This window comes from Eubacterium sp. ER2 (assembly GCF_000765215.1).
GTDB lineage: Bacteria > Bacillota > Clostridia > Lachnospirales > Lachnospiraceae > Claveliimonas > Claveliimonas intestinigallinarum.
In genome coordinates, this window is record NZ_JPJE01000002.1 from 57,672 (window position 1) to 115,342 (window position 57,671).

Annotated in this window: 48 protein-coding genes, 1 tRNA gene and 1 riboswitch (2 of these 50 cut by a window edge); of the genes, 9 read left to right on the plus strand and 40 right to left on the minus strand. The window is 56.1% G+C overall.

The window, feature by feature from the left end:
* Positions 1-493 carry the 3' portion of a LysR family transcriptional regulator gene (locus tag NI21_RS0100595; protein ID WP_033124358.1) on the plus strand. The gene continues 392 nt to the left of window position 1, outside the view, so only the last 493 of its 885 coding nucleotides appear in the window; its start codon lies beyond the left edge, outside the window; the stop codon is at positions 491-493.
* Positions 494-694: 201 nt separating this feature from the next.
* Here the strand turns inward: NI21_RS0100595 and phnX are convergent, their stop codons facing one another.
* The 7 genes from phnX to NI21_RS0100630 form a co-directional block, all read right to left on the minus strand.
* Positions 695-1,462, minus strand: a complete 768-nt coding sequence (gene phnX / locus NI21_RS0100600; RefSeq protein ID WP_033124304.1) for a phosphonoacetaldehyde hydrolase — start codon at positions 1,460-1,462, stop codon at positions 695-697.
* Between the two features lie 34 nt (positions 1,463-1,496).
* Positions 1,497-2,606: a 2-aminoethylphosphonate--pyruvate transaminase gene (locus NI21_RS0100605; RefSeq protein ID WP_033124305.1), complete on the minus strand. Its 1,110-nt coding sequence runs from the start codon at positions 2,604-2,606 to the stop codon at positions 1,497-1,499.
* A gap of 83 nt (positions 2,607-2,689) precedes the next feature.
* Positions 2,690-5,365 carry an extracellular solute-binding protein gene (locus tag NI21_RS0100610; RefSeq protein ID WP_242842785.1) on the minus strand — a complete coding sequence of 892 codons (2,676 nt, stop codon included), beginning with the start codon at positions 5,363-5,365 and terminating at the stop codon, positions 2,690-2,692.
* A gap of 11 nt (positions 5,366-5,376) precedes the next feature.
* Positions 5,377-6,132 carry an ABC transporter ATP-binding protein gene (locus tag NI21_RS0100615; RefSeq protein WP_033124306.1) on the minus strand — a complete coding sequence of 252 codons (756 nt, stop codon included), beginning with the start codon at positions 6,130-6,132 and terminating at the stop codon, positions 5,377-5,379.
* 173 nt (positions 6,133-6,305) lie between these two features.
* On the minus strand, positions 6,306-7,184 hold the full coding sequence (locus tag NI21_RS0100620) for a MurR/RpiR family transcriptional regulator (protein WP_033124307.1): 879 nt from the start codon (positions 7,182-7,184) through the stop codon (positions 6,306-6,308).
* 129 nt (positions 7,185-7,313) lie between these two features.
* Positions 7,314-7,976, minus strand: a complete 663-nt coding sequence (locus NI21_RS0100625) for an HD domain-containing protein (protein ID WP_242842786.1) — start codon at positions 7,974-7,976, stop codon at positions 7,314-7,316.
* Between the two features lie 67 nt (positions 7,977-8,043).
* A complete protein-coding gene (locus NI21_RS0100630) occupies positions 8,044-9,417 on the minus strand; it encodes a PhoH family protein (RefSeq protein WP_033124308.1) in 1,374 nt (457 codons plus the stop codon).
* Positions 9,418-9,827: 410 nt separating this feature from the next.
* Here NI21_RS0100630 and NI21_RS0100635 point away from each other — a divergent pair, with 410 nt between their 5' ends.
* Positions 9,828-11,660: a GBS Bsp-like repeat-containing protein gene (locus NI21_RS0100635; RefSeq protein ID WP_052083736.1), complete on the plus strand. Its 1,833-nt coding sequence runs from the start codon at positions 9,828-9,830 to the stop codon at positions 11,658-11,660.
* Positions 11,661-11,702: 42 nt separating this feature from the next.
* Here the strand turns inward: NI21_RS0100635 and NI21_RS0100640 are convergent, their stop codons facing one another.
* The 31 genes from NI21_RS0100640 to NI21_RS0100790 form a co-directional block, all read right to left on the minus strand.
* Positions 11,703-12,743 carry a Zn-dependent alcohol dehydrogenase gene (locus tag NI21_RS0100640; protein ID WP_033124309.1) on the minus strand — a complete coding sequence of 347 codons (1,041 nt, stop codon included), beginning with the start codon at positions 12,741-12,743 and terminating at the stop codon, positions 11,703-11,705.
* A gap of 34 nt (positions 12,744-12,777) precedes the next feature.
* Positions 12,778-14,694, minus strand: coding sequence for a hypothetical protein (locus tag NI21_RS0100645; RefSeq protein ID WP_033124310.1), 1,917 nt, complete (start codon positions 14,692-14,694; stop codon positions 12,778-12,780).
* Positions 14,679-16,235: a serine/threonine-protein kinase gene (locus NI21_RS0100650; RefSeq protein WP_033124311.1), complete on the minus strand. Its 1,557-nt coding sequence runs from the start codon at positions 16,233-16,235 to the stop codon at positions 14,679-14,681. Before NI21_RS0100650 ends, NI21_RS0100645 begins: the two co-directional genes overlap by 16 nt.
* Positions 16,236-16,385: 150 nt before the next feature.
* Positions 16,386-17,771 (minus strand): MATE family efflux transporter, encoded by a 1,386-nt coding sequence (locus NI21_RS0100655; RefSeq protein WP_033124312.1) that lies wholly within the window; start codon positions 17,769-17,771, stop codon positions 16,386-16,388.
* 75 nt (positions 17,772-17,846) lie between these two features.
* Positions 17,847-18,515 (minus strand): ATP-binding cassette domain-containing protein, encoded by a 669-nt coding sequence (locus tag NI21_RS0100660; RefSeq protein WP_330635906.1) that lies wholly within the window; start codon positions 18,513-18,515, stop codon positions 17,847-17,849.
* On the minus strand, positions 18,487-19,248 hold the full coding sequence (locus tag NI21_RS0100665; RefSeq protein ID WP_033124363.1) for an ABC transporter permease subunit: 762 nt from the start codon (positions 19,246-19,248) through the stop codon (positions 18,487-18,489). Before NI21_RS0100665 ends, NI21_RS0100660 begins: the two co-directional genes overlap by 29 nt.
* Positions 19,223-20,275: an ABC transporter substrate-binding protein gene (locus NI21_RS0100670; protein ID WP_033124364.1), complete on the minus strand. Its 1,053-nt coding sequence runs from the start codon at positions 20,273-20,275 to the stop codon at positions 19,223-19,225. The genes NI21_RS0100665 and NI21_RS0100670 overlap by 26 nt, the downstream gene beginning before the upstream one ends.
* 233 nt (positions 20,276-20,508) lie before the next feature.
* Complete coding sequence (locus tag NI21_RS0100675; protein WP_033124313.1) at positions 20,509-21,747, minus strand: 6-phosphofructokinase; 1,239 nt, start codon at positions 21,745-21,747, stop codon at positions 20,509-20,511.
* A 155-nt stretch (positions 21,748-21,902) separates the two neighbouring features.
* A complete protein-coding gene (gene glpK / locus NI21_RS0100680) occupies positions 21,903-23,405 on the minus strand; it encodes a glycerol kinase GlpK (protein WP_033124314.1) in 1,503 nt (500 codons plus the stop codon).
* Positions 23,406-23,417: 12 nt separating this feature from the next.
* Positions 23,418-24,188, minus strand: a complete 771-nt coding sequence (locus NI21_RS0100685; RefSeq protein WP_242842787.1) for a 4Fe-4S double cluster binding domain-containing protein — start codon at positions 24,186-24,188, stop codon at positions 23,418-23,420.
* Between the two features lie 31 nt (positions 24,189-24,219).
* A complete protein-coding gene (locus NI21_RS0100690) occupies positions 24,220-24,495 on the minus strand; it encodes an acylphosphatase (protein ID WP_033124315.1) in 276 nt (91 codons plus the stop codon).
* A 109-nt stretch (positions 24,496-24,604) separates the two neighbouring features.
* Complete coding sequence (locus tag NI21_RS0100695; protein WP_033124316.1) at positions 24,605-25,210, minus strand: thiamine phosphate synthase; 606 nt, start codon at positions 25,208-25,210, stop codon at positions 24,605-24,607.
* Positions 25,203-26,339, minus strand: coding sequence for a 2-iminoacetate synthase ThiH (gene thiH / locus NI21_RS0100700; protein WP_347562486.1), 1,137 nt, complete (start codon positions 26,337-26,339; stop codon positions 25,203-25,205). The genes NI21_RS0100695 and thiH overlap by 8 nt, the downstream gene beginning before the upstream one ends.
* A 109-nt stretch (positions 26,340-26,448) precedes the next feature.
* The gene (locus tag NI21_RS0100705) at positions 26,449-27,219 is read right to left on the minus strand and encodes a thiazole synthase (protein ID WP_347562485.1); all 771 of its coding nucleotides are present in this window, start codon (positions 27,217-27,219) and stop codon (positions 26,449-26,451) included.
* Positions 27,220-27,335: 116 nt separating this feature from the next.
* The gene (gene thiF / locus NI21_RS0100710) at positions 27,336-27,974 is read right to left on the minus strand and encodes a sulfur carrier protein ThiS adenylyltransferase ThiF (RefSeq protein ID WP_033124319.1); all 639 of its coding nucleotides are present in this window, start codon (positions 27,972-27,974) and stop codon (positions 27,336-27,338) included.
* A gap of 5 nt (positions 27,975-27,979) precedes the next feature.
* A complete protein-coding gene (gene thiS / locus NI21_RS0100715) occupies positions 27,980-28,183 on the minus strand; it encodes a sulfur carrier protein ThiS (RefSeq protein WP_033124320.1) in 204 nt (67 codons plus the stop codon).
* A 331-nt stretch (positions 28,184-28,514) separates the two neighbouring features.
* A riboswitch (TPP riboswitch) is annotated at positions 28,515-28,621 on the minus strand.
* Positions 28,622-28,673: 52 nt separating this feature from the next.
* A complete protein-coding gene (locus NI21_RS0100720) occupies positions 28,674-29,678 on the minus strand; it encodes an ABC transporter substrate-binding protein (protein ID WP_033124321.1) in 1,005 nt (334 codons plus the stop codon).
* Positions 29,679-29,796: 118 nt separating this feature from the next.
* A complete protein-coding gene (locus NI21_RS0100725; RefSeq protein WP_052083737.1) occupies positions 29,797-30,720 on the minus strand; it encodes a sensor histidine kinase KdpD in 924 nt (307 codons plus the stop codon).
* Positions 30,721-30,770: 50 nt separating this feature from the next.
* The gene (locus NI21_RS0100730) at positions 30,771-31,640 is read right to left on the minus strand and encodes an ABC transporter permease (protein WP_033124322.1); all 870 of its coding nucleotides are present in this window, start codon (positions 31,638-31,640) and stop codon (positions 30,771-30,773) included.
* Positions 31,633-32,550 (minus strand): ABC transporter ATP-binding protein, encoded by a 918-nt coding sequence (locus NI21_RS0100735; RefSeq protein WP_052083738.1) that lies wholly within the window; start codon positions 32,548-32,550, stop codon positions 31,633-31,635. Before NI21_RS0100735 ends, NI21_RS0100730 begins: the two co-directional genes overlap by 8 nt.
* Before the next feature lie 89 nt (positions 32,551-32,639).
* Entirely contained in the window at positions 32,640-33,317 is a 678-nt protein-coding gene (locus NI21_RS0100740) for a response regulator transcription factor (protein WP_033124324.1), read from the minus strand.
* On the minus strand, positions 33,289-34,077 hold the full coding sequence (locus tag NI21_RS0100745; RefSeq protein WP_033124325.1) for a LytTR family DNA-binding domain-containing protein: 789 nt from the start codon (positions 34,075-34,077) through the stop codon (positions 33,289-33,291). Before NI21_RS0100745 ends, NI21_RS0100740 begins: the two co-directional genes overlap by 29 nt.
* Positions 34,077-35,345 carry a sensor histidine kinase gene (locus NI21_RS0100750; protein ID WP_033124326.1) on the minus strand — a complete coding sequence of 423 codons (1,269 nt, stop codon included), beginning with the start codon at positions 35,343-35,345 and terminating at the stop codon, positions 34,077-34,079. Before NI21_RS0100750 ends, NI21_RS0100745 begins: the two co-directional genes overlap by 1 nt.
* Before the next feature lie 62 nt (positions 35,346-35,407).
* The gene (locus NI21_RS0100755) at positions 35,408-35,746 is read right to left on the minus strand and encodes a co-chaperone YbbN (RefSeq protein ID WP_052083739.1); all 339 of its coding nucleotides are present in this window, start codon (positions 35,744-35,746) and stop codon (positions 35,408-35,410) included.
* Between the two features lie 4 nt (positions 35,747-35,750).
* Positions 35,751-36,668: a hypothetical protein gene (locus tag NI21_RS0100760; RefSeq protein ID WP_033124327.1), complete on the minus strand. Its 918-nt coding sequence runs from the start codon at positions 36,666-36,668 to the stop codon at positions 35,751-35,753.
* Between the two features lie 44 nt (positions 36,669-36,712).
* A complete protein-coding gene (locus NI21_RS0100765) occupies positions 36,713-38,428 on the minus strand; it encodes an ABC transporter ATP-binding protein (RefSeq protein WP_033124328.1) in 1,716 nt (571 codons plus the stop codon).
* Positions 38,422-40,179 (minus strand): ABC transporter ATP-binding protein, encoded by a 1,758-nt coding sequence (locus NI21_RS0100770; protein ID WP_033124329.1) that lies wholly within the window; start codon positions 40,177-40,179, stop codon positions 38,422-38,424. Before NI21_RS0100770 ends, NI21_RS0100765 begins: the two co-directional genes overlap by 7 nt.
* Before the next feature lie 81 nt (positions 40,180-40,260).
* Complete coding sequence (locus tag NI21_RS0100775) at positions 40,261-40,806, minus strand: hypothetical protein (RefSeq protein WP_033124330.1); 546 nt, start codon at positions 40,804-40,806, stop codon at positions 40,261-40,263.
* Entirely contained in the window at positions 40,803-43,733 is a 2,931-nt protein-coding gene (locus NI21_RS0100780) for a hypothetical protein (protein ID WP_033124331.1), read from the minus strand. Before NI21_RS0100780 ends, NI21_RS0100775 begins: the two co-directional genes overlap by 4 nt.
* A 142-nt stretch (positions 43,734-43,875) precedes the next feature.
* A complete protein-coding gene (locus NI21_RS0100785) occupies positions 43,876-46,794 on the minus strand; it encodes an insulinase family protein (protein ID WP_197052596.1) in 2,919 nt (972 codons plus the stop codon).
* 378 nt (positions 46,795-47,172) lie between these two features.
* Entirely contained in the window at positions 47,173-48,267 is a 1,095-nt protein-coding gene (locus NI21_RS0100790) for an aldo/keto reductase (protein ID WP_033124333.1), read from the minus strand.
* Positions 48,268-48,517: 250 nt separating this feature from the next.
* Between NI21_RS0100790 and NI21_RS0100795 the strand changes: the two genes are divergently transcribed.
* The 5 genes from NI21_RS0100795 to NI21_RS0100815 all read left to right on the plus strand — a co-directional run bounded on the left by NI21_RS0100795 (position 48,518) and on the right by NI21_RS0100815 (position 54,405).
* A complete protein-coding gene (locus NI21_RS0100795) occupies positions 48,518-49,462 on the plus strand; it encodes a ketopantoate reductase family protein (protein ID WP_033124334.1) in 945 nt (314 codons plus the stop codon).
* A gap of 31 nt (positions 49,463-49,493) precedes the next feature.
* Entirely contained in the window at positions 49,494-51,239 is a 1,746-nt protein-coding gene (locus NI21_RS0100800; RefSeq protein ID WP_033124335.1) for an ABC transporter ATP-binding protein, read from the plus strand.
* Positions 51,232-53,001 (plus strand): ABC transporter ATP-binding protein, encoded by a 1,770-nt coding sequence (locus NI21_RS0100805; protein WP_033124336.1) that lies wholly within the window; start codon positions 51,232-51,234, stop codon positions 52,999-53,001. Before NI21_RS0100800 ends, NI21_RS0100805 begins: the two co-directional genes overlap by 8 nt.
* A 107-nt stretch (positions 53,002-53,108) precedes the next feature.
* Positions 53,109-53,182, plus strand: a tRNA-Arg gene (locus NI21_RS0100810).
* A gap of 317 nt (positions 53,183-53,499) precedes the next feature.
* Positions 53,500-54,405, plus strand: a complete 906-nt coding sequence (locus NI21_RS0100815) for a pyridoxamine kinase (RefSeq protein ID WP_052083740.1) — start codon at positions 53,500-53,502, stop codon at positions 54,403-54,405.
* Here the strand turns inward: NI21_RS0100815 and NI21_RS0100820 are convergent.
* Together NI21_RS0100820 and NI21_RS0100825 are read right to left on the minus strand one after the other, a co-directional pair.
* A complete protein-coding gene (locus tag NI21_RS0100820; RefSeq protein ID WP_033124337.1) occupies positions 54,347-56,068 on the minus strand; it encodes an ABC-ATPase domain-containing protein in 1,722 nt (573 codons plus the stop codon). The two genes, NI21_RS0100815 and NI21_RS0100820, sit on opposite strands and share 59 nt — an antisense overlap.
* A gap of 29 nt (positions 56,069-56,097) precedes the next feature.
* Positions 56,098-56,682 (minus strand): xanthine phosphoribosyltransferase, encoded by a 585-nt coding sequence (locus NI21_RS0100825; RefSeq protein WP_033124338.1) that lies wholly within the window; start codon positions 56,680-56,682, stop codon positions 56,098-56,100.
* A 177-nt stretch (positions 56,683-56,859) separates the two neighbouring features.
* Between NI21_RS0100825 and NI21_RS0100830 the strand changes: the two genes are divergently transcribed.
* Both NI21_RS0100830 and NI21_RS0100835 read left to right on the plus strand, forming a co-directional pair.
* A complete protein-coding gene (locus NI21_RS0100830) occupies positions 56,860-57,573 on the plus strand; it encodes an HAD family hydrolase (protein ID WP_033124339.1) in 714 nt (237 codons plus the stop codon).
* Between the two features lie 14 nt (positions 57,574-57,587).
* On the plus strand, positions 57,588-57,671 hold the 5' end (the start) of the coding sequence (locus NI21_RS0100835) for a M18 family aminopeptidase (RefSeq protein WP_033124340.1). It continues 1,233 nt past the right edge of the window; 84 of the gene's 1,317 nt are visible here — the first part of the coding sequence; it begins with the start codon at positions 57,588-57,590; its stop codon lies beyond the right edge, outside the window.

Genomic DNA, 57,671 nt, shown 5'->3' on the forward strand with positions numbered 1-57,671 from the left:
GGTCAACATGCTGCGCCAGAACGATATTGACATTTTATTCTTCCTGGACAAAAAGCTCTTCTTCCCGGAGTGGGTCAAGGTGCTGGAGCGGCCGGAGAAAATCTATTTCGTGGCCTCCTCCAGCTCCCCTCTGGCGGGTATGAAGCAAATTCCGGTCAGCCGTCTGATCCAGGAGCCTCTGTATCTGACCGAGAGGGGGATCAGCTACCGGTATGCCATGGAGCAGGCACTGGCCGCCCAGGGCTATGAGCTCCATCCCCGGCTGGAGGTGGGAAACACAGATGTGATCACCCGCTTTCTCCTGCAAAATAAAGGCATTTCTTTCCTCCCGGAATACGTGGTAAAGGAAGACGTACAGGCCGGCCGCCTCGCAGTGCTGGACACGGAATGTCCGGAGATCGTCATGTGGAGTCAGCTCATCTGTCACCGGAACAAGTACGTGACTCCCCAGATGAGGCTGTTCCTGGAGCTGATGAAAAAGCAGGCAGAGTGAAACCTCTGCCTGCCTTTTTATTATAAATAGATACTATGATGCCTACGGATTGTTCCGTGCTGCGCACTCTCACAATCCTACCCGATATTCGCATATCGTGGGATATACATCCCACTTTTATGCTCATATCGGGGCGGGTCCCAAGGTCTTTCGCCCACTTATGAGCAAGCTCATGTGGGCTTAGACCTTTTGACCCTGGCATCATACATACTCCAGGATCCCCCGGATATCTCTCACCACAGCGTCCGCCCCTGCGGCCCTGTACTTTTCCTCTCCCTCTTTCAGGAGCTTTTCCTTCTCCTCCTCGGGGAGAGACTCATATTCCTCCCTGGACAGTCCCAGAAGGGAGCTCCCCTCCAGGATGCCGATGGTGAAGACACCGGCGTTCTTTCCCTCTTTGATGTCAGAGATGGTGTCTCCCGCCTTGATCACCCTGTCCACAGCGCTCACCTTCAGCTCCTCCATGTTCCTGAATATCATGTAGGGATAGGGACGGCCCATGCCGCCGGTGGAGTCGGGGCTGAACCAGCAGTCCGGCTCGTATCCCAGCTCCTTTGCCCTGGGAACCACAATGCCCATCATCACATCTGTGTAGCCTGTGGTGGACCCGATCCTGATCCCCTTGTCCCTCAAGGCCTGCACTGTCTCCAGCACATAGGGCTTGGGATCCGAGTACTGATCCAGTATCTTAAGAAGAGAGGGCTCGTAGCTCTCGTACATTTTGTCCGCATCCGCGTCCTGTGGCTCTCTTCCGTACAGCTCCTTCCAGGCCGCCTTGATCCTGGGCATCTCCAGCATAGTCCGGATGTGGGCCCACTTCAGCATGCCCATGGGCTCACGCACCTCCTCCATAGTGGGCTCCACGCCTGCATTTTTAAATACCTCTGTAAAGACCTTGACCGGGGCAAAGCACCCGTAATCCACAGTCGTGCCCGCCCAGTCAAAGATCACTGCCTCTATCTTGCTCATTTGCGTTCTCCTTCGCTTCCTCTGTTTTTTATTATTAGCTTGCTTTCTTTTTCTTCATCCGGGCAAAGAATTCCTCAAAGATGTCACACAGCTTCAGGATGTCCTCCTCGTAGATCTCCCCGATATTGCCGATACGGAAGGTGTCCGCGTCTGTCACCTTTCCGGGGTAGATAGCATAGCCTCGCTCCTTGATGAACTGGTACATCTCCTGGAAGGAAAAATTGTGGTGCTCCGGGTAGAAGAAGGTGGTGATGATGGGGCCCTGGTGCTCCTCCCCAATGTAGGCCTGTATGCCCATATCCTTCATCTTGCGGATCAGCAGGCGGTTATTGTCATAGTACCTCTTTGACCTGGCAGGGATGCCTCCCTCCTCCTTCAGCTCCTCGATCGCCTTCGCAAAGGCCAGCACGGTGTGCGTGGGGGAGGTAAATCTCCATTTTCCGTCCTTCTCCATTGTCTTCCACTGGTCATAGAGGTCAAGGGACAGGCTTCTGGCCTTTCCCGCGCTCTCCATCAGCTTCTGCCTGTTGCAGATGATAAAGGAAAATCCGGGCACTCCCTGAATACACTTGTTGGCACTGCTGATGATAAAGTCGATGCCCAGCTTTCCGACCTCAATGTCCACACCCCCGAAGCTGGACATGGCGTCCACAATCATGGTCTTTCCCGCTGCCTTCACCACCTCTGCCACAGAGGCAATGTCGTTGAGAATGCCGGAGGTTGTCTCTGAGTGCACCATAGCCACATGAGTAATAGAGGGATCATTCTTCAGCATCTCCTCCACTTTTCCGGCGGAGGGGATTTTGTCGTACTCCTCCTCGTAGAGGGCGTAGCTGATCCGGGCGTGCTTTGCGATATCCACCATTCTCTCCCCGTAGGCCCCGTTGGCCACGATCAGTAGCTTCTCATCGTCCCCCACCACGCTTGTGATAACGGACTCCACGCCAAAGCTGCCGCTGCCCTGCATCAGCACGACCGTATAGTCCTTCTCCGTCACATGAGCCAGTTCAAGGAGCTCCCTGCGGATTTTTTGTGTAATCTGCTTGTAGTCGTCATCCCATGTGCAGTGGTCTGCCAGCATCTCTCTTTTTACAGTGTCTGTTGTTGTAAGTGGGCCCGGTGTGAGCAGTTTGTAGTTTACCATTTTTTATTACCTCTCTTTATACATAGTTTTTTATTAATTCAATGCCATCGCACAGCCTGTCCGCGTTCTTTTGCGGGCGTGCCCTACGGCATGCATTTCTCCGAAAGCTCCTGATGCTTCTGAAGGAGCTGGGCTGTCAGCGGCTCCGGGAACTTCTTCGGATAGGCGGACTGGTTAGCCTCATCCGTCGTCTCCCCCTCATAGAGGGCGTTCGGATAGGTCTGCTGAAGCTCCTGCCGGCCGTTTTTGATGATGCACTCCGCCATCTCCATGGCAAGGGGATTTTCGTTCTCCCCCTTGTCCACAACGGCCACGGACTCGGTGAGGGAGAAATTCCCCTCCTTTGGATCCACATAGTCAACGGGCATACCCTCGTTCTTGTCCGCCACCGCCTGGTGTCTCAGGCCAAATCCAAGGGCCACCTCCCCGGAGCGCACCTTCTTGATGGGGCCGGAGCCGGAGTCCTCGATGTGAGGGCCTGCGTTCTCATAGATCCCGGACAGCACCTCCGCCGCTCCGTCCTCCCCGTACTCGCTGACAAGAGCCTGTATGAGGAGCCAGGCTGTGGAAGAGCTCTTGATGTCCGTGACGGAGATCTGGCCCTTATAGGCAGGCTCCGCCAGGTCGGCGATACTCTCCGGCACGGGAAGCCCCGCCTCTCTAAGTGCCTGCGTATTGTAGATAATTGCTCCCTCCTGGGAGGTAATAGGCCGGTAGAAGGAGGGCGTCTCCTCCAGCGTGGGGGCGTCAAATGTGATCTCCTGGAACATCTCGTTCTCCTCCTGGGCGCTGTCCAGGTAGAAGGAACTCATGGTCACAATGTCCGCCTCGATGTCTGTCCCCTCCGCCAGGAGCTTGCCTCCCAGCTCGGAGGTGCCAAAGGTCTGGAACATATATTTCCCCTGATAGCCGTTCTCATCCAGGGCATGTTTCATGGCTGCCACCGCCTCGTCGTCCGCGTTGGAGTAGATAACCACCTGGTCTGTGTGGTTGGAGCCATCCTTTCCGGATCCGGCCACCACATACCCGGTGCCCGCTACCAGTACAAGAGCCACACAGATGGCCGCCGCCCTGGCCAGCCTGCCGGCCGGCTTCCCCGGCCTGCTTGCCCTCTTTTTGGCACTCCTTGTGCAGGCCGCCACTGCCTGGAAGAGCAGCTTGGCCGCAATGTTCGTAAAGAGGATGCACAGGGACAGCACAAATATTTCATTGAATTTGGCAAAATGCTGCAGCTCCTTGATCTTTGTGGTGATGACCATGGTTCTGGCCCCGGCAATAAAGATGACCGCGCTGACTGTCACCATGGCGTTCACAAAGTAGTAGCTGAACACCTCCAGGATGGTGGGCAGGGCGTTGGGCGTCACGATGCGGAAGATGGTCTTCATCCAGTTGTCTCCCATGAGCAGGGCTGTCGTTTCCCAGGAGGCGTTCATCTTCTCCAGGGAATTCTTCATCATCAGATAGGGCGTGGAGAAATAGTGCACCACATTGCAGATGATGATGAGGGCAAATGTGTTCTGCAGGGATGTGCCCGAAAACATCAGAAGGAAGGCGATACCTATGACCATGCCGGGGATGGTGTTGGTCACAAGGGCGATGCTCTCAATCACTCCCTTGCATCCCGCCGAGATTTTGCTTCTGGCCGTCACAAGGGCAGCGCCGTAGGCCACAATGGAGCCGATCACCGCCGTCAGCGCCGCCACCAGCAGGGAGTTTCTGAACACGCTGGCCAGCACACTGTCACTGAACACATCCCGCACATGTGCCATGGTAAATGTCATCTGGTAGGGCCACTCGCTGACAAAGGGAACGATAAACACCACCGCAAAGATAATGACGATCATCAGCAGGACCACTCCGCAGCAGATACCGCAGGCAATATCTCTTCCTCTGTTCTTAAGGTTCTCCACAATAGAAATCTTGCTGTACCGCACATTGTACCGCTCCAGATAATGGAGGAGAAGGATGCTCACCACAGAGGGCACCAGCATGGCCATAGCCACCACAGCGCCGTTGTTAAAGTCAGGCAGGCTCCCCAGCATCTCATCGTACAGGACAGAGGCCACCACCTCGTACTGTCCTCCCACGGAGGCCGGGATACCAAAATCTGTAAATGACAGAAAGAAGCACTGTACAAAGGAGGCCGCCAGGGTGCCAAGAAGCGGACGGATGATGGTGATCCAGAAGGTCTTCATCCCTCCGTCTCCCATGATCCTGGACACCACCATAAATTTCTTGTCAATGTACCCCATAGTGTTATGGATCAGCAGGAAGGACACCGGCAGCGTGTAGATCACATAGCCAAGCAGCAGCCCTGTGAACCCGTAGATGTCAAAAAGCTGATGGCCCAGGAGCCGGGTGATGAGCCCCTGCTTCCCAAAGGAGTAGATGATGGCAAATCCGTAGGTGATGGTGGGCAGCAGCATGGGCAGCACCGCCCCGCCGTGGATCAGCTTTTTTAAGGGCTTCGGAAGGTTGGTGTAGTGCACCGTGTAGGCCAGCAAAAAGGCCAGAACCGTGGTGATGACGGCGCTCAGGCCGGCTGATTTAAAGCTGTTTCCCACAGATGTCCAGAAGCCGTTCTCCGTGAACACATCCACATAGTGAACCCAGAAGTCTCCCCCTGTACTCTGGAAGGATTTTAAGAGCAGCAGGATGATGGGCGCTGCCAGGAACCAGAGAAACAGGACTGCCACTGCGATGAAAATGATCTTGATCTCTATCTGAGATTTTATCAGTCTCTCAAGCTTTGTCTTCATCTGTCCGCCCTCTACGCTGTCGCTTCACACTGAAACAGGGTGAAGATATTGCTTCTCTTGATCTCAAGCTGGTTTAAGATAAATTCCCTGATAAACGGATTGCTGGGCCTGTTGATGATCTCCTCCGGCTTTCCGTACTGGGATATCTTTCCCTCATTTATAATAAGGACACGGTCAGACAGCGTCAGGGCCTCCTCCGGATCATGGGTCACGATGATGGTAGTCAGGTGATACTCCCTGGCGATGGTCTTGATCCTGTCCTTGATGGACTCCTTGATGACGCCGTCCAGGGCGCTTAAGGGCTCATCCAGAAGAAGGATCTTCGGCTTCATAACCATGGTCCGGGCCAGCGCCACTCTCTGCTTCTGTCCTCCGGAGAGCTGCTCGATCTTCTTGTCCAGATGCTCCTTCAGCCCCAGGAGCTCGATCAGGTCGTCCACTTCATCCTGGCTGGAGATGCCTGGCTTGTTTTTTAGTCCGTAGGTAATATTCTGATAGGCATTCAGATTGGGGAACAGGGCGTAGTCCTGGAACACGATGTTAAATCCTCTCTGCTCCATGGGAACGTTTGTCATATCCTCCCCATTGTAGATAATTTTGCCTCCGTCCACCTCCGTGATGCCCAGGATCAGGTTCAGCAGTGTAGTCTTCCCGCTTCCGGAGGGCCCTAATATGGAAATGATCTCTCCGTCCTGCACATCCAGGCTGATGTCGTTCAGTATTGTCTTTCCACCAAATGACTTCTTGATATTTTTCAGTTCCAGCATAATATTGAAACTCCTTTCTTCTCCCGCGGCACCCGTTCTTCCCGTGCCGGTGTCCTCTTGTTTCGTTCCTGTCACGCCCATATTATAGGAGCTTCATTTTTCTATCTTCAATCAAATCGGGGTGAACTCTTTGTAAAGGGAATGTAAAACAGAAAAAGAGGTTTGTAGATTTTCTACAAAACCTCTTCATCCTGGCTGTAGGCCCTCCGGGCCACGATCTCGTTTGTCTTTTTCAGCTTTTTTGAAAGGACCGGATAGTTCCGGTTCAGCACCCCCGCATAGAGCATGTCCACCAGCGCCAGCTGGGAAATGCGGGAAAAAATCGTATCTCCATAGAAGAACTGCCTGTGGCTGGCGCAAAGCAGGATGTCCGCGTACTTTGCAATGAGGGCGTTCTCAAAATTGGTCAGCACCAGCGTCCTGGCCCCCGCCCTCTTTGCCGTCTGCATCATCTCCACCGTGTTCCTGGAATACCCGGAGTAGGAGACTCCAATGGCCAGGTCCTTCTTCGTCAGATTGCCCGCGCTCACGTTCTGCAGGTAGGAGTCTGTGTAGGTCCTGCAGTTCAGTCCCAGGTAGGTGAGCTTGGTGAGCAGGTCGTTGACCGTGCAAAGGGAGTTCTCCACCCCGTAGATCACGATATTGTCCGCCCCCAGGATGGCGTCCACCGCCCTCTCAAATTCCTTTTTCCGTATGCTCTTTAAGGTCTCCTCCAGCATCTGGATGGAGGTAGTGATGATCTTCCCGGGTATCTCCTCCAGCCTGTCCTTGCCGGAAAGCCGGAATCCGTAGAGGCCGATCTCCTCCTCCTTCTCCTCTGCCCGCTCCCGCATCTCGTCCTGGAGCATGGCGTACTTGAAATCCTTAAAGCTCTTGTATCCTACAGCCTTCACAAAGCGCACCACTGTGGGCTGGCTTACCTCTGCCTCACGCGCCAGCTCCTCGATAAGGAGCTCTCCCGCCTTTCCCTGGTAGGAAAAAATGTAGTCGGCCACCTTGCGCTCTGACGGCCGCAGAGCCGCATAGATGTTCTGTATCTTCTGTTTTACCATATTTCCTGTTATCCTCTCTGTAGAAACTCTACGATTTTTGTTCATTTTGAACTTTTGCCGGATGCCGTCCCTCCGACCGCTTTTTGTTATCATTTTTTCACTTTGGGGATTGTACCGAAAAAAATACAATCAGCACAGCTTGCTCCCGTTTGCCACCAGCTTGAACTTGCATCCCAGCCGCTCCGCCGCCCGCCTGCACATGATCATCCGCTGCAGGAAGATCTCAAAGTAATCCATCACCGTGCACATAGTGTCGTCCAGCTCAATCTCCATGCGGATCACTCTCTTGTCTTTATCTATAGTGAGAGTGGACGACAATGCCGCATAGTTGACCCTGTCGTGAATGTCAAAATTCGCGGGAACCGGGTTCTGCACCCGGTTCCTCCGCACATCCGTCTTGTCCGCCAGGATCAGGGCCGCCGACACCTCGTCCACAGCCGCCCCTGTGTCCTCATCGTGATGGCCGATGGCCGTCATCACAGTCATAGCGTCCGACAGCTCTGCTCCCCTCTCCTTCAGGATCTGGTAGGCCAGCACTGCCCCACTGTGGGGATGGTCATGCCGGTTCACGCTGTTGCCGATATCGTGCATGTACCCCGCAATACGGCCCAGCTCGATCTTGTGCTTCCCGTAGCCCAGCTCCTTTAAGATTTTCCCCGCCGTGTCCGCCACCTTGGCGGCGTGCTTCCTGGAATGCTCCGTGTATCCCAGCTCATTGAGTATCTCGTTTCCCTGCTCGATCAGGAGACCTATCTCCTCATCACTCCTGATCTGTTTAAATGTGACTGACAAACTCTTCTCCTCCAATATCTCTATGTATCTTACAGCCATCTGTCTCAGACTATATAACTCATATGGGTTACAGCCTCCGGATGGCGTCCATGGCCAGCGCGGATCTCTCGCACTCCTCCGCTGTCATGGTCACCTGCCAGCATAGGGGGCTGCCCTTCATATGCTCTGAGGCGTAGCTGAGGCCGTTGGTCCTCTCGTCCAGAAAAGGCCGGTCTATCTGATCCGGGTCCCCCAGAAGGATAATCTTTGTGTCCTTTCCCGCCCTGGTGATGATGCCCTTGATCTGGTTGGGCGTCATGTTCTGGGCCTCATCTATAATAAGGTAGGTCTTGATGATGGACCGGCCCCGAATATAATTCATGGCCTCTGTCTGGATCAGTCCTCTGGCAAAGATTTCCTCAATCTTTCCCCTCAGCTCGTCCTCATCCGCGTACCGCTCCTCCTCGTTGGAGTCGATCAGCTGCTCCAGGTTGTCGATAATGGGCCTCATCAGCGGAGAAATCTTCTCCTGCTCGTCCCCCGGCAGAAAGCCGATGTCCGAGTCGAACTGGGCGTTAGGCCTGCACACCAGTATCCGCCTGTACTCGCCTGTGGGATTGTTCAGCACCTTCTCAAGCCCCACTGCCAGTGAGTAAAAGGTCTTGCTTGTGCCTGCCATGCCCTTGACAATGACAAGGGGCGCCGTCTTCGCCGGCTGCATGAGAGCCTCCTGGAGAAAATACTGCCCTGCGTTTCTCGGTCGGATACCGTAGGGCGCGCTCTTTTTGTACTCCAGCTTCCGGATGACTCCTTTTTCCACCCTTCCCAGGTGGGTCTTCTTCACGGACTGATCCGCCCGCAGTATGACAAACTGATTTTCTGTGAGCTCCGGAACAAACCGGTTGCCCTCACTGTCCGTCACGTACACGCACTGGGCCGGGATGCCTTTTTTCTTAAAATCCTTGAAAATCTCCTCAGGCACGTACACCTCGGTCCTGCCCTTGTACTGGTTTTCGTTGTCAAACACCTGCTCTGTCGTAAAGTCCTCGGCAGATATCCCCAGGATCTGCGCCTTGATGCGAAGTAGGATGTCCTTGGTCACGAGAGTCACCTGCTCCTCGTGGGTGTTCTTAAGGCCCAGGCACACCTTCAGGATCCGGTTGTCCATGACCTCCTCGGACAGCTCCGGCGGCAGCTTCACATCCACATAGTTTCTCTCCACCCGGCAGCTTCCTCCGCCGGGAAGCGGTACGCCGGTGAGCAGATCTCCCCTGTGGCGGAGCTGCTCCAGGAACCGGATAGCCCGCCTGGCGCTTGCGCCCCTCTCCCCTTCCGCTTTTTTCAGATGGTCAAGCTCCTCCAGCACAGCCATGGGAAGCACCACCTGGTTGTCCTCAAAGCACTCGGCCGCGTAGGGTGCCTGGATCAGGACATTCGTATCAAGCACATAGATCTTTACCATAGAGTATCCCCTTTCCGGATTATATTTTACCTACAGTATATCGTTCTTTCCTTTTCTCAAAATCAAGATCCTGTAAAATCTACGTAAAATTTCCTTCGTTCATAATTTGTTCATTTATCATTTAAAAAAGTTTCATTTCTTGAACACCATTTCTTCACAGCTCTGTCTTATACTAAAACTATCAAATAAATCAAGACGCTTCGTAGTAGAAATACTATTGGAATAAACTTTTTCATAATACATGCCGGGGACTGAGAAATCGGTCACCCGGCATCCTCCCGTTTTACGGGGTTTTTCAGGTATATCTGTATTTTCACACATTTTAGAGATTTTTTCTTGAAGGCCTTCCCCAAACCTTTTATAATAAGTAAGTTGACAAATGTAAAATTTAGGAGAAATGTGTGTAAAAAATGAGAAATTTGTCTGTTTTTGTAAAAGCCTTCTTCCGCATCCTGTTCACGATCCTGGCTGTGCTGCTGGCTGTCCTTGCCACTGTCATCACCTGCAGCCTGCGGTGGATGTTCGATACCTGGAGCAACCTGACCATGGACGAGCTCATCTACCATCTGACATCCCCACTGGATGGAACCAACGATGCCATGATCAGGGAGTACATTGATACATGTATTGTGCCGGCTGTCATCGTTCTTCTTTTCCTCCTCGTGCTTTTTGCCGCTTTCCGGAAAAAGAAGCGCTACTATATTGTCATGGCAGGGGCTATCGTCCTGTCCGTATCAGTGGGCGCTCTGTCGGTGAGAGGCGCCTGGCAGGATCTGGATGTGGGAAACTATGTGGCGGACAGGGGAACCTACTCCACCTTTATCGACGACAATTATGTGAGTCCGTCGGATGTGGAGCTGACCTTCCCTCAGGAGAAGAGAAACCTGATCTACATCTTCCTTGAGTCCATGGAGACCACCTACGCTGACACACAAAGCGGCGGCGCCTTTGATCGCAATGTGATCCCTGAGCTGACACAGATTGCCCAGGAAAATGAAGACTTTTCCGGAGAGACCGCTGACCTGAACGGCGGATACTCCATGCCCGGCACTACCTGGACCATCGGCGCCATGTTTGCCCAGACCTCCGGCCTGCCACTGAGCGTCTCCATCGACGGGAACAGCATGGATACCCAGACCAGCTTCTTTGCCGGGGCCGTGACTCTTGGCGACATCCTGGAAAGCCAGGGCTATTCCCAGACTCTCCTCATCGGCTCAGACGCAGCCTTCGGAGGGCGGGAGCTCTACTTCACCGAGCACGGGAATTACGAGATGATGGATTATAAATACGCGGTGCAAAACGGCCTCATCCCGGAGGACTACCATGTATGGTGGGGCTATGAAGATGAGAAGCTCTTTGAGTTCGCCAGGCAGAAGGTGACCGAGCTGGCCGCCCAGCCGGAGCCCTTTAACCTCACCATGCTGACAGTGGACACACACTTTGAGGACGGGTATGTGTGCGAGCGCTGCCCGCAGCTCTACGGTGATGACCAGTATTCCAATGTCATGCGCTGCTCCAGCCGGCAGGTCTCCGCCTTCGTACAGTGGCTCCAGCAGCAGGATTTTTACGAGAACACCACCATCATCCTCTGCGGAGACCATCCTACCATGGACAGCGACTACTGCGAGGATATTGACAGCGGCTACACCCGGAAGACCTACACCGCCTACATCAATGCCGCGGCCCAGAAGGAGACGGAGACAAGGCGGGATTTCACCACCTTTGATCAGTTTCCCACCACTCTGGCCGCCCTGGGCGTGCAGATTGAGGGCAACCGCCTGGGGCTGGGTACCAACCTTTTCTCCTCCGAGCCCACGCTGACTGAGAGATTTGGGCGGGAAACAGAGGAGAGGGAGCTGAAGAAAAATTCTCAGCTCATCGAGAAGCTGGCAGATATCGACTATGACTCCGAGTCTCTGAAAGTGCGAGAGGGGCGTGTTCCCACAGGCACTGTCTACGCGGATCCCTATCTGCGGGACATCGGAGGAATTCCTGTCACGGTGACAGACCTGGCCAATCTGCCGGACGAGGTGCAGAGCGTGCAGATCGCGGTCTGGACCAATGAGGACCAGAGCGACCTGCAGTGGATACAGCTGGGGGCCCGGGAAGACGGAAGCTTTGGCGCTAACATCAATGTGGCCAACTACGGCTTCAAGCTGGGTGTCTACTATATAGACGCCTACATTGTGGACAGCACCGGCACTCCCTATATGATCGGCCAGGCCACAGGCTATGTAGATTAAAACCATACAGATGAAAGCAGCAATTTATAACGGCGCTGCCCTTTACGGGGTCAGCGCCACTTTTATCACCCCGTCCTCTTTTCTTTCAAACAGCCGGTACATTTCCATGGCGTCCGCCAGGGGTGCTCTGTGGGTGATCAGACACTCTCCCTTCAGCCTTCCCTGCGCTGTCAGCTCCAGTATTTCCCTGCAGCTGCAGGCATCCACACCCCCTGTCTTGAAGATCAGATTTTTCCCGTACATTTCCGGGAGAGGCAGAATCTGGTTCTCCTCGTACATGGCTGCAACAACCACCACCGCGTTAGGCCTCGCCGCCTGCCAGGCAAGCTGAAAGCTGTCCTTTCCTCCAGCCGCCTCGATGACCACATCGGCCCCCCTGCCCTGTGTCCGCTCTCTCAGCGCATCCGGCACAGAGACATTGGCAGGGTTCAGAAAATCGTCCGCCAGTCCGTGTCTCCTCGCAAAAGCCAGCCTGCTCTCATCTATATCCGCCGCCACGATCCTGGCAGGACTGTAGAGGGCCGCACACATCATGGCACACATGCCTGCCGGCCCTGCCCCCAGCACAAGGACTGTGTCTCTCTTTTTGATCTCCCCGATCTTTGCCGCCCAGTACCCGGTGGACAGAAGGTCCCCTGTAAAGAGCGCCTGCTCGTCTGTCACCTGGTCCGGTATAGGCGTCAGGGCCTGGTCCGCAAAGGGAATGCGCACGTACTCAGCCTGGCCCCCGTCTATGCGGCAGCCCAGCGCCCATCCGCCGTTCTTGTCCTCACAGTTGTTGACAAATCCTCTTTTGCAGAAAAAGCATTCCCCGCAGAAGGTCTCCACATTCACCGCCACCCGCTGTCCGGGGCGCACATTTTTCACCCTCCTCCCTGTCTCCTCCACAACGCCCACAAACTCATGCCCCAGGATAATCCCCGGCACGGCCCTGGGAACTGCTCCGTTTCTTATATGAAGATCGCTGGTGCAGATGGTAGTCAGCGTCACCCGAAGGATGGCGTCCGTGTCCTCCTCTATGTGCGGCATGGGCCGCTCTTCCATGCCTATCTCACCTTTTCCTCTATATACAACTGCCTGCATGCTTCTCCCTCCCTGTCTGTTTTAGTCCATTCTATCACACTCCCTTCCTTTTTGCGATACGCCTGTACAGGGCAAAGCCCGGCAGGAGAAGGACAAGAAAGATAAGCAGGAGGACAGCCACCGTCACGGCAGGCATCGCACCGCTCTCTTCTTCCCTTCCTTCCACAGCAGCCCCTGTCCCGTCCTCATGCTGCTTAAAGCCATCCTTCTCCAGTCCCAGGGATTGCCTGACAGGGGACAGCAGCCGGCCCGCCAGCGACTGCCTTGGCACCACCTGGAACACCACAGAATCCTTTTTCTCATTTCCAGCCTTATCCACAGCGGTCACGCGGATACTGTGAACCTGATACTCCTCAAATGTGCAGGTGTATTCATCTGTGCCCGGCGCCAGGCTCTGCCTTTCACCATTGACCCGGATCTCCTTTATCCAGTCCGCGCTGTTTCCCAGGCGGACCGTGCAGGTCCTGCGCTCCTCGTAGGCCACGCCGTTTTCCACCCCTTCAAATACGATCTTTGGGGGCGTGTGGTCGATGACAAACTCCGCCGCTGCCCGGGAGCGGTTGCCCGCCGCGTCCACTGCCTCGGCCTCCAGAATACGCCTGCCTTCCTTTTTCACCGTCTGTCCCGGAAGATAGGGAACGCCGTCCAGTGTCAGCCTGTAGGTGTAGCTGGTAAAATCCGTGAATATCTCGGATACAGGCCTGTCCCAGCAAAATTCCTTCACCCAGGTTCCATCTATCTCATCCACATAGGCGATCACCGGGTTCTGCTTGTCCACAATGACCTGGGTCTCTGTCTCCGATTGGAACCCGGCCCTGTCCACAGCCCTGATCCGCATCCGGTAAATGCCGTCCTGGCTGAAAATCTGGCTCAGCTTGCTGCTGCCATTTTCATCCCTCCATTCCCCCTCCTCAAGCACAGTACTGGCCCCCTCCGGGGAAATCCAGATAGTGTGCACGCTGCAGGAGGCCAGCCCGTTGTCATCGGATGCCTCGAAAAGAGCCTGGACGTCCCTGCTGGTGATCATATAGTCCTGCACTCCTCTGATCTCCACAGCAGGAGGGGCATCATCCACATACACCTGGCTCTCCCGATAGGTCCGGTTGCCGGCCTGGTCAACAGCAGCAACCGCCACAGGGATTCCCTGTCCTCCTCTGGATGCCTGGCGGACAGAGAAGGCTCCCTCACTCTTTTCTGTTCTTTCCTGTTGCTGTCCATTTATATAGCATACAATGTATTTTATTCCGCTTCCATCACTGCTTTCTCTTGTTTTGTATCTTACATTAGCCTGATACTGATGCCAGTCCTCTCCTCCTTCCACCCACATATCCAGGGCAGGCGGACAGGTATCTATTTTAAATAAGAACTCCTTCTCATAGAGAATCCGGAGTTCTTCCCCCGGCGGCGTGTACTCGATCCAGACCCGAAGATGGTTCTCCCCCTCCCCGAAGGCCTCCGGCTCCACAACCGCCTGCCCGTCCGGCTGGCTGATGCGGCCCCCGGCCGAGACTCCCGAGGCGTTTTCCAGGCTGTAGACAGTCTCCCCTGTCTCTCCCTGGTGCAGGATCGTCACCTGCGGCTTTACTGTATAGTACTGATCCTCCCCGTCCGGCTCCCCATATGTAATCTCATACGGAACAGGCGGATCCTCCTTCTGGCCATCACCGTCCTCCCCCTTCTGGGGCTGGTCTGTCTGCTCCTCTCCCGGGTTTTCGCCTCCCTCTCCTGATTGCTCTGTATCCCCCTTCGGCTGCTCATGCTGTTCCTCACCTTCATCTCCGCTGTCTGTCTCCTCCCTCTCCTCGTATGTTTGCTTCCCGTCCTCGTATGTTTCCTGACTTTCCTCATACGTTTCCTGTCTGTCCTCCTGGGCAAATGTCTCCTGCTGCCCGTACAGAGCAGCCAGAAGAAGAACCAGCAGAAGGAACTGAGCTGCTATTTTCCTACCCATACTTCCTCACCCTCCACTTTGATCTCATACTCTTCCTGCAGCTTCTTAAACTCCGGCTCATCCGCTATCTTTGGAACCTCACGGAGAAATTTCTGTATCGTCTGGGCGCAGACCTGCCTGTCTGTCTCCGGCGAGGCGCACTGCATACGGATATACTGAACGCGAAGGAGCACAGAGTCTGTCAGCTCCTCCAGCCCTCTCTGGCAGTATTCCCAAGCAGCCTCCATGTCCCCGCTTTCCCCGCAGAGAGAGATCAGACTGCTGTATATCTGCTCCCGTATCCCTTCCTCCTCTTCCAGCTCCAGTATGTACCCGTACTGCTCTGCCGACTTTTCCGGCTTCCCCGCCGCCTCAAAGGCCCCGGCCAGCATCCACCTGGCCTCCTTTTCCTTCTCGTGGTCTCTGTCCGCCTCCGTCCAGTCCCGGAGGGCAAAAAGCTGCTCCCCCAGCCGAATGATCTCCTCCTTGGCCTCGTCCTTTTCCAGGAGCCCGTATCCCCGCAGGATGGACAGATAGTATCTGTAGTCCGCCCTGTCCGGCATATTTTCCTGCAGCTCCTTCAGAAGCGTTTCCAACTCCTCCGCATCCATGTAATCCGCATCCAGCATGCAGGCGGAGAGCTCGGCGTAACCGGCTGCCAGAAAATTGTCCTGGCCCGCCTCCCGGAACAGCTGCCGGCTCTCCCGGTAGTCCTCAAGCTCCAGAAAATAGAGCATGGCCATATCAAATTTCAGCTGATCCGCTGTCTGAGCGGCCTCCTCCGTCTCTCCTTCTGTCTTTGCTTTTGTGCTATTCCTGGGGCTCTCACCTGCACCGCCCTCTGAACTCTCCTGCGGGCTCTTGGAATTTTCCTGCACACTTTTATCTGCGGGATCCTTTGCTGTGATGACCATGACTGCTGTAAAGGAAACTGCCGCGGCGGCAATGACCATAGCTTTTCTTGTCTTTTTTGTCTCCTGTCTGTCTTTTGGAAATTGTTCTGATATTTCTCGAACCGAATGATATTGTTTTCTGGATCTGCCTCTCTTCTCCTGACCAGGAGTCTGACTGAGGCATCTGAAAATGATTTTTTGCAGCTTTCGCTTTGTCCCCCCCTGAATGGGCGGGTCTGTCTCTACCGCTGCCAGCATATACTGGAAGGTCCGGCCGATCCCGTATATGTCGTCCGCCAGGCTTTCCCGCTGGCAGTACTGGTTGTCCGGCATCAGGAAGCTCTCCCTTACGCTCCTTCTCGTCAGCTTCTTTCTGAGCTCCTGCTGCCCTGCGGCGGACAGGTCGAGAAGATGGATCCTCCCATCCTCCCCCGCGATCATGCTGTAGGGATTTACGTACTGATAACAGGGGTTTCCCCTGCACCGGTGAAATTTCTCCAGCTCCTCAAGGATCTGCCGCATCCATGCAAGAAGCTGCTCTCTGGGCAGGCTGGGCCGGTATTTCAGACAGGATGCCAGCAGTACGCCCGGCATGCAGTCTGAACTGACATAGCACCGCCCCTGGTTTTCCACAAGTTTCAGGATGTCATATTCTGTCTGCTGCTCCATATGCACACCTCCAGTCTGTACTGTACTCTGCATTGAAAAGGAATAGACTCGGCGAAGTGCCGAAGAATGAAAAAAGCGACCGCTTTTTGAAGCTTATACAGATAGTAGCACAGACCAGAGGAAAATGCAAGATAAAATTATGTGAATTTTTTATTGTTGCTCCTCCTGGAGCCGGCGCATATGCCCCATCTCTCTCCCCACGAGGATAACTGCTGTCACAAAGGCAATGGAGTCTGCCGCAGGCCCCGCAAACATGATGCCGTCCAGGCCGAGGAAGACCGGGAGGATCAAAAGCAGCGGTATCAGGAAGAAGACCTGTCTTGTCATGGACAGGAGCAGTCCCTTCACCGGCTTGCCGATAGCGGCAAAGAAATTGGATGAGATAAGCTGCACGCCGTTTGCGATGACCATAAAGAGGAAAATTCTCATGAAACGTACCGCAAAGGTAAAATACAGCTCATCCCCTGTCCCGAACAGAGAGATAATCTGCCTGGGGAAAAACTGGAACAGAATAAATCCCACCGCAGAGATTGCCAGGTTGACACAGATCGCCAGCTTGTAGGTGCTGCGCACCCGGTCATATTTTCTCGCCCCGTAGTTGAAGCCGATGATGGGCTGGCTTCCCTGGGAAATCCCTATGATGAACGCCAGCAGAATGGCGTTTGTCTTCATGACGATCCCGCAGGCGGCCAGGGGGATGTCCGTCCCGTAGGGAGAGGAGGCCCCGTAATAGGTCAGAGAATTGTTCAGGACAATCTGCACAAACGTGATGGCCACCTGGTTCAGGCTGTTGCTCATGCCCAGGGAGGCGGTACTCAGACATTCCCGGGGGACGAGGCGGATGTCCTCCCTCTTCAGTTCAATGTTTTTAAATTTCCAGATATAACGCACAGCGGCCACAAAGGAGCAGACCTGTCCGATGACCGTAGCCCAGGCAGCGCCCGCCACGCCCCAGTGAAAGATGAAGATGAACACCGGGTCCAGGATGGTGTTGACCACAGCGCCTATGAGCATGCTTGTCATAGAGTATTTGGGGCTGCCATCCGCCCTGGCCAGGTTGCTCATGCCGTTGGTCACGATGAGGAAGGGCATGCCCACCGCCGTGATCCTTGTGTAGTCGATAGCATAGGGAAGTACATCCGCTGTAGCCCCGAAGGCCATCAGAAGAGGATGAAGAAATACTTCGATCAGCACCGCATAAATGACTCCAAAGGCCACCATCATGCTGATGCCGTTTCCCACCACCAGCCGCGCCTTGTCCTTCTCCCCCGCTCCCAGATGGAGGGAAAAGCGCGAGGCACTGCCGATGCCGATGAGAAGGGCGATGGCAAGACAGATGGTGGTGAGTGGATAGGCCACGTTGGTGGCCGCGTTTCCCAGGTAGCCCACTCCCTGTCCGATAAAAATCTGGTCCACGATATTGTAGAGGGAGCTCACCACCATGGCGATGATACTGGGGATGGCAAAGCCGCGCAAAAGCTCCGGTATGCTCTTGTATCCCAGCGGATTTTCCTGTGTTTGTACAGCTGTGTTCATTTCCATATTTTCTCCTGCTTGTTCTTTCTTATTTTCTCCATATGATCTTTCTATTTTCCTGGCAGCATTTCGCCGTCAACAGAGGGCCTCCATGGAAATGACCGCCGCAGCTTTCATAAGCCCGGCTTCTCTCTCATCGTGGGTCACAAAGAGAACCGTCCTCCCCTGACATTTCCTGGCTGTGTAGGCGATGACCTTCTGCCGGGTCTCCTCGTCCAGCCCTTTGAAGGGCTCGTCCAGGAACAGGATGTCACCGGGGGCCAGCAGCGCCCGCAGCAGGGCGACTCTGCGCTTCATGCCGCCGGACAGCTCGTGGACAGGCTGTCCCGCGCAGCCCTCCAGATCCACCTCCCTCATCTCTTCTTGTATCTGCGCTTTCGTTCTGTCCGGGCATGTGAGGCGGATGTTGGCCATGACGCTTAAGTTCTCGCACAGCCTGTCCTCCTGGAAGACAGCGCTCTTTTTCATGGCAGCCATCTCCCTGGATCCGCCGAAATCTTCGTCCGCCTGTTCAAGTCCCATGAGGATCCGGAGGAGAGTCGTCTTGCCACAGCCAGACCTGCCCATGATGCAGGTGGTTCTCCCCTCCTCTATGTGAAGAGAGAAATGCTCCAGCACCCTGTGTTCCCCGTATGTTTTATTTATATCTGTGATGTCAGGCATGATTTTTCCTCTCTTTCTCTTTACCGCCTTGGCCGCCAGCCGTCCGCATACCTTATCCCATCCGCTCCATACAACGGACAAGATATTCCACACCCCTTAAAAATCCCTTCTCAAAGAGGACACTGATACAAATGATGACCAGCGTCCAGGCAAAGAGCTTCGGCGTATCCAGATAAATCTTCGCATTGTAGAGATTTTCTCCTATGGAATTCTGAGGGATGCCGATGACCTCCGCCGCCACGCCGGCCTTCCAGCACAATCCCAGAGCCAGGGAGCAGCCGGTCCGGAAATAGGGGAGGACCTGGGAGACGTAAATGCTCCGCAGCCTTCTGCCAAAGGGGATGTCAAAGACCTGCGCCATCTCCAGGAGCTTCCCGTCCATCTGGCTGATGCCGTCCAGCACGTTCGTGTAGATCACCGGAAATACCATGAGAAATGAGATCAGCACAGACAGGTTCCGGGACGACACCCAGATGAGGACGAGGATGACAAAGGACGCCACCGGGATGGATTTGATGGTCACCACAAAGGGAAGGAGGAATTCCTTAAGCCGCGCCGAAGCGGCCGAGAGACCCGCAAGCGCCACTCCCAGGATCACAGCCAGCAGAAATCCTCCCACGATCCGGAGCATGGATGAGGCAATAGAGAGCCAGAACTGTGCCGTGGCAGCCAGCTGAAAGAGGGTAAAGACAACAGTGACAGGAGATACGAGAAGTATCTCCTGTCCGATCCACATACTCACTGCCTGCCATATGAGCAGCCATACAAGTACCGCCCACAGCTTTATCTTATTCCTGGGTGTAGTAGAAATCATCATCTGGCAGCTGTCCTCCTATAGCCTCCGGGTTCTGCTCGTTTAATACGGCAAGATATCCGGACAGCTTCTCCTGCATCTCATCCCCTGTGATGCAGACGATGTTGCACGCGGGGATCGCCTTCTTTGCCACCTCCGCAGGAACGATATCATAGTTTCCGACAAGCTGGGCCGCCTCGTCCACATTTTCATTGACAAATTCAACGGATGACTTATATCTCTCCATAAAATCGGACACAGCCTCCGGATGCTCCTTGGCAAACTCTGTCCTCACGATCACCACGCCAGTGAGGAGGGCGCTTGGATTTTCCGCATTCTCCTGGATCTTATCCCACTCTTCTGTCAGATCCAGGGCTACCCGCAGGTCCGGGTTCTGGGCCTGGGCTGTAGTCACAAAGGGCTGGGGCAGCATGGCAATGCCGGACGGATCCTGGGCCAGAGCCGCCACGCACTCAGAGTGCTCGCTCTTCCACTCGATGGTCACATCCGACGCCGGGTCAATGCCGTTCTCCTGCAGGATATAGTTGAGGGCATACTCCGGTGTGGCTCCCTTGCCGCTTGCGTAGATCGTCTTTCCCCTCAGGTCAGCCACGGACTGAACCGTATCCCCGTTTTCCACAATGTAGAGGACACCCAGCGTGTTGATGGCAAGGACCTGTACGCCGCCCTCCAGTTTATTGTAGAGGACAGAGGACACATTAGCGGGCACTGCCGCGATGTCTGTCTCTCCCTGGGAGATGGACGGCGTCACCTCGTCGATGGAAGCCGCGATGGTAAACTGATAATTTTCGCTGTCAATCTTTCCGTTGTCAGCATCGTCCATCATCTGGACCATCCCCATAGCTGTAGGGCCCTTGAGGGCTGTCACGTTCACATCCACAGGCTCGCTCTCCGTCTCCTGAGCCCCGCTCTGTGACTCACTCTGGGTCTGCTCCTCACTGCTGCTGTCAGCCGCGCTGCTGCCGCAGCCGGCCAGCATGGAAGCGGTCATGGCAAAGGCCAGCAGGATGGCGCTGATCTTCTTCATTCTCTTTTTCATAATTTATATTCCTCCTTTTGTCGTTCAATGATGTCCAGGGAATATTATAACGCGGCAAAACCAAGGTGTAAAGGCAGGCCGGACTGTTTTTCTATGTCTTCAGTTCCGGTGAACCTTCCCCTTTTCCGTACAAAAATCCCGCAGATACATTCATCAGCATCTGCGGGATCTCCATAACAGATATTCACATGGTATAAAAGAAATTTTTTCGTTTACAGAGTTTACAAATTATAAGGCCGGAACAGATGTCTCGGAATTCCGTCTACCATAACAGGAGACACATCTCCCTGGATGAGGGGCCGCACATAGGCCACAAACTCATCTGTCACACCTGTGCCCTCCTCATTGACCCACTCTCTTGGCACCAGCTTCTCGTCGTTGGCGATCTTGTGCACGTCCTTCACCTCTGTGCCGCACTGGTACGGATCATCGGACAGTCTCTGGAGAACCACCATCTTTCCGGAATCTCCCTCATCCGCCGCCTTCACGGCCGCACCGCCCACCTGGTAGGCTTCCAGGATATCCACTCTGGATGCCGCATGGGATGCGGATCTCTGGAGGCTGCTCAGCTCGATAGCCCTGGTCTTACATCCGATCTCCCCGGCAATAAAGCTGGCAAGATAGGACGCTGTCCCGGACAGCTGCTTATGTCCAAAGGCATCCACAAAGTCAATGCTGCTTCCCAGCTCGCACACATAGGTGCCATCGGCCGTCCGAATTCCCTCTGACACTGCCACTACGACAGAGGGCTTCTTGGACAGGAGCTCCTTTACCTTGTCGCTGAAGGCGTGCAGGTCAAAGGGAAGCTCCGGCAGGTAGATCAGATCCGGGCCCTCGCAGTCCTCGCCCTTTGCCAATGCAGCCGCTCCGGTCAGCCATCCCGCATTCCTTCCCATGATCTCCACAATGCTCACAAGTCCCTTGCTGTACTCCAGGCAGAAGCTGTCGCGGATGATTTCTTTTACAGAGGTTCCGATATATTTCGCGGCGCTCCCATAGCCGGGGGTGTGGTCCGTCAGAGCCAGATCATTGTCAATGGTCTTTGGGCAGCCGATAAAGCGGGTCGGATGTCCGGTCACAATGGCATAATCGGAAAGCTTTTTGATGGTGTCCATGGAGTCGTTTCCGCCGATGTAGATAAAGGCCTCTATGTCCAGCTTGTCAAGGATGCCGAATATTTTTTCATATACCCCCCTGTCCTCGTGGATCTCCGGCAGCTTAAAGCGGCAGGATCCAAGAAACGCAGCGGGAGTCCTCTTCAGAAGCTCCGCGTCCAGCTCTGTGGTGATATACTCAGACAGATCGAGATACCTTTCCTGCAAAAGCCCCTGTATGCCGTGAAGCATGCCGTACACTTTATTCGCCCCGCGGTCCTTTGCTGTGCGGTACACACCGGCAAGGCTGGAATTGATGGCGGCTGTGGGACCGCCAGACTGACCTACGATTACATTTCGTTTCATGTTATGCTACCTCCGTCCTTTTTGCCTGCCCACGGCGCATCCTTTCCGCCACGAAAACCCGGACATAATATGTGGCCGCTGTCAGGCTCTTAATATATCTATTTTAGTATATTTATCCATATATGTCCATAAAAATAAGGTTTTTTTGTTTATTTTTACAATTCTTCATCCTTCGCCCAGTGGTAGGAGTAGCGGACCGCCTTGTTCCAGCCCCTTATTTTCTTCACTCTCTCCTCCTCCGGGATTTGGGGTGTAAAAATCTGATCACTGGCCCAATTCCGCAGCACTTCCTCCTTATTTTTCCAGTATCCGACAGCAAGACCGGCCAGGTAGGCAGCTCCCATGGCTGTGGTCTCCACGCATTTCGGCCGGTTCACAGGCGCGTTGCTGATGTCCGCCTGGGACTGCATCAGAAAATCGTTGGCGCTGGCTCCTCCGTCCACCTTCAGGGAGCTCAGGGTCAGCCCTGCGTCCGCCTCCATGGCTCTGAGCACGTCATTGACCTGGTAGGCCAGTGACTCCAAGGTAGCCCGGATGATGTGGTATTTGTTCACTCCGCGGGTGATGCCCACGATGGTTCCTCTCGCATAGGGATCCCAGTGGGGCGCGCCCAGGCCGGTGAAGGCAGGCACCACGTAGCAGCCGTTTGTGTCCGGCACTTTGTTTGCCATGTACTCGGAATCCTCGGAGGAGTCAATCAGGCGCATTTCATCCCGGAGCCATTGAATGGCGGCTCCCGCCACGAAAATGGATCCCTCCAGGGCATAGCTTACCTTTCCGTCCAGACCCCAGGCAATGGTGGTGAGAAGGCCGTTGTCGGAGAAAACCGGCTTCTCACCCGTATTCATGAGAAGAAAACAGCCTGTGCCGTAGGTATTCTTTGCCTCCCCGGGCTGAAAGCAGGTCTGCCCGAAGAGAGCTGACTGCTGATCTCCCGCCGCCCCGCTGATGGGGATGCTGCCGCCGAAGTAGGAGGGATCGCTCTCCCCGTAAATGCAGCTGGAGGGCTTCACCTCCGGCAGCATGGAGGCCGGAATGTCCAGAAGCTTCAGTATATCCTCGTCCCACTGAAGGGTGTTGATGTTAAAAAGCATAGTCCGGGAAGCGTTGGAGTAGTCCGTCACATGGACCTTTCCCTTTGTCAGCTTCCAGATCAGCCACGTCTCCACCGTCCCGAAGAGCAGCTCACCCTTCTTCGCCCTCTCTCTGGCCCCCTCCACATGGTCCAGGATCCACTTGATCTTGGTTGCTGAAAAGTAGGCGTCTATCTTGAGTCCTGTCTTCTGCCTTATCATATCCTCCAGCCCGTCCGCCATCAGCTTATCGCAGAAGCCCGCTGTCCTTCGGCACTGCCAAACGATGGCGTGACAGATGGGCTCCCCTGTCTTCTTATCCCATACGATGACTGTCTCCCGCTGGTTGGTGATCCCGATCGTCGCAATATCCGCCGCCTCGGCCCCGATCTTGGTCATGGCCTCCACCGCCACTCCAAGCTGGGTGGACCAGATTTCATCCGCGTCATGCTCCACCCAGCCCGGCTTCGGAAAATACTGAGTGAACTCCTTTTGCGCCACACTGCGTATATTTCCCCGGCGGTCAAATAAAATGCAACGGTTGCTGGTGGTACCGGCGTCCAGCGCCATCACAAACTGTTTCATAATTGTCCTCCTTTATTCTATGGAATTATCTGCCTGCTTTCTGGCCAGATATCGGCGGGTATAGGGGCACACGGCAAAGCATTTGCCGCACAGATCTGCCTCTATTCCGGTCCGCCGGCGCATGATCTCCACCTGCTTGCGGTAACAGGCCTCTCTGTCAAACAGCTCTTTTCTCTCCATACCGGCTCGCCACAGCGTCCCCTTCAGAGCCTGAGCCGGACAGCTGTCCACGCAGACCCGGCAGTCCCCGCACCGGGAGACAGTGACCGGCCTGGCACAGGGAAGAGGCGCGTCTGTGAGAAGGGAGGACAGGCGGATGGCGGAGCCGTACTGCTCTGTCACCAGAATACAGCTCTTTCCAATCCATCCAAGCCCGGCCCTTGTGGCCACTGTCTTGTGGGGAAGGGGCGTTCTCCACTCCTCGTCCTGGCTGACCCTGTCCGTAGTCTGGGCCCAGGCCTGGAACCCCTTTCCCCTCAGGAAAGCCTCCCCGGCGAGCACGATCTCATTGAGCTTCCGGTTCATGGCATGGTAAGTCTCATAATATTCCTTCGTGGGGCCCTCCAGAAGCTGCCGGATGATTGGATCCGGGACCGGCAGGGCCACGGCAACGCCCACTGAATACGCCTGTCCTCTCAGATCGCCGCAGCCTGCCAGAGCCGCCCCTGCGCTCTCCAGCAGGCCCTTAAGCTCCTCCCATAGCAGTCTCCCGTAACCGGCACCTGCTTTCTCCGGCGTAAGCTCCTCTCTCCTGTCTCTGTCCCCGCACATCTTCTCGCTCATCCTTTTTATCCCTCTCTTTGCATCTGTTTTCTCACATCAGGACCTTAAAGCTTTTTTCTTCCTCTTCTACAGGGATATCCTTCCCGTCGACCCAGTCAATCTCAATAAAGCTGTCGTGGTTCAGTCCCTGCAGAAGCTTGTCCACGAGCTGGGGGCGCCCCTGGATCTCCAGCGTCACTGTGCCGTCCATCTCGTTTCTCACCCATCCTGTCAGCCCCATGGATTTTGCCAGGTATTTTGCCTTGTAGCGGAAGCCTACGCCCTGCACCCTCCCGCGAAAATTCAATCTCCTTCTGACTTCAGCCATGTCTTCCTCCTGTCACTTGTTTTTGTATATTGTTATTATTGTAAATCCTTTTCCCTGGACTGACAAGTGGTTTGGCAGCGCAAGGCAGAGCAAAACAGCTTGCAGCTCCTTATATCCGCATCATTTCCGACATGACACAGGCCCCGGCCGCCCCGCAGGAGAGCACCTCCTCCACCTGGCCCTGGCCTGTATGGATACCGCCGATGGCCCAGACAGGCGCCGGCGACAGTCTGCAGATTTCTTTTAGATAGGAAAGCCCCCGGGGCGGCAGCCCCTTCTTGCAGTCTGTGCTGTAAATATGTCCGGCCGTCAGACAGGTAGCTCCCAGACGCAGAGCCTCCCCCGCCTCAGCCGCGGAGTGAACGGAAGTGCCCACATGCACAAAGGACTCCAGAAGTCCCTGCTCTCTGTAGGCGCGCAGCAAAGGCAGAGGCAGATGGATGGCCTTCACCCCTGCTCTCAGCGCGGCTTCCGGGTAGGTGTGGTAAACGCAGGGCACCTGATAGGCTCTGCACACTTCCAGCACCTGTCCAGCCAGGAGGGTGTAGTCCCTCTCCGCCAGATCCTTCTCCCGCAGGATCACAGCCGCCGGGTGCAGCCTGCACACCCGCTCGATCTGCTCAAGGAAGGGCCTGGCGGCCAGGTGGCGGTTTGTCACAGCCGCCACCCGGGACATAATATTTTCTCCGCCCTCTTCCCTGTGTGTCCTACACATAGATGTACTCCGCCATCACAGGCTGCAGATGATTGGCCTCCAGTGCGTGGTAAACCTCGTCCACAGAGCGGCCGTCTGAAATCTCGAACTGCTCGTCTCCCTTGTCCGCCACTTCCTCGCCGTGCTCCCCTATGCCGGTGCTGACTCCCGCGGAGATCTTGGTGGCAGCGATCTGCACCAGGTTGTCCCGCACTCTGGCGCACTCCCGGCTGGAGATGGTGATGCTGGCAAAGGGCATGAAGAGCCGGTAGGCGCACACCACCTGGAGGAGCTGGGCTTCGTGGACGTCCATGGGATTGATCCTGTCATTGTTGATGATAGGCCGAAGCCTGGGGCAGGAAAAGGCAATCTCCCCGTGGGGATATTTCTTCTGCAGCAGCCAGGCGTGCATGCCTGTGGCGAACGCGTCCTTTCGGAAATCATCCAGTCCTAAGAGCGCCGCAAATCCCACGCCCCTCATGCCGCCCATGAGAGCTCTCTGCTGCGCATTGAACCGGTAGGGGAAAATCCTCTTGTGCCCGGCCAGATGGAGAGTCTCGTACTTATCTGAATTGTAGGTCTCCTGGAAGACCGTCACATAGTCCGCCCCGCATTTTTGCAGATAGGCGTACTCGTCTGAGTTCATGGGGTAGACCTCCAGGCCGATGACCCGGAAATATTTCCTGGCAATCTGACAGGCCCTTCCGATGTACTCCACCGTGGACTTCTTTCTGCTCTCCCCTGTCAGGATCAGGATCTCCTGAAGTCCGGTCTTTGCGATGGCCGCAAACTCCCGCTCGATCTCCGCCTCGTCAAGCTGCGCCCTCTTGATACGGTTGTGGCAGTTAAAGCCGCAGTAAATACAGTAATTTTCACAGTAGTTTGCAATGTAGGCCGGGGTGAACATGGCGACGGAATTGCCGAAATGCTTCCTCGTCTCCGCCTGGGCTGCCTGGGCTATCTCCTCAAGGAGCGGCATGGCCGCCGGGGAGAGGAGGGCCTTGAAATCCTCCAGGGACCGGTTGTCCCTTGCCAGTGCCCTTCGCACGTCAGCCTCCGTGTAGCTGTCATAGTCGTATCCTTTCACCTCGGAGATGACCTTGTCCATCACCTCCGAGCCAATGTCCTCCATGTCCGGCAGGTAGGTCATATGGTCGATCCGGTTCTTCCTCTGGTGCTCCCGGATCTCATCGCTTAAAATGCTTTCATTTACATGGTTTTCTGCGCTCATTTTCGCAAGCCTCCTTCTGCGTCCAATGTTAATCTCTCAGATACCCGGTAAGGGGTGACGAAGCGCTTCCTCCTTTTGCACGGACGCTTCCCATCCCCGCGAGGTAAGCGGCGCGGCCCGCCTCCACGGCCAGCTTCATGGCTCCGGCCATGGCCGCAATGTCTCCCGATGTGGCGATGGCAGTGTTGGCCATAACGGCGGCAGCCCCCATCTCCATGGCCTCGCATGCCTGGGAGGGCTTCCCGATCCCGGCGTCCACAATGATGGGAAGATCGATCTCATCGATAAGGATCTGGATAAATTCCTTGGTGCACAGTCCCTTGTTGGACCCGATGGGCGCCCCCAGAGGCATGATGCAGGCAGCACCCGCGTCCGCCATGTCCCTTGCCATATTCAGATCCGGATACATGTAGGGCATCACGGTAAACCCTTCCTTTGCCAGGATTTCCGTGGCTTTGACCGTCTCGTAGTTGTCCGGGAGGAGGTATTTGCTGTCCCGCATGATCTCGATCTTGATAAGATCGCTTCCGCAGACCTCCCTGGCCAGCCGTGCGATGCGCACCGCCTCCTGGGCATTTCTGGCTCCCGACGTGTTGGGCAGGATAGAGACGCCCTCCGGTATGTAATCCAGGATGTTGGCAAGTCCTCCCTCGTTTGCCCGCCGCAGGGCCATCGTGACGATCTGAGCCCCCGCGTGCTCCACTGCCGCCTGGATCAACTCCAGGGAATACTTGCCTGACCCCAGGATGAACCTGGAGGTAAATGTATGGTCTCCCAGCTTCCACGTATCCTTTTTGATTTCTGTATTTGTCTCCATTTTTTCTCCTTTCTGCCGCCGGAACAGGCGGCGCCTTTCTCTTCAGTTCTGTCTTCTTTTCTTCTGTTTCTCCTACTATAGTCTGCCAGGGGCGTGATCTACCTCTCTCCCAGTATAAGCCGCAGCACCATATTGGCCTGGTGCGCCGCGCAGAGAGCCACCCTGGGAGCCATAAGGCCCCGCCCTGCCTCCGCCTCGGTCTTTTCATCCCCGCACAGATAAAAATGGGAGGTGACCCGTCTTGTGCGAATCTCATTGCTGTCCCCATATCCGGCCATACCGCTGGCGGCCACCAGATATTTCTCCGGGAAATGCTCCAGCACCTCCCCCGCAAGCATGGCCTTATTCTCCGCAATATCAAAGGCCTCGCAGATATAGGCGTCATCCCGCAGCAGCTCTGCCGCGTTTTCCTCTGTCACACGCAGGCAGTCGGTCCGCAGCTCAAGCCACGGATTGATACGCAGCAGATTTTCCCGGAGGGCCTCGGTCTTGTACATGCCCACCTGGTCTGCAAAATACTGCTGCCTGTTCAGGTTGGTCACATCCACCCGGTCAAAATCAATGAGATGGAGATGCCCCACTCCGATTCTGGCCAGGCTGACCGCTATGTTGGATCCCAGACCCCCAAGTCCAGCCACGGCCACCCGGGCCGCGCGGATCCGGGCCTGAACCTCCTCCGTGTGACGGTCAATGAGCGCCTGAGAGATCTCCTCCTCTGTGATCCTGATGTCCCTCATCTTCTCTAGCCTCCTCCCACAAAGCTCACGACCTCCAGTGTATCTCCGTCATCGATAAGACAGCTCTCATGCTCTCTTTTTGGTACGATGGCTCCGTTTTTTTCCACGGCCACCCGGTCCGACCGGTAGCCCTTCTCTTCCAGAAATGCGCTGACAGAAAGAGAAGACGAAAATATCTCTTCCTGCCCGTTTATGCGCGCTGTGATCATAAAGCTCTCCTCCTTTCTCCCTAAGCAGGCCGCTGCGCCGGAACCGAAGCGGGATATTGCTCCGAGATTCCCCGGGCTATTCCCGGCTATTTCCAGGATATTCCCCGAGATTTCCCAAGAAAAAAGGTTCACGAAAGAATACACCCGCGGTGGTGCACCCCTTCGTGAACCGTCTTAATCCATTTCCTGTTCACTCACATAGTCCTGCTGTATTTTGTTGTCTGTAAATCTCCTGACCTTTCTGCCAGACAAAGCGGGGCAGGTCCGCCCCTTTTTGCCGAAAGGATTTCTCTATAGAATAAGAAAAGGGAAATGGCATCATGCCATTTCCCGCAGTCTCTCATCTTTCTCCCTACGTTGGCATTATCCAAATCAGGTTCCCGGGTCGAAGTTCACAACTTCCTCTCAGCCTGTCTACAAGCTCCCCATATGCAATTTACATGTTCCAATATACTCATTTTCCCGTGAAAAGTCAATAGCCTTTCTTCCTCTACTCGGCTTCTATGGCCTCGTAGCCCTCAGGGATAGTAATGCCCAGCTCCTCGCAGATCGTGGGATTGTACTTTTTCGTCACCTGGGCTGCTGTCTCTACGTCCATGGTGGAGATGTCAGCGCCCTCCTCCAGGATCTTGTAGGCCATCTCGCCCGTCTGGTATCCCAGGTCGTAGTAGCTGATGGAAAGAGTAGCCACGCCGCAGCCGCTGCAGATGCCCTCCTCCCCCGCGATCACCGGAACCTTGGCAGGAAGACAGATGTTATTGATGATCTGGGTATTGGACGCCATAGTGTTGTCCGTGGGGATGTAGATGGCATCACAGTCCTCCACCGCATTTTGAGTCACAGACTGAATCTCGTTGGAGTCTGCCGCTGTGTACTCCTTGTAGGAAATGCCGTCCGCCTCCAGCTCTGCCTCAAAAAGCTCTGCCTGGTATTTGGAGTTGGATTCGGAGGAGCAGTACAGAATTCCCACTGTCTGGGCGTCCGGCACAAGCTCCAGGAGCATGTCCTCCTGCTCCTCGATAGGCGCCAGGTCGCTGGTTCCTGAAATATTCACTCCCGTGGCTCCTGTCCAGTCATCGATGCCCAGCGCACTGCCGTAATCAGTAACGGAAGTTCCCAGGATCGGGATGTCTGACGTCGCCTGGGCTGCTGTCTGGAGAGGCAGGGTAGCGTTGGCAAGAATTAAATCTACATCAGAAGAAACAAAATTATTAACGATGGTGGAGCACATAGTCTGCTCTCCCTGTGCGTTCTGCACGTCAAACTCTACATTGTCCTCGCCAAACAGCTCCCGGCAGGCATCCTGAAACCCTTCCGTGGCCGCATCCAGAGCCGCATGCTCCATCTGCTGGCAGATTCCTATAGTATATGTACCGCTTCCGCCTGCGTCATCTCCGCTGCTTCCAGAGCTGTCTCCTGAGCTGCTTCCGCAGGCTGCAAGTGCGGCTGTCATGACTGCTGTCAGTAAGATTGCTGTTACCTTTTTTAACTTCATGTCCTTTTCCTCCTGTCGCTTTATCGCTTAAAACTTCTACACTTTATAGTGCTAAAGTATTTATGAAATAAATTATACAGAGATACGCAGAAAAGTCAAGCCCTTTTTTATTTTCTTTTCACACGTCCTCTGTATACCCCTTTGCTCCACATGGCAGCGCCGCAAGCTGCACCTCAGCCACAAACCAGTCTTCCTCCATACGGGCGGCGATATCTCCCTCCATCCTGCGGGCCAGCTCTCTGGCAATGGAGAGGCCCAGCCCCGTGGAGGTCCGGCTCCTTGCCTCATCTGCCTTGTAGAACCTGTCAAACACATGCTCTGTATCAATCTTGTCCGGACAGGACACCTGGTTGGCAAAGGTCATGACAGCCCTGTCCCCCTGCCTCTTGAGCGCAATGCGGATCTTCTTCTCGCCGTGGTCCATCCCGTTCTTAATGAGATTCTGGATGACCCGCCTGAGGGCACGGGGGTCTGCCTCCACACAGATTTCCTCCTCAGGAATGGAAAACTCCGGTCTGATCCCAAGCGCCAGCCATTCCTCGTAGTAGGAAAACAGCGTCTCCTTCAGGATCCGGTTCAGCCGGCAGGCTGTCCTCTCTATTTCATAGCGCCCGCCCTGGAGTTTCGTGTAAGTGAACAGCTCCTCCAGCATCTCCTTCAGACTGCCGATCCTCTCCTGGATGATGCGGATATACCGTTCCTGCTCCTCCGGGTCTCTGGTCTCCCGGAGGAGCTGAAAATACCCGTCCAGGGAGGTGAGAGGCGTGCGGATATCGTGGGACAGGTCCGTGTAGATGCGGGCAATCTCTCCCTCCTTTTCCATGTACTCTCTATGTTCACTTTTCATCTCCAGCAATAGTTCATTGAGCTCTTCTGCCAGCTCGCCCACCCCGCCGGCCCGGATCTGGGTCGTGATGAGCATATTGCTGTCGTGCTCCCGCAGGAACGCAATCTGGCGGCAGATGTCTTTCATCTGCCGCTGGTATTTCCACAGCACTGCCGCCAGGATCACGATACCTGTTATAAGGATAATAGTCAGCATCCTGTCTCTCTCCTTCTGTAAATGCTCCTCCTGTTGACTTCTCCTGTCCCCTACACATCCCTCTTCTGGAACACAAGAGCCCCCAGGCCTGCCGACAGGACAAGGAACAGGGCCGCTGTCAGCAGCGCTCCTGTCACGTCTGACGCGGAGGGCGCCAGGGGGAGCATGGCAATCTTTCCCGTGATGGTGTGGGAGATAATGTCAACATCTCCAGCCCCCATCCTGCGCAGCAGTGTCTCCGCCCCGCCGTACAGGATGATAGCCAGGTTCTGGCAGAGCAGCACCCCCAGCACCATGCTCAGCACGCTGCTCCGTATGATCACTGTAAGGGCACACAGGACCACCATAAAGGTACAGTGCAGCGCTGTCTGCGCTCCCAGATAAGGGAGGAACTCGCCCGGGTCACCCCAGGCCAAAGCTCCAAAAAGCAAGGCATCAGAAATCGCCTCAATGGCCACGAAAAAGAGGATGGTAAACACTGTGTACACCATCACAGCCACCGCCTTGGCCGCCACAAGGGCCGCCCGGCTCCTCACCTGTCCCGCTGTGTTCTTCACATAGCCGCTGCTCATGTCCGCCCCGGAAAACAAAATCGTGAATATAGCAATAAAAAGAGCTATAAATCGCCCCTGTATATTTGCCGCAAACAGGTCAAACACAGTCACCTGCTCTCCAGGTGTGGTGGGGAGAGTGACAGTCATACCCAGATTGGGCGTCTCCTCCCCGCTCTCATCCGGCGAGGAGGGACTCACCTGCACCATATCCACCGATGCCTCGGCCGCCTTCCTTGTGTCTGCCCGATACTCATCCCGGCTCATGATATTAGTAAAAAGCACGCACCCCGTCAGCACGATGAGGATCACATAGGCGCTCCTTGTGTGGAGCATCCGGTATGTTTCCATTTTTATCATATTAAGCATTTGCCCCGCCTCCTGTCAGTTTTAAGAAATAGGTCTCCAGCTCCTCGTTTGTGACAGAGATGCCCCGCACAGGGATTCCTGCCTTTGCGAAGGCCATGTTGAGCGCCGCGCTCTCCTCCAGCCTCTCAAAAATATAGATGTGCTCCCTGTCTGCCACCTGGTATCGTTTTATTCCCAGGCGGTCCATCACCGGAACAGCCCGCTCCGGGTCATCCAGTGTGACCTCCAGCCTCTCGCTGCATTTTTCCATCAGCTCTTCGTTCGTCAACTCCTGGAGAAGAGTCCCGTTGTGGATGATCCCGTAGTCTGTGGCTATCTTGGAGAGCTCCTCCAGGATATGGCTGGAAATGAGGATCGTCATATTCCTTTCCCTGTTCAGCTTCAGCACCGTATCCCGCACCTCCGCGATCCCCTGTGGGTCCAGGCCGTTGATGGGCTCGTCGAGGACCAGCAGGTCCGGCTCTCCCACCAGGGCCAGGGCGATGCCCAGCCTCTGCTTCATGCCCAGGGAGTACCTCTTCACCGGCTTCTTGCCCACGCCCCCAAGGCCCACGATATCCAGAAGCTCCTCCTCGTATCCCCTCTTGTACACGCCAAGGAGCATGCTCTTCATTTTCAGGTTGTCTCTGGCAGACATGCTTCCATAGAGGCCCGGCCCCTCGATAAGGCAGCCCACCCTGGAGCGTATCCGGCTCAGCTCGCGGCCCCTGCACCCGAACAGCTCGATCTCTCCCGCCGTGGGGGAGGCCAGACCGCTGATCATCCGCAGGGTAGTGGTCTTGCCCGCTCCGTTCCTGCCGATAAAACCGTATATCGCCCCCTTCTTTATATGCATGCTCACCTGGTCTACTGCCCTGTGCCTGCCGTACTGTTTTGTCAATGCCATTGTCTGCAGCAGCAGCTCACTCATATGTCTCACTCCTTTTCTCTCGATCTGTCTTACATTCTAAGGACCTTTCCTTAATCCTTCGCAAATAAAATCTAAAGAAAAGGTAAAGCTTACCGGGGCATACGGTAGCCGATACCCCATATAGTCTCAATGTACTCCTCCTGCGTCTCCTTCTTTATCTTCCTGCGGATATTGCTGATGTGCACATCCAGCGTCTTGGTCTCCCCCATGTAGGGCTCCTCCCAGGCGTACTCAAAGATCTCCTCCTTGCTGTAGACCCGCCCCGGGTGGGACAGGAGGAGTTCCAGGATGCCAAACTCCTGGCGTGTAAACCGGGGCAGCTCTCTTCCCCTCACAAAGACCTTAAAGGTCTCCTTGTCCAGGGTCATCTTCCTGTGGCTCAGAGTGTCCCCGGCAGCCTCGGCTGTCCCCCGCCTGCGCAGCTGCACCTCGATCCTTGCCAGCACCTCCCGTATCTCAAAGGGCTTTGTCACATAGTCGTCCGCCCCGCTCTTTAAGAGGTCCACCTTGTCGTCCAGCCGGTCCTTCGCAGTCAGCACAATGACCGGGATATCCCTCTTTCTGCGTATCTCCTCCAGCACCCTCTCCCCGGACATGCCCGGCAGCATCAGGTCCAGGAGGACCAGGTCAAAGGGCTCCATGTCCAGGCGCAAAAGCGCCTCAGTGCCGGAGTAGGCCTGGCTGCAGGTGTAACTGCCCTTCTCCAGGGCCTCCCTTAAAAGATTGTTGATATTTGTGTCATCGTCTATGATCAGTATGTGGTCCACCTTGCCCTGTCTCTCCTTTTCTTCCTGTTCCTCTTAGGAAGGAGATACCCAGTTTTTCCATCTCCTCCCTAAGCTTTCCGTACCGGCTTCTGCTGACCGGGACGGATGTCCCTCCCTCTAACTTCGCCTCGTAAGTCTGACCGAAACGGCTGGCGCCTACTGCCCGTATATTGGCAAGGGGCACCAGGAAGGACTGATGGCAGCGAAAGAAATGGTAGTCTAGGAAGATCCGCTCCAGCTCCTCCAGCGTGTGGGAGGTCTGCCAGGTCCCTCCGTCCTTCCTGTGGATCTGCACCTTCCGTTTCTCTTTGCATATGTAGAGGATCTGATCTGGCTCCAGGAACAGATAGTCTGCCCCGCTCCTGACAGCAATCTTCTCTTTTCTCGGCACACCTGCCTTTTTCCGCACCTTCTCAAAGGTCCGCTCCATCCGCCGGATATCCACTGGCTTAGTGAGGAAATCCACCGGCTCATACTCGTAGCTCTCCAAGGCAAAATCCGCGTGCCCGGTGAGGAATACATAGGGCAGACCCGGATGCCTATCTTCAATGTAAGCCGCCAGGGAAAAGCCGTCCCCGCCAGGCATTTCTATATCCAGAAAGGCCAGCCGGACCGGCTCCGTATCCAGAATCTGCCTGGCCGCCTTGGCGTCCTCGGCAAAGAGGATCTGGGACGGCTTTGCAAAATGCTCTAAGGCGGCGATGGAGTCCTGCGCCGCCACAGGCTGGTCGTCCACCAGAAGTATCTTTCCCTCAAACATCACGATGCCTCCTTCACAAGTCTAAGCGGGATCTTTGCCACGAAATGGATGACCTGGCCCTCCATGCGGGAGTACACCACGCCCCCGTACCTGGCCGCCAGGGCCTGGATGGAGGCGATGCCGATGCCCTCGTGCCCGCTCTTGGAGGAGGCGCCTGCCTGGTAGGATGCCATGGGGTCCCCCTGCCGCGTCTTGTTGGCCACATTGATGATGCAGAACTCGCCCCTTTTTAGGATCGTCAGATGGATGCCAAAGGATTGGTCCGGCAGCCGCTCCGTCTCGTCCAGGGCATTCTGCAGAAGGTTGCCGATGATCTTGTTTGTCTCATAGACATTGGTGGCGATCTGGGACAGGTCGTTCTCCACCGTGATCTCCAGGCGGATGCCCTCCTGCTGGGCCCGGCTCTGGAAGGAGAGGATGAGGGCGCTGACCGCGGCGTCTTTTAGGGGCAGCAACCGGTTCATGGCCACCGAATCCTGCAAAAGCTCCTCCAGATACTTCTCGCAGGCCTCGTAGTCCTTCCTGAGGAGCAGGCCGTGGAGAGTCTGCACATGGAAATTGTAGTCGTGCCTCTGGGAGCGGACCACGCTCATGTAGGTCTGCATGTCATCCCGGTACTGTTTCTCCGTGCGCAGGGACTCCCTCTCCCTGCTGGCTGCCACCACCAGGCAGAAAAGCCGCAGGCCTCCGAAGAAGGCGAAAAGGGCGAGGGCTGCCGTGGGCAGAGAGCATTTTCCCAGGACGGGGAGCGACAGGCACAGGCCAAAGGCTGCAAAGAGCAGCGCACGCCTCCCCGGCCTGTCCCCATCCTGCGTCCCCTCCTTACAGAAGTACTGCTGCCATCCCTCCTCCGGGAACTCCCGGGACAAATAAGCCAGGCCTGCGCAGACACCCAGGACGGACATCAGCGCCAGCATCGTCCGGAAGAAAGGGGAGAGGTAAGAAATCCCAAGGAGCGCTCCCGACACCACCCGCAGCATGCCAAAGCAGCCGCAGGCGAGAGACACGGCTGCCAGGATATCGACCAGGGATTTCTCCTGCTCCGCCCCATGGCGCAGCAGCACCGCCATGTAGGAGACCAGAAAGAGAAGGCAGGCCCCGCTGCCCAGACGGATCCCTGCGTCCAGGCACCAGGCCAGCCCGCAGACAGCTCCGCCTATAAAAGAAAGTACCAGGCTGCGCCGTACTCTCTCCCTCTCCCAGCGCAGAGCCGCAAAGCATGACACGGCTCCGCCCAGTCCAAGAAGTGCGTAATCGGCAAACAGCATGGTACCTCCTCCTTCTTCTGTGATCGTTTCCTCAAATATGTTTTAGTATAGCATCCCCTCTGCTACTTTTCAATCTTTTCATCGTGGTAGAGGAGCTCTGCCAACTCCCTGTGGATCCGCTCTGTGTCCATGCCCCCCACGGACTGGTGGACCACCTGCCCGTTGTGGAAATAGCGGAAGGCCGGGATGCCCATGATCTTGTATCTCCTGGCCAGTTTCCGGTACACAGACGTGTTCACCTGGATGAAGCGGATGAACGCCATATCGTCCGCCACCTCCCGGTAGTAGGGAGCCGTGCCGACGCAGGCCCCGCAGTTGTCCCCGTAGAAATCCACCATCACGTACTCTGCGCCTTGTACCAGCTGGTCAAAATTTTCCTCTGTCGCTTCTATCACTGCCATCTTCTTACACCTCCAGATATGTATTGGCCTCTCTCATCAGCATATGGAATGTGTGCTCCTGGAGCTTCACACTCTTAAATATCTCAAAATCCGCCTGTTTCTTAAGCTCCTCCACATCTTCCTTTCTCTCTGCCGCCATCTGCCGGACCATCTCTTCCATGTCCTCCTCTGTGACAGAAAAGCCATCCTTCTCACAGAAATAGCAGTAGATGACATTGGGAAGGTAGTATTTCTCCTGCTCCTGTTCCATGACCTTCATAGTCTCCTCCTCTGTGAGGGATATGCCGTCCGGCTGTTTCTTCGGGTCCACACCTGCCGCCTCCAGGGCGTCGTAGCGGGTCTTGGCCTGGTGATGGCACCAGGCCGCCTTCTCTGCCTCGTCCACATCGAAGGTGCTCTCCCTTAGGATCGCCTCCAGCCAGAACTGGCAGATGCGGATGCTGGCCTTGTCCCGGTACGCCTGGTCGTGCTTTTCGTGGTACCAGCGCCGGTAGTCCTCCACGGTCTCCACGCCTGGCAGTCCCAAAAGGCCCACCAGCGTATCGCCCACTGTGAGGGTGCGCTTCTCCACTACCTTTTCCACCTTGAGCACAAGGGTCCTTGCTTTCAGCTGGCAGGAGAAGGTCTCCCCTTGTCTTTTGCCCAGCACAGCCTGCTCTGCCTCCTGGGCCCCCGGCAGGCTGCGGCCTGGATAGAGGAGCACCGTGCGCCCCTCCCAGTTTCCTTTTTCATCCTTCAGACAGGTGCACTGCACGCTGTGCCCGTCCTTCACAGGCCCCTCCATCTGCTGTTCGCTGGAGTGGTCCCTGGCCAGGGCCTCAAGCTCTTCGTCGATCTGGCTCTCCGGGAAACGCCATTTCTTTAACTCCTCCGGCACCGCAAGCTGCCGGTAGTCATAACACTGTGTCAACTTTGATCTCATCTTGTATCCTTTCCTTTCTGCTGTTCGCCTTCCGTCTGTCTATATTATTTCCCCGCCTCTGCCGCCTGGTGGGCAAAGGTCCGGTAGTAGTCGTTTGTCCGCAGCAGCTCCTCTGGCGTGCCGCAGGCCTCAATCTGGCCGTCGCACAGGACGATCACCTGGTCCGCGAACACAGTGGCGGAATAGTTGTGGGCGATGAGGATGGTGGTGCGGCCCTTCATCAGGTTGCTTAGGGCTTCTGTCACCGTCTTTTCGCTCTTCACATCCAGGTTGCTGGTAGCCTCGTCAAGGAGCAGGTAATCCGGGTTGCGCATCATGGCCCTGGCGATGGCAATGCACTGCTGCTGGCCGCCGGAGAAGTTGGAGCCTCCCGGCCCCACCTGGGCGTCAAACTGTCCCGGCGTGTCCATGACAAAGTCATAGACATTGGCCATCTTCGCCACGTGGATGAGTTCTTCTTCCGTCACCTTCCGCTCCACGCCGTAGAGGATATTGTCCCGCACAGTGCCAGATAGGAGAGGCTTATCCTGAGACACGATGGCAAAGCTCTTGCGCCAGGCGGACAGCTTAAAGTCCCTGACATCCCGGTCCCCAAAGAGGATAGTCCCCTCTGTGGGATCGTACATCCGCTCCAGCAGCTTAAAGAGGGTCGTCTTGCCGGCGCCGTTGGTCCCTACGATGGCCGTGACCTTCCCCTTTGGTATAGAGCAGCTTAGATCCCGCAGCACTTTGGCGCTCTGGTAGGAGAAGTCCACGTGGTCCAGGACAATGTCCTCGTCCGCCACGTCCATCTCGCAGCCCTCCTCCTTCTCGTCAGGCACATCTAAGACCTGCCCGATCTTCTTCATGATACCCGCGTTCTGGGAGAAAGTCCCCACGCTGGTGCACAAGGTAGCAAGCCGGGTCACCGCCAGGCCGCACAGGGTGTAGAAACCGATCAGCTTGCCCACGGTCAGGTCGCCGGAGGCGATCATGCGGCTTCCAAGCACAAAGGAGATGACGATGTTGAGGCATCCCATGACCTCCATGCCGGCAAGCTGGATCATGGATGTGTAGCTTAGGAGGATGTCCGCCTTGCACTGTCTTCCAAAAAGTCCCCTTGCCTTTTTCTGCTCCTCTCCCTCCGTGCAGAAGGATTTCATAAGGCGGATGCTGCGCACGTGCTCTGCCAGGTACCCCATGACAGAGGCCAGCCTTGTCCTGGCGGCAGCTCCCGCCGTGTAGGTCAGCCTTCCGTAGAGCCAGGTGATAAACACCATGACCGGGATCACCAGCAGACTGGCAAGGGCCATCTGGAACTGGAAACTGAACAGCTTCTGGTAGGCCACAATGCCTGCGTACACAGCAGTGAAAATGTCGATCAGCAGCTGGAAATAGTTTCCCGCACTCTCCGCGTCCGTAGTCACACGGGTCACCAGCTCGTTCACATTGTCTGAGTCATAATAGCTGGTGGGCAGGCGCATCATCTTGTTCCACATCCGCAGCCTCACCGCCAGGTTGATCTTCTGCAGGAGCAGTCCGGTCAGGTAGGTAAAAGCGATGGTGATGCCCCCTGTAATGAGCTGGAACTCGATATAGCGGATCAGCTCGTCTGTCTTGATGGAGTTCTGGGTCCCGTCGATGATGGAGGCCGTGATCGTGATGGCCTCCACCTCCACATGGGACTTGATCATGGAGATGACAAGCACCAGGAGGATGAGGAACCAGGGCAGCCGGATGCCCTTAAATATCTTTGTGTAGTCTTTGATCTGTCTTAGCATTGCGCCGCCTCCTTCTCTGCCTGACAGGCTGCGATCAGCTCCATGAAAGCCCCGCACTTCCCATACAGGTCATTGTAGCTCCCGCACCCGGCCAGTACGCCTCTGTCCAGGACAATGATCTGGTCCACCCGCCTGATAAGAGACAGGTCGTGAGTGACGATGATCTTCGTCTGATCTGGAAATGTATCAAAGATCGTATCCTGTACCATCCTGGCCGCCGCAGCGTCCAGAGCTGAGGTGGGCTCATCAAACAGGAGCACGTCTGCGCCCCGCATGAACTCCCTGGTGAGCACCAGCTTTTGCCTCTGTCCGCCGGACATAGAAGTGCCGCCTGGGGCCACCGGCGTGTCAAGGCCTGCGTCCCATTTCTCCAGGATTTCCGCAAAGCCCGTCTTGCGGGCTGCCTCCCAGATCTCCTCATCCGGCACCTCCCGGTGGAGCCCGTAGGTGAGAGCCTCCCGCACGGTGCCGCTGAAGACATCCGCCCCCTGCTGCACATAGCCCATACGCCCCCGCAGCGCCTGAAGCGGGATGTCCGCCACCGGCACTCCGCCTAAGGACACGGTCCCTTCCTGGGGCTCATAGAAGTGCTCCAGCAGACTCAGGGAGGTGGTCTTGCCGCTGCCGCACAGGCCGATAACTGCCGCGGAGCTGCCCTCCGGGATAGTGAAGGACACGTCCCTTAGGGCCTCCTTGTCCCCGTAGGAGAAGGAGACATGGTCAAAACGCACCTCGGTGCCAGCGCTTTTTCCTTCCCCCTGCCCTTCTTTTTCTTCCTCCTCAGGGGCGCGCAAAAGCTCCGCCGTGCGGGCCATGGCTCCCTGCACGCTTTTAAGCTTCATCCAATAGTCGATCAGATTGCTGAAGGAAGTGGAGAGCGTGCCGGAAAACATATAGAAAGCCACCCACTGCTGGATGTCAATGTCCCCTCTTTTCAGGAGCACTACGCCGAACACCATGACCACCATCACCTGGGCCATGCCAAGGAGGGTGGTGAGGGCTGTGATCACACAGTTCAGCTTATTGACCTTCATGTTGGCGTCAAAAAGCCCGTAAGAGGTCTTCTCCCCGTTTTTCAGCTCCCGTTCTTCGTTGGTGTAAGTCTTGATGAGCATCAGGTTGCGCACCCTCTCCGCCAGGTACGCGGTCAGGCTGCCGATCTCCTTAAACACGCCGAACTGGGTCCTGTACTGCCATCTTCCCACAAAGACTGCGTAAATAAGCTTCAGAGGAAGGAGGAGAAAGACCGACACCATCAGCCACACATTGTAGGAGGAGATGGTCTGCAGGGCTGCCGCCACATAGTAGATCGTGGGGAGAAAGCCCACCAGGAACTCCACCAGATACTCTGTCGCCGTCGTAGCGTCGTTTGTCATAGTGCTCATCAGATCCGAAGGATTGTGTCCGTCATAGTAATCCATGCGGATGCGGAGCATCTTCTTCCAGATCACCCTCCTTATATTCCTGGCCGCCACATGCCTGGCGGGCGAGCGCAGGGCCACATCCCCGCAGAGCACCAGGGTGAACAGCACATAGAACCAGACCGCGTCCACCAGAGCCTGGCTGTCCGTGCTGCCGCTCATCAGGCCTGCTGTCACCGTGGGAAGGTCCAGCATGACCCTGTTGTACAGGAAATTGCACAGGAAGGCAATGATGATCCAGTGCCACGGCAGGCGCATCTTCCGGATCACATGGAAGAAATCCTTCCAGTTTCCCCCGCCCTTGTGTCCCTCTTTTTTAACTTTACTCACTGTCGTATCTCCTTTCAGATCCCGTATATGAAAAGACGGCAGACAGAACATTCTTTTTTCTGCCCGCCGTCCGGAAGGTGCCTAATAATCTGTCAGTCCGTAAGAATTCTTCATCATCTCCGCATAGTCCTCCACTGTGTCACCGGACATAGCCCCCTGGGATGACAGGGTAATGATGGTCGCCTGGAGTGTGTCGCCGTCCATCACCGAGTAGAGTACATTGCCCTCCTGCGTCACCTGCTGCCCCTGGGAGGTGTAGAACTGGGCCAGCGCCTGGGCGGACGCCTCGTCCGGCGTCACGTAGTAGTCGTATTCCGCCGCGCCCTCCCCGTCCTTGGCGTAGATGATCTGGTATACATTCGTAGCGGTATAGCCAAAGTTCTTCATATCTGACAGAAGCTTGCAGCTCTCATCCCCCTTCAGCACAAAGCGCTGGTCAAAGTCCAGATCCTGGGGGTCTGTGTAAGTATAGGTGTCCGTCATGGCAAGGCTGAAATCCTTGTCCACCGTTGTCTCCTGCCCCGCGTCTCCCGCGTCAGAGCTCCCTTTGTCTTTGCCGGCGCCGCAGGCTGTGGCCGCCAGGCCAAGGGTGAGACAGAGCAGGACTGTGATCAGTTTCTTCTTCATCTTGTTTCCTCTCCTTCCTTATATTCCTCAAGCTGTTCTATCTGCTTCATCCATCCTGTGTATCCCTGCAAGGAGGCCTCAAAGGCCGGCTGTCCGACCGGCAGGGCGCTGATGCGCTCCGCCAGCTTTTCCGGCTTCATCCTCTGGCAGAAGATATGATCTCCCGCCACGATACACCGGTACTGGGCCACCGCCTGGCCATCCTTCGCGTAAAGGATCTCGTACACCTGAGTCACTGCTATCTGGCCCTGGCCTGCCGCCTGGGCCGCCAGAGCGCTCCGGGCGTCTCCCCAATACACAAGCCGCGTGTCAAAATCAAGATCCTGGGGATCTGCAAAACAGACACCCTCCCCCACAGTAAGCTCCTGGGGACCTGCCGGGCTGCCAGCTCTCAGACGGTCCGCCGCGTCGTCAAAGTCCGCATCGTTCCACTGTGCCGTGCTGCCGACCGTCAGTGCTGTCCCGCCGGACTCTCCGGCCATCCCGCCGTCTGCCGCCGTCTCACTTCCGGCCCCGGACGCCGCTCCTTCATCTCCTGTCCCGTCAGTCCCTGCCGGCATACTGCCTGCCGTGGAGGGATCAAATGTCCCTGCCTGTGATAAGCTGTCTTCTGCCTGCCCTGCTTCGCTCCGGCCATCTGCCTGCTGACCATCTGCCGCCTGAGCCGCATTTCCGGCTGCTGCCGGGTCAAATCCCTCCTGCTGCCCGGTCTCGCCTGCGACGGTCCCTGCGTCTGCCGGGTCAAAGGCCTCCGCCTCCCTGGCGGTCCGGTCTACGCTCTCTGCCGACAGATCCGCCTCCGGGTCCAGCACGCCCGTCACGGGGATCACCGGCGTGGGCTCCGTCTCCGCCCACTGCGCGGCTCCCGTATCCAGCAGTCCCTCCGCCTCGTAGAGCAGGCGGTTCATATCTGCCTGAGGCAGGCAGATGTAGGTAAGCGCTTTTCCGTCTGCCGTCACCTCGGTCATGCCCAGCTTCATCAAAAATCCTTCTATGTAGGCCCGGGGCGTTGCCTCTGCGATCTGTCCGTACTGTGCATACATATCAATCGTGTCCTGCAGATCCGTCCCGATCACCAGCACCGCATCTGTCCCCGGCATTGCCACCGCATACAGGCCCGCGTCCACGAACTGCCCTGCCAGAACTCCGGCTTCCTCTGCACTCGGCATGACGTAAATCTTGATTTCGTAAAGCGCACGGCTGTCCTGTTCGTAGATGACCTCATAGAATGCATTGGCTCCCTGCTGAGCCGCAAATCCGTTTGTCTCATCTCCATACAGTACATATCGTCTGTCATACTCTGGACCCGGCAGCACCTGCGCCTCATCGTACGTGTAGCTGTCGCTCACTTTCACGCTGAACGCCTCATCCGGCGTGGTGCCTGTCAGTCCGCCAGATGGCTCCTCCGGCTCCTCTGCCGGGTTGGGATTGCGGAAATACTGATAGCCCTCATTCTTGTAAAGAGCCGCCATATATGCCTCCGGGGTCGCCTCGTCCGCATAGCCCATCTGCACGTACATCTCCATCATGCTCTCGATCATGGCAAGATCCATATCGATGCAGGCCACTCTGCCTGTGACTTCGACTTCTCCCATGCCGCCGTACATGCTCTCGATCTGGGCCGCGTCATCTGCACTGGCCGCATCGTAGCACCGGTACACGGCCGCCAGTTTTCCGTCTTTCAAGTAATAGATCTCATAGACCCCTTTAACCTGACTTCCGATCTGGCCTGCTGCCGAGACCGCCCCGCTGTCCTCTCCGCCGTAGAGCACATACCTTGTATCATACTCCAGTCCTTTTGGATCTTCAAAGGTATATTTGTCTGTGATCTCCACAGGGAAGGAATTGTCCGCCGTCGCCAGAGCTTCCTCCAGCTTGTCGGTAAGCTGCTCATCCGTCACGGCCACGCTCGTCTCCCCGGAGGGATCGGGTGTATCCGGGTCGTCCGGTTTATCTGGCTGGTCAGGTTCTTCCGGGCCTGACGGGGTGTCCCCTCCCGGCGTATTTCCTCCCGGCGTATTACCACCCGGTGTAGTTCCCCCTGGCGTGGAGCCGCCCGGCGTACTTCCGCCGCCTCCACCGCCACTGCCGCCGCTGCCGTTTCCGGAGGATGCAGGCGGCTGGTACTCGCTCATGCCGCCAAAGTAGAACTGCATGCCAAGGTAAGCTGCCGGAGTCTCGGACTTGATAACGCCCTGATCGTAATATGTCCGGATCGAAGTCTGCACGTAGTCTCCTGATGAGTACACATACACGACATCCCCCCAGCGTCCGGCGCTCTGTCCGCCTCCATTATATACTCCCGCATAGGCCGAAGCCATCCTCTGTGCCTCCGCCTCGCTACTCATGACGTAACAGACATATTCGCCTGCCGCCTGGCCCCCCTTCGCATAGAGGACCACATACGCTTCTTTGCAGCTATACCCCTGCGCATTCGCTCTTTTGGCCGGGATGCAGTCGGAGCCTCCATGGAGCACGTACCTGGTGTCAAAGCTGAGCCCGGACGGATCCGAGAACGTACAAAGATCACTCATCTTGATGGGGTAGCTGTTGCTGGCGCTGGTGCCTCCCACCTGTGCGCCCCCGTTGTCCACATAGCCTGTCTGCTGTACAGCTCCGTCTGTTCCGGAGGCCCCGCCGGCTCCCGACGCGCCGTCGGCTCCGTCTTTATCCTGATTTCCTGCGCTCCCAGCGTCCACGTCATCTCCCTTGATCTTGTCCGCCAGGTCGGCCAGGGGCGAGTCCTCCAGGAGCTCTTCTATCCCGCCGTTCTTAGAGATCAGGTAAGCGCCTGTCCCCACGCCGCAGGCCAGGGCGGCCACAGCGACACCTGCAATGACCTTTGTCCTGGTCTTCATTTTTTTCTTCTGTCCTTCCGGCTGTTTCTCTTGTCCGTCCTGTACCTGGACCTTTTCCTCATTTTCCACTTCTGCCACTCTCCTTAGACGACTGTATCTTGCGTATTGCTCATATTCCTTCTGAAATAATTTTAACAATCTTAACACGTCTCTGTTTTTCCGCACAATACGACATGTCTATTCGGATGTTTTTGTTGTCTGTTCGGCAGTTTTACAGGTCCCTTCTGCAGGATAAGGCCCCGTCTGCCGCCTCCAGGATCTCCTGGCCGCCTACGATGCACGAGCCTCCTTTTTCACAGATCTCATCCAGGATACGGCTGACCTTCTCTAAATCCTCTTTGGTCGTACAAAGGATCTGCCTGCGGTCCCTTTGGCGCATCTGCCCTGTCACCTGCTCCATGTAATCTTCCGCTGCCTGCATGCCTTTCTGCCTTGCTGTAAGAAGAGGCTCTGTGGCCGCGATGGTGCTGATGATATAGGAGGTCAGCTCCTGCCCGCTGGCGCACAGTTCCCGAAGGGAGGCCCCGGCCTTGTCAAAGACGGCCAGGGAGGCGGCGGCAGAAGGATCTCGGAAACTGGTAAAGGCCACGTCCCCGCCAGGCGTGATGGCAAGCCGGGTGCCGTAGGCTCCCCCTTTGACCCGGACGGTGTTCCACAGATACCCGTAGGACAGGATGCGGGCTGCCACTGCCATAGCTCCGCTGTACCTGGCCCCGCACTGGGCCAGATGTCCTCCCTTGCCGGCAAAGCCCACCGGGGCCGGGACAAGGATACCTTCTTTCCTCGCCGGCTTTTCCCAAGACCAGGAGACCGCCTCTTTCGGGGCCCGTCCCTCTGGCAGGAAGGAGGCCAGACCGGGAAGCTCCTCTCTTGGCATCTGTCCTGTGACAGAAAGGACGGCGCGCCTTCTCACGAAGAGCCGTCTGCACAGTTCTTTCAGCCTGCCTGCCAGCTCCGCGCCTCTCTCCTCAAACTGGCTGTCCATCTCCCGCAGCCAGTCCAGCATACTGACGCCCCGCAGCGCCTCCCTGGCCCCGCCTTTCGCCGAGCACCCGGCGGCGATGCGCAGGGAGGCATAGCTGTCACCGTGCATGAGGACGTGCTGTTCCAGCGACAGCTTGAGCTGGCGCAGACGGCCTCTTAGGTAGGCAAGATCACCAAAATCCGTGTCCAGCAGCACTTCCCTTGTCAGTTCCTTTGCCTCCTCCAGCTTTTCCTCCAGGGCTGACACATGGACGGCAAAGCAGGGCTTACACGTTGCCGTCTCCCCTCTTGGCGCGAACACCTCCACACTGGTCTGAAAACGCCCCAGCTCTCCTTCCAGAGACGCCGCAAGCTCCAGGACGGAAAAACGCGCCGTCCTGGTCTGCCCCAGCAGGGTCTGCAGGAAGGAAAGAAGGTGCAGCTCCTCCTCTGTCAGGTCCCCGGCCAGGAAGTACCAGACAAGATGGGCGATGCCTTCTGTCTCCAGAGGATGACAAAGGACCTTGACCCCCGCCTCCTCTGTCACCTGCTGGGGGATGTCCGGCGTCTCTTCCTCTATATCCGCAAGGGACAGCACCGGAAGCGCGGCCAGGTCCTGGGGGCGGTCCGGCCTATTCTGGAAGGCCCTAAGGGCTGCCAGCTTCTGGATGACCTGCTCCCTCTCCTGGCTGCTCCAGCTCTCTTTTATCCTGCGGAAACGCTCTGCCTCCTCCTTTCTCTTCCTCTCTCCCAGCTCCCTGGAGGGGAAAAGCACCACCTGGGCACAGTGTGGGTTCTCCAGGAAATTCTCCCGGATAAACTGCTCAAAATATCCGTCTTCTATTCCTTCCCGCAGGCGCAAGAAGGCGTCCCCCAGGCAGAGATTCTGGGCCGGATCCCCTCCGTAGAGGCAGCTCTCCAGCATTTTCATGCAGTTGAAAAGCCCCTGGGGAAAGCCTCCTGTCTCCTTCTCCCGATAGCGGAACTCCATCCGGCTGATGACCGCCTCCAGCCTTCTGTGGTCCAGCCCCTGGGCGGCCAGCTGCTCCAGCACTGTGCGCACGGTATCCCAGATCTCCTGCTCCTTCTCTTTGGCGGCATGTCTTACCACCAGGACGGCAAAGGGCTGCTGGACGCCGTCCACCTTGGAAAATTCCACATTCTCAGCCAGCCCTCTCTCCAGCAGCGCCTTCTTAAGAGGCGCCTCGTCAGAGCCGCAGAGCATCTCGCATAAGGTCTGGCAGGCTAAGTCCTTTGCCGGCTCATCAAACCGCCCGTAGACCCATCCCTTTGCCAGGATCGTCTTCCTTTCCACGTCCTCCTCCCCGGCCTCATAGGGAATACGTACCTCCCCTGGGTGTACCGGGCTCTGGAAGGGAATCGGATGATCCTTTTGCTGGGGTCCAAAGCCGGACAGCACCTGCCCGATCTTCTCCAGCACCGGCCCGATCTCCATCTCCCCGTCCAAAAGGAACCACGCGCCTGACGGGTGATAGTATTCATGGTACTGTGCCTTGTATTCCTCGTAGGTGAGCGCCGGGATACAGGCAGGGTCCCCGCCGGACTGGAACTGATAGCAGTTGTCCGGGAAAAGGGCCCGGTTCAGGGCGCTGTCGATCAGCATGTCCGGCGACGCGTACATCCCCTTCATCTCATTGTACACCACGCCGTTGCAGGAGAGCTCCCCCTCCTGGCCGTCCAGCTCATAATGCCATCCCTCCTGGCGGAAGATTTCTTCCTTTTCCAGGCAGAGCGGATGCAGCACAGCGTCCAGATACACGTCCATCAGGTTGAGGAAATCCTTCTGGTTGCGGCTGCTTACCGGATACATGGTCTTATCCGGGAAGGTAAAGGCATTCATAAAGGTCTGCAGGGAACTTTTGATCATCTCTACAAACGGCTTGCTCACCGGATATTTCCGGGAACCGCACAAAAGCGAGTGCTCCAGTATGTGGAAGACGCCTGTATCGTCCGATGGCAGTGTCTTGAATGCCGCCGCAAATGTCTTGTTCTCCTCCCTGCGTTCCAGCCACAGGAGCCGGGCGCCATTTTTTGCAAAGTGCATCTGCCAGAGGACTGCCCCCATCTGCGGCAGCTTTCTTCTTCTATCTATGACAAAGCCGCAGGACGCAGCCGCCTGCTCTGTCTTCTGTCTTTTCAGATCCATCCTTTTTCTCCTTACTGTGCCATTGTCTTTTTTCAATCTTCTCTCTATTGTCCAGATGCCGGGAACATCTGTCTGCAAAGATAACCGATTTCCAGAGGGGTGATATGTCTCCTTGCAGCGCTTTAGTCCCGGCATCTATCTGCATAAAATAAAAGAAAAAGGGACAGCCGTCAATGCGGACTGTCCATTTGGCATCTCTCTTTGTCTATCTGGCAGTTTCAGCAGCCTCTCAGATTATGTTCACGATTAGACCTGTTTGTTTTTCACCCGGCATTTTCCCAAATCTTTGCAAAAATATCCGGCGCCGGATTCCTCGGACAGTCTGTTCAAGGGAAAACCGGCGCCGGCGCCATCTTTCTCTATTCTACTGTATCTTCCCTACGCCCCAAAGTACGCCTGGATCTCCTGCATCCTCTCCGTCTGCTTCACATGGAAGGGACACCGTCTGTCGCAGTGGCCGCAGCCGGTGCAGTCAGACGCCTTTTTCTCCAGATGGAGATAGTGGTCTTTTGCCAGAGCATCCCCCGCCATAGCAAGGTCATAGTACTTGTTGATAAGTCCCACATCCAGACCGAAGGGGCAGGGCTGGCAGTGGTTGCAGTAGACGCAGACCCCTTCCGCGTCCCGGGGCGCAAAGGAGCCGAGGATCGAGTAGTCCCGCTCCTCCTTGGACGCCTCAAAAAAGCCCAGAAGCCGCTGCAGATCCGCTGTGCTGCGAAGTCCCGGAAGGACGGTCAGCACGCCCGGCTTGTCCAGCGCGTACTGGATGCACTGATATTCGCTGAGAGCCTGACCAAAGGGGGAAGTTCCCGCACTCAAAAGCTGTCCGCCCCCAAATGCCTTCATGACAGAGATGCCTACGCCCTCCGCCTCGCACCGGCGGTACAGAGCCGTCCGCTCGTCCACGGTCCCGACGGCATAGTCTCCGTGTCGGTAGTCGTAGGCAGGATTGATACTGAACATGACCATGTCGATGAGTCCTGTGTCCAGCATCATGTTCACGATCTTCGGCGTGTGGGAGGACAGGGCAAGGTGACGGATAACTCCCTCCTCCTTCAGCTCCTTCATATAGTCCAGCGTTCCTCCCTCTGCGGCTTTCCTTAAGTCCGCCTCCTCGTCGATGCAGTGAACAAAGCCAAAATCAATATAGTCGGTCTTGAGCATAGCAAGCTGCCAGTCCACAGATTTTTTGATCTTCTCCAGGTTCAGTGTCCATCCGTATTTCCCCGTGGTGTACTCGGCCCCGAAATGGAGCTGGTAGTAGATGTCCTTTCTCTGATCTCTCAGAGTCTCTCCGTACGCGGCAAAGGGGACTGCCTCTGACATAGCCAGGTCAAAATAGTTGACGCCCCGGCTGACAGCCAGCTCCAGGGCCTGCCTCGTCTCTTTCTCTCCGCCCTCGCCGATGTAGCCTCCTCCAAGGCCGATCACGCTGATTCTCTCTCCTCCTCTTGGAAGTGTGCGGTATTCCATATGTATCTCCTCCTGTGTCCCCTTTTTTCACAATTTATTATAAAATGGCCGCTCAAAAAGGGCAAATACTTAAAAACAATACATTCCTATAGCTGTTCCGTATGGATCGCACATCGGGCCGGCGGTCTCCTGCGGTTTTGTTCAGTTTCAAAAAAATGTTCCGCCATCCTGCTCTGTATGTTATAATTCTTTTTGTTGTATCCAACGTATTTAAATATGAAATCATTTTATAGAAAGAAGGCTTGTGCATATGAAACCATTTGCAGACAAGAAGATCACTGTCCTGGGACTGGGAGGCGTAGGCGGCTACGTAGGCGCCCTGCTGGCGGACGCATATCCCCACGTCACCTTTGTAGCCCGTGGAGAGCGGGGAAGATCCATCCGGGAGAAGGGCCTTGTCCTCCACAGCGACTACCGGGGAGAACGCACTGTCCGCCCGGAGCGTGTGGTGGAGACAGCAGAGAGCCTGGAAACCCAGGACTACATTTTTATCTGCGTCAAAAATTATTCCCTAAAGGAGGCCTGCCTCTCCCTCGCAGGCTGCGTGTCCGAGGGCACCGTCATCGTCCCTGTCATGAACGGCGCAGACCCCGGTGACCGGGTGCGGGAGTACCTGCCAAAAGGCACGGTCGTCGACTCTCTCATCTACATCGTGGCTTTTGCAAACGCCGACTTCTCCATCACCCAGCAGGACAAATTTGCCAACCTCTACGTGGGCATCCAGGATGCCAGCGCTCCCTGCTGGCAAAAATGCTGTGATGTGACAGACCTGCTGAACATCGCCGGCGTGGACTGCACCGCCTCCCGGGATATCCAGGCTGAGATCTGGAAAAAATACATACTGAACTGCGCCTACAATGTAGAGACAGCTCTCTACGACAACTCCATCGGGCAGCTCCGGGAGGACCCCAAGAAGGCCGCCATCTATGAAGCTCTCGTGGACGAGGCATGGCGGGTGGCTCTGGCAAAGGGCATCCACGTGACGCAGGCAGACCGGGACGCCATCATCTACCGCTTCTACTACAAGCTGCAGTACGATGCGACCAGCTCTCTCCAGCGGGACGTAGGCGCCGGGCGTCCTACAGAGCTTGAGACCTTCAGCGGCTATATCGTCCGGGAGGCGCAGCGCCTTGGAGTAGATGCTCCGGTATCTGCGGACATGTACAGGAAACTGAAAGAAAAATGCCGGGTCTGACCCCGCGTGACTACCGAAGGAGGAACATACAATGACACGATTATTAAGCTACCTGCGGCCCCATCCCATCATCACGGTCATGGCCCCTCTCTTTAAGATGCTGGAGGCCACCTTCGAGCTCTTTGTCCCCCTGGTAGTGGCGCAGATGATCGACGTGGGAATTGCCGGGAACAATACTCCCTATCTCTGGAGAATGGGCGCACTCCTCATTCTCCTTGGCATCGTGGGCTTCTCCTTTTCACTGACCGCCCAGTACTTTGCGGCCAAATCTGCCGTCAGTGCCGGCATGGCTATGCGCAGCGACCTGTTTGCCCACATCGGCACCTTCTCCTACCAGGAGATCGACACGATCGGCACTTCCACCCTCATCAACCGGATGACCAATGATGTGAACCAGGTACAGAACGGAATCAATATGTTTCTCCGCCTGTTCCTGCGCTCTCCCTTTGTTGTCCTGGGAGCCATGGTCATGGCCTTCTCCGTGGATGTCAGGGCAGCACTTCCCTTTGCCATCACCATTCCTGTGCTCCTGGTGGTTGTCTTCGCCATCCTCCTGATCAGCATGCCCCTCTACAAGAAAGTACAAAGACAGCTTGACAGAGTACTCCTCCTGACACGGGAAAATCTCCTTGGCATCCGGGTTGTACGAGCCTTTGCGAGGCAGCGGGAGGAGAAGGAGCGGTTCAGCCGGGAGGCGGACGGGCTGTACAGAAAGCAGATCTTCGTGGGAAAAATCTCAGCCCTCTTAAATCCCCTCACTTACGTCATCATCAATCTTGGGATCATCGCGGTCCTCTGGTTCGGCGGGCGCCAGGTGGATGCAGGAGACCTGACCCAGGGACAGGTCATTGCCCTCATCAACTACATGTCCCAGATCCTGACAGAGCTGGTGAAGCTGGCCAATCTGATCATTCTTCTCTCCCGTGCCCTGGCAAGCCTTGCCCGGGTAGACGCCATCTTCGATGTGGAGCCCTCCATGCCCGATGAAGGGGCATCTCCCTCCTTCTCCTCTGCCCAGGAGGGACAGCCTGCCGTCTCCTTTGAAAATGTAGGCTTTACTTACGCCGGCGCAAGAGAGGAGACTCTCCAGGGCATCAGCTTTTCCGTCATGCCCGGAGAGACCATCGGCATCATCGGCGGGACAGGCTCAGGGAAATCTACGCTGGCAAACCTCATCCCCCGGTTCTACGACTGCACCTCCGGCACCATCCGCCTTTTCGGGCAGGATGTGCGCTCCCTTAAGCCCTCCGCCATCCGGAAAATAGTGGGCATCGTCCCGCAGAAAGCCACAATCTTCTCCGGCACGCTCAGAAAAAACATGCAGTGGGGCAAGCGGGACGCCACGGACGAGGAAATCTACCGGGCGCTGGATATCGCCCAGGCAAGAGAGTTCGTAGACAGCAAGGAGAAGGGACTGGATCTAATGATCCAGCAGGGCGGCAGCAACCTGTCCGGCGGGCAGAAGCAGCGGCTCACCATCGCCCGGGCTCTCGCAGGAGAGCCGGACATCCTCATCCTGGATGACAGTGCCTCAGCTCTTGACTTTGCCACGGATGCGAAACTCCGAAGGGCTATCAAGGGAAGCACCGAAAATATGACCGTGTTCATCATCTCCCAGCGGGTATCCGCTATCCGCAGCGCGGATCATATCCTTGTCCTGGATGACGGCCGTCCCGCCGGGTACGGCACTCACGAGGAGCTGTTCTCCTCTAACCACGTATACCAGGAGATCTGCGCATCTCAGTCTGCCGGAAAGGAGGCATCTGCAAATGCATAAAGAAAAAACAGAAAAAAAAGTGGACAGCCAGAAGACGCTGAAACGGATCCTCCTCTATATCCGGCCCTACACAGCTCTCGTCATCCTCTCCCTCCTTCTCTCAGCTCTGACCGTGGGGCTGACACTCTACATCCCCATTCTGACCGGGCGGGGCGTGGACTGCATCGTGGGAGAAGGACAGGTGGATTTCAAAGGGCTCATGGCCGTGATCACGGGGATTCTCATCTCCATCGCCATTACCGCGGCGGCCCAGTGGATCATGAACCATATCAACAACAAGATCACCTACCGTATCGTCCGGGATCTTCGGACCCAGGCTTTTGGCCATCTCCAGGAGCTGCCCCTGTCCTATGTGGACCGGCACTCCTCAGGGGATCTGTTAAGCCGTGTCATCACGGATATCGACCAGTTCTCCGACGGACTGCTTCTGGGCTTCACCCAGCTCTTTACAGGGGTGGCCACCATTGTGGGAACCATCCTTTTCATGCTGGGCATTAACCCCTGGATCACCCTGATCGTGGTGGTTTTAAGCCCCATGTCCTTCCTGGTAGCCAATTTCATCTCCAGGAAGTCCTTCACCATGTTCAAAAAACAGTCCGAGACCCGGGGGGAGCTGACAGGCTTTACAAACGAGATGCTGGGCGGCATCAAGGTGGTCCAGGCCTTCGGCTATCAGGACGAGGCAAATGAGGAGTTTGACGAGATCAACAGAAGGCTCTCCGAGTACTCTCTGAAGGCCACCTTCTTCTCCTCCATCACCAACCCCGCCACCCGCTTCATGTACTCGGCCATCTACGCGGGCGTGGCCATTGCAGGGTGCTTTTCTGTCATAGGCGGCATGCTGACCGTGGGACAGCTCTCCAGCTTCCTGAGCTACACAAACCAATACACAAAGCCTTTTAATGACATCACCAGCGTGCTGACCGAGTTCCAGAATTCCATCGCCTCCGCCGCCCGGGTGTTTGAGCTCATAGACGAGCCGTCTGCACCGGCTGAGCCTGCGGACGCCATTGTCCTTACCGAGCCGGAGGGGCGCATTCTCCTGCAGGATGTGGACTTCTCCTACACGCCCCAGGTGCCTCTCATCCAGGGGCTGAACCTGTCCGTAGAACCGGGGCAGCGGATCGCTATCGTGGGACCCACGGGCTGCGGCAAGACCACCCTCATCAACCTGCTCATGCGGTTCTACGATGTACAGAAGGGCTCCATCCAGGTGGACGGACACGACATACGTCAGATCACCCGCCACTCCCTGCGCACCAGCTACGGCATGGTCCTCCAGGAGACCTGGCTGAAATCCGCCTCCATCCGGGACAACATCGCCTACGGCCGGCCTGACGCCACAGAGGAGGAGATCATTGAGGCAGCCAAAAAGGCGCACGCCCACAGCTTTATCATGCGTATGCCGGAGGGGTATGACACCATCATCTCCGAGGGCGGCGGCAACCTGTCCCAGGGACAGAAGCAGCTCCTGTGCATCGCCAGGATCATGCTCTGCCTGCCCCCCATGCTGATCCTGGACGAGGCCACCTCCTCCATCGACACCATGACGGAGATCCGCATTCAGAAAGCCTTTGAGACGCTGATGAAGGGGCGCACCAGCTTTGTGGTAGCACACCGCCTCTCCACCATCCAGACGGCAGACGTGATCCTTGTCATGAACCAGGGGCACATCATCGAGCAGGGGACGCACCAGGAGCTTCTGGCAAAGAAGGGCTTCTACGCGGACCTGTACTACAGCCAGTTTGCGGCGGACAGCTAGGCCTTCCCCCTTTTCTTTCGACGGCCTGCCAAGTTTTTTCATTTTTTTCTTGACAGGCCTGCCAAAGTATAATATAATAATTTTTGCTGTGAGAGATACGCAGCAATGTGGGCATAGCTCAGCTGGATAGAGCGTCTGGCTACGGACCAGAAGGTCGGGGGTTCGAATCCTCTTGCCCACGCTTTGGAGACGGGTTCCGGGATGGAGCCCGTTTTTTTGTTCCTGTCGGATGCTTTTCATCAGAAAACCTTCATTTTCATTTCACATTTATTTAATATCGCAGTCACATTTTCATCACATTTTCCCGGTATAGTAATAATCGAACAAAGGAATGAAACCTTTATTCAATTTTCTTTTTCATAATTTCCCCCTCCGGCCAGAGTGTTTTCACTCTGGTCTTTTTATGCCCTTTTGTTTGACTTGCCCTCTTCCCCTGGTATACAATAGAATGAATTGACACGAGAGTCATTCTACATCAAATGAAAAGGACTGAAGAAAATGACAAAAAAAATAGCCGTTATCAACGACCTCTCCGGATTTGGGCGATGCTCTCTCACAGCCGCCATTTCCGTCATCTCTGTCATGGGAGTGCAGCCCTGTCCCCTGCCCACAGCCATCTTAAGCGGGCAGACCGGATATCCCCACTACTACTTTGACAGCTATACAGACAAGATGCCTCTCATCCGCTCCGAGTGGGAAAAGATGGGGGTCCGCTTCGACGGCATCTGCACCGGCTTTCTGGCAGATGAAAGACAGGTGAAGCAGATCCAGATGTTCCTGGACAGTTTCCTGAATGAAGACACCTTTCTCCTGGTGGATCCGGTCCTGGGCGGGGACGGAAAGCCCCACGGCCTCTTCACGGAAGGGCTCCTGAAGAAAATGCAGGAGCTGTGCAAAAGGGCGGACATCATCACCCCAAACCTGACTGAGCTGTGCCTCCTCACAGGAGCCGACTATGAGGAGCTGGGATCCATCAAAAATATCTCTCTCCTCATGGAGGTAATCAGTGAGCTGGCCCGCTCTCTCCTCCACGAGAGGCTCCGGGAGGTGCTCGTCACTGGCATCCGCTACACGGACGGGGACGGCGTCCCCATGATGGGCAACCTGACCGTGACCGCTGGCGGTCACACCCTGCTCCCCTTCCCCCTCATCGGGGGCAGCTACTCCGGCACCGGGGACCTCTTTGCCGCCTGCATCGCGGCTGGCATGGCAAGAGGGGACTCTGTGGAGGACACGGTCCGGCTGGCCGGGAAATTCATCAGCCTGGCCATGGCTGACTCCATAAAAGAACAGGTACCTCGCAATGACGGCGTCAATTACGAAAAGTACCTGTCCATGCTGGCTCCTAGCGGAACCCTCTATAACGGTTCAGACACGCATAGATCTCCTGCTTCCTCGTCATAGCGAGGGAGGAGGGGATATAGGAGCCCTTCACCAGGCAGGAAAGTCCCCTGCCTTCTATCTCTCTCCAGATTTTCTCCGCCAGCTCCTCCAGGCTGGCGTTCTTTTTTGTCTCCATCTCCTCGATGACATTTTTCAGCACATAGCTGAGCGTAGTGGTCTGCTCGCTGTCCGTGATCTGCTCCACATACTTGAGCTCCACCGTGTCCTTTCCGATGGAGAAGCTGTCCTTTCCATACTGCTTTACCTTGATCTGGCCGTGCTTTTTGTCGATCTTTCCAAGGCGGGGATGGCGGGACATGACACCCCATCTGGCGATACCCTCGGACTCCTTCCTGTGGGCTGTCACAAAATCCATCTCCTCTTTATTCCGGCTGCATATATCCTTCACCTGATCCGTGATGTCGTATGCCCGGTAGGTGTCCATCTGGATGATCTTGTCCGCGATGTAGAAGTAGGCTCCCGAGCTGCCCGCCACAAGGATGACAGAGATATCCTTCTCCTCGTAGAGCTTCCTGGCCTGCTCGATAAAGGGGGTGATGGGCTCCTGCTCTCTGGCGATGACGGACTGCATGAGGGCGTCCCGCACCATAAAGTTTGTGGCCGAGGTGTCCTCGTCGATGAGGAGCACGCCTGCTCCCGCCTCCACAGCCTCCACCACATTGGCCGCCTGGGAGGTGGAACCGCTGGCATCCTCTGTGGAGAAGTCCACCGTGTCCTTCCCGTTGGGGAGATGGTTGATAAAAGGCGAGATGTCCACATGGGCCACCGCCCTTCCGTCCTCCGCCCGGATCTTCATAGCCGTGTCGTCTGTGATGACGTACTCTCTTCCGTCCCCCCTGATATGGTTGTACACGCCCAGCTCCAGCGCCTTCAGGAGAGTGGATTTGCCGTGATAGCCGCCGCCCACAATGAGGGTGATGCCTTTTGGCACCGCCATCCCCTTCAGCGCACCCTTATGGGGAAGGGAAAGCTCCACCTCCATGCTCTTCGGGCTCTCAAACACCACCGCCCCTTTCATGGGCTTGTCTGAGACGCCGCTCTGCCGGGGCAGGACAGAGCCGTTGGCCACAAAGGCGGCCAGGCCTCTCTTTCTTAGCTCCTCCCGGATAAAGGTCTGGTCCTCCGCCAGGTCCGCCACCTCCCGGAGCACCTTCGGATTGAGATTTTTGTAATACAGGGCTCTCTTCACACATTGGGGCACGTAGTCAAACAGGATCTTCTTCAGCTCCGGAGCGTTGATGGTCCGGCCGTTTGCGGGAAATCCCACCTCAAAGCGCACCAGGATCCGCTTTCCGTTCATCTCCAGGGCTGTCCGCTCCAGCACCTCCTGGCCGCAGCGGCTGATGCTGATAAGACCGCTCTTGCCGGAGCCCTTCGCCTGGAACATGTACTCGCCGATCTGCCGGGAGAACTCCCTTGTAAGATGATCCTGCAGGGCAATCCTCTTGTCCTTTCTGTCAAAAAGCTCCTCCGGGAAGGCCGCCGTCTTCTGGGACACCTCCACGCTCACCTTGGAGGGCGCCGCAAAGGGATCTCCCTGCACGTGGTCGATGTGGAGGATAAAGCCGGGGAACTGCCAGCTCCCGGCCAGGCTCTTGTATGCCGGATAGCTTTTCCTGTGTATGCTCATAAGCTGCTGTTCCAGCTGCACTGATGTGTTCATATTCTGTCTTTGCTCCTTTTCGTCTATTCCTATTTCTGTTCCCGGAATACAAAGGTTCCGGTCTTCTCATCCATGGCGTCCACAATGGCCAGGGACTCAAGCTGATATCCCAGATTTCTTATAATGCTGCCTCCTGCCTGGAAGCCTTTCTCGATGACAATTCCAATTCCCTCCACGGTGGCACCCGCCGCCTGGACGATTTGGATCAGTCCCTGGAGAGCACAGCCGTTGGCCAGGAAATCATCGATGATCAGCACGTGATCCTCCTCACTCAGGAATTTCTGGGACACGATGACCTGGTTCTTGCAGCGGTGGGTAAAGGACTCTACCTCCGCCACGTACATCTCTCCCTCCAGGTTGATGCTCTGGGTCTTCTTGGCGAACACCACCGGCACCTTGAAGTGCTGGGCCGCCACGCAGGCGATGCCGATGCCGGAGGCCTCAATGGTGAGGATCTTGTTGATGGGCTTGCCCTCAAATCTCCTCTTGAACTCCGCCCCGATCTGGTCAAACAGCTCAATGTCCATCTGATGATTTAAAAAGCTGTCCACCTTCAGCACGTTCCCTTCTGTAATAATTCCATCCTTTACAATGCGTTCCTCTAAAAAATTCATACCAAATTCCTCTTTTGTTTTTGATTTTACTATCTATTATAGGAGAAAACGGCATAGTTGACAATCACTGTTTTTTCATTCTATACTTTATCTGTTGCCGCGGGGCCGGACGCGGACAGTCCCGGGAAAGGGCAGCCGCCCGTCCGCCCCGCATTTTGTGAGACGAGGAGAATACATATGGAAAAGATCACGACTGTTTTATTTGACCTGGACGGGACCTTGCTCCCCATGGACCAGGATCTGTTTGTAAAATCATATTTCAAAAGGCTGGCTGAAAAGATGGCCCCCAGAGGCTACGACCCGGAGGGCCTGATCAAGGCCGTGTGGGGCGGCACCGCCGCCATGGTACAAAACGACGGCAGAGCCACCAACGAGGAGGTATTCTGGGACTTCTTCAGCAGCGTCTACGGTGAGAAAGCCCTAAAGGACATCCCCGTCTTCCAGGAGTTTTATGAGGTGGAATTTCAGGAGGCCAGACAGGTGTGCGGCCACAATCCGCTGGCGGCCCGCTCCGTGGCACTCTGCCGGGAGCTGGGACTTCGCAGGGTCCTGGCCACTAATCCCCTCTTTCCCTCCATCGCCACAGAGAGCCGGATGAGGTGGGCCGGCGTCTCGCCGGAGGACTTCGAATACTACACCACCTATGAGAATTCCGTCCACTGCAAGCCCAACCCGGACTACTACAGGGACATCCTCGCCCACTGTGGCCTGCGTCCCCAGGAGTGCCTGATGGTGGGAAACGATGTATCAGAGGACATGATCACGGAAACACTGGGAATGAAGGTCTTTCTTCTTACGGACTGCCTGATCAACAAGGAGGGACGGGATCTGTCCGGCTATCCCCGGGGAGGCTTTGAGGATCTGATTTCCTATTTGGAAAAACTGAGATAAGGAGGCGTGCGGCTTTGCAGACAACAATCAACAATCTCTTTTCATTCATCCGGCTCTCTCCCACCAGCTTCCACACGGTGGACACTATGAAGGCCGCT

What these genes read in the sequence shown, in the direction of transcription:
- NI21_RS0100815 (WP_052083740.1), top strand. Translation starts at nt 53,500, where the DNA reads ATGACAAAAAAAATAGCCGTTATCAACGACCTCTCCGGATTTGGGCGA.
- NI21_RS0100800 (WP_033124335.1), top strand. Translation starts at nt 49,494, where the DNA reads ATGACACGATTATTAAGCTACCTGCGGCCCCATCCCATCATCACGGTC.
- NI21_RS0100760 (WP_033124327.1), bottom strand. Translation starts at nt 36,668, where the DNA reads ATGAGATCAAAGTTGACACAGTGTTATGACTACCGGCAGCTTGCGGTG.
- phnX (WP_033124304.1), bottom strand. Translation starts at nt 1,462, where the DNA reads ATGAGCAAGATAGAGGCAGTGATCTTTGACTGGGCGGGCACGACTGTG.
- NI21_RS0100690 (WP_033124315.1), bottom strand. Translation starts at nt 24,495, where the DNA reads ATGGCTGAAGTCAGAAGGAGATTGAATTTTCGCGGGAGGGTGCAGGGC.
- NI21_RS0100610 (WP_242842785.1), bottom strand. Translation starts at nt 5,365, where the DNA reads ATGAAGACAAAGCTTGAGAGACTGATAAAATCTCAGATAGAGATCAAG.
- NI21_RS0100720 (WP_033124321.1), bottom strand. Translation starts at nt 29,678, where the DNA reads ATGAAGTTAAAAAAGGTAACAGCAATCTTACTGACAGCAGTCATGACA.
- NI21_RS0100630 (WP_033124308.1), bottom strand. Translation starts at nt 9,417, where the DNA reads ATGGTAAAGATCTATGTGCTTGATACGAATGTCCTGATCCAGGCACCC.
- NI21_RS0100665 (WP_033124363.1), bottom strand. Translation starts at nt 19,248, where the DNA reads ATGATTTCTACTACACCCAGGAATAAGATAAAGCTGTGGGCGGTACTT.
- NI21_RS0100615 (WP_033124306.1), bottom strand. Translation starts at nt 6,132, where the DNA reads ATGCTGGAACTGAAAAATATCAAGAAGTCATTTGGTGGAAAGACAATA.
- NI21_RS0100695 (WP_033124316.1), bottom strand. Translation starts at nt 25,210, where the DNA reads ATGTGTAGGACACACAGGGAAGAGGGCGGAGAAAATATTATGTCCCGG.
- NI21_RS0100635 (WP_052083736.1), top strand. Translation starts at nt 9,828, where the DNA reads ATGAGAAATTTGTCTGTTTTTGTAAAAGCCTTCTTCCGCATCCTGTTC.
- NI21_RS0100755 (WP_052083739.1), bottom strand. Translation starts at nt 35,746, where the DNA reads ATGGCAGTGATAGAAGCGACAGAGGAAAATTTTGACCAGCTGGTACAA.
- NI21_RS0100725 (WP_052083737.1), bottom strand. Translation starts at nt 30,720, where the DNA reads ATGCTGACTATTATCCTTATAACAGGTATCGTGATCCTGGCGGCAGTG.
- NI21_RS0100645 (WP_033124310.1), bottom strand. Translation starts at nt 14,694, where the DNA reads ATGGGTAGGAAAATAGCAGCTCAGTTCCTTCTGCTGGTTCTTCTTCTG.
- NI21_RS0100685 (WP_242842787.1), bottom strand. Translation starts at nt 24,188, where the DNA reads ATGAGCGAGAAGATGTGCGGGGACAGAGACAGGAGAGAGGAGCTTACG.
- NI21_RS0100675 (WP_033124313.1), bottom strand. Translation starts at nt 21,747, where the DNA reads ATGAAACGAAATGTAATCGTAGGTCAGTCTGGCGGTCCCACAGCCGCC.
- NI21_RS0100765 (WP_033124328.1), bottom strand. Translation starts at nt 38,428, where the DNA reads ATGCTAAGACAGATCAAAGACTACACAAAGATATTTAAGGGCATCCGG.
- NI21_RS0100790 (WP_033124333.1), bottom strand. Translation starts at nt 48,267, where the DNA reads ATGGAATACCGCACACTTCCAAGAGGAGGAGAGAGAATCAGCGTGATC.
- NI21_RS0100620 (WP_033124307.1), bottom strand. Translation starts at nt 7,184, where the DNA reads ATGGTAAAACAGAAGATACAGAACATCTATGCGGCTCTGCGGCCGTCA.
- NI21_RS0100805 (WP_033124336.1), top strand. Translation starts at nt 51,232, where the DNA reads ATGCATAAAGAAAAAACAGAAAAAAAAGTGGACAGCCAGAAGACGCTG.
- glpK (WP_033124314.1), bottom strand. Translation starts at nt 23,405, where the DNA reads ATGAAACAGTTTGTGATGGCGCTGGACGCCGGTACCACCAGCAACCGT.
- thiF (WP_033124319.1), bottom strand. Translation starts at nt 27,974, where the DNA reads ATGAGGGACATCAGGATCACAGAGGAGGAGATCTCTCAGGCGCTCATT.
- thiH (WP_347562486.1), bottom strand. Translation starts at nt 26,339, where the DNA reads ATGACCTACCTGCCGGACATGGAGGACATTGGCTCGGAGGTGATGGAC.
- NI21_RS0100650 (WP_033124311.1), bottom strand. Translation starts at nt 16,235, where the DNA reads ATGGAGCAGCAGACAGAATATGACATCCTGAAACTTGTGGAAAACCAG.
- NI21_RS0100750 (WP_033124326.1), bottom strand. Translation starts at nt 35,345, where the DNA reads ATGCTGTTTGCCGATTACGCACTTCTTGGACTGGGCGGAGCCGTGTCA.
- NI21_RS0100795 (WP_033124334.1), top strand. Translation starts at nt 48,518, where the DNA reads ATGAAACCATTTGCAGACAAGAAGATCACTGTCCTGGGACTGGGAGGC.
- NI21_RS0100655 (WP_033124312.1), bottom strand. Translation starts at nt 17,771, where the DNA reads ATGAACACAGCTGTACAAACACAGGAAAATCCGCTGGGATACAAGAGC.
- NI21_RS0100830 (WP_033124339.1), top strand. Translation starts at nt 56,860, where the DNA reads ATGGAAAAGATCACGACTGTTTTATTTGACCTGGACGGGACCTTGCTC.
- NI21_RS0100820 (WP_033124337.1), bottom strand. Translation starts at nt 56,068, where the DNA reads ATGAACACATCAGTGCAGCTGGAACAGCAGCTTATGAGCATACACAGG.
- NI21_RS0100605 (WP_033124305.1), bottom strand. Translation starts at nt 2,606, where the DNA reads ATGGTAAACTACAAACTGCTCACACCGGGCCCACTTACAACAACAGAC.
- NI21_RS0100745 (WP_033124325.1), bottom strand. Translation starts at nt 34,077, where the DNA reads ATGTTTGAGGGAAAGATACTTCTGGTGGACGACCAGCCTGTGGCGGCG.
- NI21_RS0100640 (WP_033124309.1), bottom strand. Translation starts at nt 12,743, where the DNA reads ATGCAGGCAGTTGTATATAGAGGAAAAGGTGAGATAGGCATGGAAGAG.
- thiS (WP_033124320.1), bottom strand. Translation starts at nt 28,183, where the DNA reads ATGATCACAGCGCGCATAAACGGGCAGGAAGAGATATTTTCGTCTTCT.
- NI21_RS0100670 (WP_033124364.1), bottom strand. Translation starts at nt 20,275, where the DNA reads ATGAAGAAGATCAGCGCCATCCTGCTGGCCTTTGCCATGACCGCTTCC.
- NI21_RS0100785 (WP_197052596.1), bottom strand. Translation starts at nt 46,794, where the DNA reads ATGGATCTGAAAAGACAGAAGACAGAGCAGGCGGCTGCGTCCTGCGGC.
- NI21_RS0100825 (WP_033124338.1), bottom strand. Translation starts at nt 56,682, where the DNA reads ATGAATTTTTTAGAGGAACGCATTGTAAAGGATGGAATTATTACAGAA.
- NI21_RS0100735 (WP_052083738.1), bottom strand. Translation starts at nt 32,550, where the DNA reads ATGAGTGAGCTGCTGCTGCAGACAATGGCATTGACAAAACAGTACGGC.
- NI21_RS0100775 (WP_033124330.1), bottom strand. Translation starts at nt 40,806, where the DNA reads ATGAAGAAGAAACTGATCACAGTCCTGCTCTGTCTCACCCTTGGCCTG.
- NI21_RS0100730 (WP_033124322.1), bottom strand. Translation starts at nt 31,640, where the DNA reads ATGCTTAATATGATAAAAATGGAAACATACCGGATGCTCCACACAAGG.